Genomic DNA, 57,671 nt, shown 5'->3' with positions numbered 1-57,671 from the left:
CGCGTGGACCGCGGCGAGAACCCGTTGTTCCAGTCCCACATGTGGGACGGCTCGGCCATCCCGATCGACGAAAACCTGCAGATCGCCCAGGAGCTGCTGGAGAAGGCGCACAAGGCGAACATCATTCTCGAGGTCGAGATCGGCGTGGTCGGCGGCGAGGAGGACGGCGTCGAGGCGAAGGCAGGGGCGAACCTGTACACGACGCCGGAGGACTTTGAAAAGACCATCGACGCTATCGGCACCGGCGAGAACGGCCGCTACCTGCTCGCCGCGACCTTCGGCAATGTGCACGGCGTGTACAAGCCGGGCAACGTGAAGCTGCGCCCCGAGGTGCTTGGGGAGGGCCAGCGGGTGGCCGTCGCCAAGCTGGGGCTCAAGGAGGGCGACAAACCCTTCGACTTCGTTTTCCACGGCGGCTCCGGCTCCGAGAAGGAGAAGATCGAGGAGGCGCTGACCCACGGCGTGATCAAGATGAACGTGGACACCGACACGCAGTACGCGTTCACCCGCCCGCTGGCGGCGCACATGTTCGAAAACTACGACGGCGTGCTCAAGGTCGACGGCGAGGTGGGCAACAAGAAGGCCTACGACCCGCGCTCCTACCTGAAGAAGGCGGAGCAGTCCATGTCCGAGCGCGTCATCGAGGCGTGCCAGGACCTCCACTCCGTGGGAACGACGCTGAGCAAGTAAGCAATCGCTAATCGACGCCCCACTGGACGCGGTGGGGCGTTTTCGCGGCTTGGGGGGCCGCGCGCTGCGGAGGCTAGTCTTAGGTGCATGGCCAAGCAACGGATGAGCACGCGCGAACGCCTGCACCAGATAGACAGTTCTATTCACGCCCGGTTCAGGCGCGTGGGCAACCGCCTGCTGCCCATCACCCAGATCGCGCTCGCGGCCGGGGTTGCGTTCTGGATCTCCACCAGCATCTTCGGCCACATGCAGGCGTTTTTCGCACCGATTTCGGTGATCATCGTCATCGGTATGACGGGCGGGGACAGGATCAGCAAGGCCGTCGACGTGTCCATGGGCTGTATCATCAGCGTCTTCGTCGGCGACCTACTGTTTGCCAACCTCGGTCAGGGCGGCTGGCAGATCGCGGTGATCGTCGGCGGGGCGCTGTTGATCGCCTCGTTCTTTTCCAAATCGCAGCTGGTGAACAACCAGGTGGCCATCGGCTCGATCCTCATCGCCACCATCCTGCCGCCGGGCGGGGAGGTCACCGGCATTGACCGCACCATCGACGCCCTCGTGGGCTGTGTGGTGGCGATGCTGGTGCTCGCGCTCATCCCGCAGTGGCCGATGTCGCGCGCGCGGACGGAGATCGCGCACGTGCTTAAGCTCATGTCCTCCGTCCTCGACGACGTGACCGAGGGGCTGAAGAAGCGCGACGAAGAGGTTATTGCCGAGGCGCTTGAGGCGATCCGCGCCAGCCAGAGCGACGTCGACGGTATGGCCAGCGCGGTGCGTTCCGGCCAGGAGTCGGCGAAGCTGTCCCCCTTCTTGTGGGGTGCGCGGCGCTACGTGATGGCGCTCAGCCGCGTGATCACGCCGACCGATCAGGCGGTGCGCACCACTCGTGTGCTGGCGCGCCGTGCCCACGTGCTGTGCGAGGACAACGACACGGTCAGCGAGAAGCAGATTGAGATCCTGGACTGCTTGGCGCGGATCTGCCTTGAGATTTCGGAGGTCTACGAGGTCAACTCCCGCCTGCTTCAGGCGAGCGTGATTCCGGAGGCGGTCAACGAGCTGCGCGCGCTCGGCGCGGGAGCCGGCACGGAGGTGCTGCAGAAGGATTCCGTGTTGTCTGCCTACGTGATCCTCGCGCAGTCGCGCTCGCTCATCGTGGACCTCTTGCAGGTGTGCGGGATGTCGCGCGAGTCGGCGGTAGCGGTTTTGGCTCCGACCTCGCCGACGCCGAAGTACCCGCCGGAGCTGTACGAATAAAGGGCAACGCCCCCGGCGTGGCCGGGGGCGTTACAGCGCTGGGGGCTGAGCGCTTAGCGGTCAGCGTCGGGGCGGGTGACGTCGCCCTCGGTCTCGATGCGCTCCTTGGCAACGTCCTCGGAGACGCGCTCGGTGTCCTGGACGGTGTCCTTGTTCAGGGAGACCTTCTCCACCGGGACGGACTCCTTGGTCACGTTGACGCGCTCCTCGTGGACGGTGACGGAGGCCTCGTCCTCGCCCAGGTCGTCGACGGCCTGGATGTTGTCGGCGTCGGTGACGGGCTCGCGGACGACGCGGACCTCTTCACGCTCAACGGGGACCTCGACGGTCTCGGTCTCGTTGACCACGTACTTGCGCAGTCGGACCTCGCCGGACTGGACCCGCTCCTTGTCCACGTTCAGCTGCTCCTCGGAGCGGACGATCGACTCCTGGTCGGTGTCGGTGACCTCCGGGCGGTCCTGTTCGTCGGCAGCCGGGGCCGGGGCGGGCGTGGGCTCGACGCCAGCGGCGGCCGGGGCACCAGCGGCTGCACCGGCGGCCGGTGCGGGCTGGTTGGCCTCGTAGGTGGTCACGTCCTGGGCGCCCTCAAGACCGTAGTGGCGGTAGAACGCCTCCTGGTCCTGTTGGGTGAGGTGGCCGTCCTCCGCGAGGTCCGGGGCATCCTTTACCCGGTCCTTCGGGAAGGCCAGGTGGAGCTCGCCGTCGCGCAGGGTGTGGCCGCGCAGCGGGACGATGGAGTCGCTGCCGCCGAACAGGCCGTGGTTCACGGCCACGAAGTCGGGCTGGCCGGTGTTGTCGTTAACGTAAACGTCCTTGACGGCGCCAATCTTGTCACCATCAACGTCGTAAGCGGTAGCGCTAGCAAGGTCTTCGATGCGGTTGTACTCAGCCATGTCTGATCTCCTTCTTTCTAATTTCGTGCGGGCCGGTGAACTCCGGCGCCGATCCCCCTCTCGGGAACACCATCAAATGTAGGGAGGAAACCGAGGCCTCGCTAGGACGGCCGTTCAACTTGAGGCTGTTATCAATTGGTTGTGGAACGCGGGTTCAGCTTTCGCTACCATGCCGCAGCTCGCGCCGCTGAGCTGGGACAACGGCGTGCTGTCTACCGGAAACCGGAATCCAGAGCGCGGGAAAAGGCCCGCCGGCGGTGCACTACTGCACAAAAAGAGGCTAATGTGATATATGTCACTTAGACTCTTGAGCGGGAATCTTAACGCTCTGAAGGTCGCGCAAGTGCCGGTAGAAGGTCACCCGGTCGACGGGGCGTGGGCGCGCGACACCGTCGACGGTCACGCGGATGTCCACCCCACCCGCCTGTACGGCACGGCCGGTACGTACGGAGGAGGCGTCCACGCGCCCGGGTGCGACGGCGGCACCGCGGGTGAGCCACGAGCCGAACGGGAGGCGCGCGAGCGCCTCGAGCTGTTCGGGTGAGCGTTTGCCGCTGGGGCCGGCGGCGTTGGCGGGGGTAGTCATCCGGGAGGCGGCAATGCCGGGCTGGTCGTTCATGGGAACAAGCTTCGCGCCGAAGTCCCCCGCAAAAACGGCGGAGGTTCCGTTGTCCTCGCGGTGCAGCAGGACGTCGGAGTCCACGACGATCTCGCCGATGAACTCGCGGGCGGGATCGGCGCGGGTGAGCGTCGCGGACCCCGCCACCACCTCGGAGCGATCGGTGCGGATGCACGGGGAGGGCGCCACCGGCGCCTCGACGGCGGCCACGAGCCGGTCCGCCTCGCTCAGCCCAGACATGCCCCAGACAGCAGCGCCTGCCGACGTCGCATCGGCGGGCAGGTAGGCCACCTCGGCCCACAGGTAGTCCGCGCGCATCATCCGGGTCAGCACCGCGCCGAGTGCAGCGTCGGTGCCGGAGACCACCACGCGTAGGCGCTCGGCGGGCTCCTGCGGCGCCGGGCCGGGCGCGCCCATGTGCGCCACCGAGGGGGAGGCGGCGATCTCCGCGAGCGAGGGAGTGGGGTCCACCGGCAGCAGCTCCCGCGCGACCTCGTCGAGGAAACGCAGGTCCGAGCGCGAAGGCACGGCGGGGAGGGTGACGTTAGTTGAGGCGTCGATAAGCAAGCGCGAAGCGCACGCGCAGTGGATGAGACGCATGCCGCTCACGCTACAATAGCGCCGTCAACGCCTATGTATAAGGAGTGAAGATGTCCGCCATCGTCATCGTCGGCGCCCAATGGGGCGACGAGGGGAAGGGCAAGGCCACGGATATTCTCGGCGGCAGGGTCGACTACGTGGTCAAGCCGAACGGGGGCAACAACGCGGGCCATACCGTCGTGGTGGGCGGCGAGAAGTACGAGCTGAAGCTTTTGCCCGCGGGTGTGCTCAGCGAGAACGCGACCCCGATTTTGGGCAATGGCGTGGTGATCAACCTGCAGGCGCTGTTCGAGGAGATCGACGGGCTCACAGCGCGCGGGGCAGACGCCTCCCGCCTGCGAATTTCCGGCAACGCCCACATGGTGGCCCCGTACCACCAGACGCTCGACCGCGTGCAGGAGCGCTTCCTGGGCAAGCGGGCCATCGGGACAACCGGCCGCGGGATCGGCCCGACCTACGCCGACAAGGTCGCGCGCGTGGGGCTGCGCGTGCAGGACATCTTTGACGAGTCGATTCTGCGCCAGAAGATCGAGTCCGCACTGGACGTCAAAAATCAGATGCTGGTGAAGATGTACAACCGCAAGGCCATCGCCGTCGACGAGGTGATGGATTACTTCATGGGCTATGCCGAGCGGCTCAAACCGATGGTCATCGACGCCGAATACACCCTCAACACCGCGCTCGATGAGGGCAAGCACGTGCTCATGGAGGGCGGTCAGGCCACCATGCTCGACGTCGACCACGGCACCTACCCGTTCGTCACCTCCTCCAACCCCACCGCCGGCGGGGCGTGCGTGGGCGCGGGCATCGGTCCGACGCGCATCACGGCCTCGCTGGGCATTGTCAAGGCCTACACCACCCGCGTCGGCGCGGGCCCGTTCCCCACGGAGCTGTTTGACAAGTGGGGTGACTACCTGCAAACCGTCGGCGGTGAGGTGGGCGTGAACACCGGGCGCAAGCGCCGCTGCGGCTGGTACGACGCTGTTATCGCCCGCTACGCGGCCCGCGTTAACGGCTTCACCGATTTCTTCCTGACCAAGCTCGACGTGCTCACCGGTATCGGGGAAATCCCCATCTGCGTGGCTTACGACGTCGACGGCGAGCGCTTCGATGAGATGCCCCTTACCCAGACCCAGTTCCACCACGCGGAGCCCATCTACGAAACCATGCCGGCGTGGGACGAGGACATCACCGGCGTTACCGAGTTCGCGGACCTGCCGCAGAAGGCGAAGGACTACGTGCTGCGGCTGGAGGAGCTCTCTGGCGCGCCCATGAGCTACATCGGTGTCGGCCCGGGCCGCGACCAGACCATCGTGCGCAACGACGTGATGCAGCGCTAGGGTGTGAGGGGCTAGGGTGTGAGGGATGTCCAGCGAAAGGCGGAACAGACCCACATGACTTCGGCAGATAATAATCAGGTTCTCATCCTGGGCAGCGGCACGCTGGCCCAGGAGCTGGCCACCTCCTTCCTCCGCCTGGGTTTTATCCCCCGCGTGGGCAGCCTGGCACAGGGCATCCCGCCGCGCGGGACGGGGGAGGCTGTGCCCGCCCTGACGGTGGTGTGCGAGGCCGCGCCCACCGAGCAGCTCGCCGAGCTTGAGCAGTCCACCGGCACCGAGCTCGTGCCCACTGTCGCTGCGTGCGAGATCACCCGCAACCGCGAAGGCATCCGCCGCACCGCCGCCGAGGAGCACGGGCTGCCGACGATGGCCTACGAGTTCGCGGACACGCCCGAGGAGTTGCGCACCTTTGCGGAGCGGGTGGGCTACCCGTGCGTGGTCAAGCCGGGCACCTCCACCGGGGGCGAGGGGCAAAGCGTTGTCACCGATCCCGCCGAGCTGGACGAGGCCTGGGACAAGGCCGCCGCCACAGGCCAGGAGGGGCGAGTGGCGGTGGAGCGCTACGTCGACTTCGACTACGAGTGCACCATCCTCACTGTGCGCTCCATCGACCCGGCGACGGGGCAGCTGGCCACGTGGTTCTGCGAACCCATCGGCACCCGCCACGAGGACGGTCGCCTCGTCGAGGCCTGGCAGCCTGCCCCGCTCAGCGCCGACGCGATGGACAACGCCCGCTCCATCGCCGCTCGTATCTCGGGCGCCATCGGCGTGCAGGGCATCTATGCTATCGACCTCTTCGTCGACGGCGACGAGGTCTACTTCTCTCAGGTCAGTCCCCGCCCCACCCTTGACGGAATGATCACCGGCGCCACCCAGCGCATCAACGAGTTCGACCTGCACGCCAGGGCGGTGCTGGGCTTGCCTATCGACGTCACCCTGACGTCCCCGGGGGCCGCCCGCTTCGTCGGCGCCGGCAAGGTTTCCCGGGAATCGCTCGCCGAGGCCCTGGCTGTCGCCGAAACGGGCGTTGTGGTGGTCGGCGACACCGTGGTGGTGCGCTCGACGGGCGAGGACATCGCCGAGGCGCGCGAGCGCGCCGGGGAGGCCGCGGCGCGACTTGGTGGGGGGAGCGCGCGACTAGATTCCGCGCAGATTTTATGAGTGCCGCCCTATGGGCGGCCTTTTTATTAGCGGGCGCCGTCTGTAGCACATCATACGTTTCCCCTGCTCGGAGAGGTAATTAGCCGCAGCCTATCGGCCATATAGGTCAAAAATATGCTCGGGATGAATAAATATGACGATTACCTCGCGCTAGCTAGCAAAAACTGATAACGACAGCTCCTGGCAGTCTGGCAATTCTGTAGTCGCTGACTGGGAATCCTATGCCTTTCTCCTAATGGTTCGTTCCGCCGTTTTTGGCCTGTGGGCCGGTTACGCGTCGAACCACCTCCGAACCTCCACTCGAGCTGGCTCAAGGAAGGAAACATGAGCACTCACAACTTTGCGCGTCGGCGCGGCACCTCGATTGCGGCAGCCGCCCTCTCGCTGGCCTTGGTGGCACCTTTTGTCCCGGCTGTGGCAAACCCCACCCTTGCCTCCACCGCTGTTGCGCAGACGGCTGCGCAACCCGCGCCGCCGGTGCCTTCTGCTAGCGCCATCATCCCGGCAGATGGCATTGCTAACGGCTACGTTCGCAACGATACTGGCATGAGCAACGCGTACGCGACGCTCAGCGGTACTGTTGGCTACGCGGAAACTGTGGCGTCGTCGTCCCTGCCTGGTGCTGGGATCAACGGCGTTACCGTGTACATGCAGTTCCGTGACTCTGACGGTCAGGTCTCTCCTGTCTTCTCTGCGGAGACTCACTCCATCGGTAACGGTAACAACGGGCGCTACGTTTTCGATCTCCGTGCCAAGGACGCGAACGGAAACCCACGGACTCACCCGGATGCCCCCGGTTCAGGCCGCGAGTACTCCTTCATTGACGCGAACGGGAAGCCCCACATTTTTAATGCGGGCCCGGGCCAGGCCTACCGTCTCTGGCTCGATCCCGAAGACGCAAAAAACCACGAGACCGGCAACGACCTGATCTACTTCCGGCAGGCGGGCGGCCCTCTCCCCGGGCAGTGGCGCGAGGTTTTCGACGCGGCCAACCCGTCGGCGCAGGGATCCTTCGTGTTCACCGGCATTAACATGCAGAGGACAGGGATCTTCCTCTACGAGCAGCCTCCGTCAGTCGCGGAAAACTCCTACATGGTTGCGCGCGATGGTGCGGGGAACCTGAATGTCACCAGGGATAGTGGGGGGGTCATTTCCAATCCTGCCGTTAACCCGTTCGTGAGTAACTCGATCTCCGGAAATGTCTTCCTCGAGTCCTTCGAAGTCTATGGGGACCGAACCTCAGTAGGTGCGCCCGGCCGCAACCGCGGGGATACCCCTCGGGCAGGCTACACCGTCTACGCGTCGCAGCTGAGCGGGGAAGCCGCTGCGCGATACAGCGAGATCGATCGCTTGCCCGCGCAAAACCAAGCCGCAGCTACAAAGAGGCTGTTCGAGGAGATGCGTGCTAACGGCCGAGAGCCGATTGATCGCACCGTGTCGGCGGTGACCGACGCTAATGGCGACTACAGCATCCGCATGGGGGATGGCTTCAACCGGAACCGCATGTACATGTGGGTTGAGGACCCCGAAGGCAACGTGATCAGCGGCTACAGCGCGTGGCCGACGCCTGTTTTCCAGGCGTACAACAGCAATGCCGGAGAAAACCCGGGCATCGTGCCGGGTTGGAACCCATTGCCGAACAATGTGTACAACATGCGTTTCGCAGAGAGCGCGCACTACCCGCTTCAGTTGGACATCACCAACTACGATAACCTGCAGAACCCGGCCAGCCCGGGCTCGGTCGCCGAGCTGAACCTCACCGGACGCCTGCCGCTGTTCCCCGGCAACACGATTGTCTGGCGCACCCCTGGGTCGACGCAGGCTCTCAAGACATGCGAGGTCAGAGCTCCCGGCGTGCAACCAGGGTGCACGTTCACCGTTCCCGATGACGCTCGGCCGGGCCAGGTGTACGAGGCGGTCTTCATCGCCGGCAACGGGGTCGAAATGGCATCGGACACTTTCGTGGTCCGTGGGCAGAACCCGAAGGCCACCTACCAGCCGGCCACCTTCCCTGAGGGCGAAGGCGGCGTCGTCCCGGCCCCGACCTTCACGGAGGCGGCGTCCGGGGAAGAGGTTGAGGCGCCCGAAGGTGTCACGTACTACCAGTCTGAAGATGTGCCTGATTGGGCTACGGTAAACACCGACGGGACCATCACGATCACTCCGGATGCTCCCGTTGGCGAGCACAAGATCCCCGTGGTCATCGAGTACTCGGACGGCGAGCGCGACACCGTATTTGCCACGGTCGTCGTTGATGGTGCGCCCACCGATCCGTCTGCACTGAATTACCCCGCGTTGACCACGACGCCGGGTACCCCGGTGTCGACGGGGGAGCCGACGTTGCCGGAGGGGGTTGTTAAGCCGGAGGGTGCTACGTTCCGCTTCCCGGCTGAGCTGCCTGCTGGTTGGGAGCGCGATGCGGAGAATCCGAACCGGATCATCAACAGGGGTGCCAACCCTGATGATGCGAGCGACGATATTGTTGCTGAGCTGGATTCTGTTGAGGGCCAGGTGACGGTTACTCCTGGTGCGAACGCTGCGGTGAACCCTGCGGGTAACGAGGCTCCTGAGGTGTCCTTGCCTGTTGAGTTGGCCGATGGCAACGGCGCTGTGGTCGCGAAAGGCAACGTGGTTGTCGACCTGACGGCGCCTGTTGCGGCTCCGGACTGGAATGATGGTTCGGTGAAGCCTGGTGGTTCTGCGGAGTTGCCGAATCAGGGTGGCCCGGTGCCGGATGGTGCTGAGATTGTGATCAGGGGTCCGGGTTCGGCGAAGATTGATAACGAGGGCAACCTTGTTGTGACGCCGTCTGAGGGTGCGAAGCCTGGTGACAAGATCACTGTTGAGGTTCGGGATCCGGAGGGCAATGTTCTTGACACGGTTGTTGTTGAGGTCGCCCCGTCGGATGCTGATGTGAACAACCCGGGTTATGGGCCTGGTAGTGGTCTGCCTGGTTCTGAGGTGAAGCTGCCGCAGACGGGTGATCCGGAGTTGCCGGAGGGTACGCAGTTTGCGACTGAGTCGCCGAGCTTCAGTGTTGATGCGAACACTGGTGAGGTGACGGTGCAGGTGCCGGAGGGTGCTGAGCCTGGTTCTGAGCTTTCGGGCACTGTGGTTGTGACGTATCCGGATGGTTCTAAGGATGAGGTTGAGGTCACTGTTACGGTGACGGCGCCTGTTGCGGCTCCGGACTGGAATGATGGTTCGGTGAAGCCTGGTGGTTCTGCGGAGTTGCCGAATCAGGGTGGCCCGGTGCCGGATGGTGCTGAGATTGTGATCAGGGGTCCGGGTTCGGCGAAGATTGATAACGAGGGCAACCTTGTTGTGACGCCGTCTGAGGGTGCGAAGCCTGGTGACAAGATCACTGTTGAGGTTCGGGATCCGGAGGGCAATGTTCTTGACACGGTTGTTGTTGAGGTCGCCCCGTCGGATGCTGATGTGAACAACCCGGGTTATGGGCCTGGTAGTGGTCTGCCTGGTTCTGAGGTGAAGCTGCCGCAGACGGGTGATCCGGAGTTGCCGGAGGGTACGCAGTTTGCGACTGAGTCGCCGAGCTTCAGTGTTGATGCGAACACTGGTGAGGTGACGGTGCAGGTGCCGGAGGGTGCTGAGCCTGGTTCTGAGCTTTCGGGCACTGTGGTTGTGACGTATCCGGATGGTTCTAAGGATGAGGTTGAGGTCACTGTTACGGTGACGGCGCCTGTTGCGGCTCCGGACTGGAATGATGGTTCGGTGAAGCCTGGTGGTTCTGCGGAGTTGCCGAATCAGGGTGGCCCGGTGCCGGATGGTGCTGAGATTGTGATCAGGGGTCCGGGTTCGGCGAAGATTGATAACGAGGGCAACCTTGTTGTGACGCCGTCTGAGGGTGCGAAGCCTGGTGACAAGATCACTGTTGAGGTTCGGGATCCGGAGGGCAATGTTCTTGACACGGTTGTTGTTGAGGTCGCCCCGTCGGATGCTGATGTGAACAACCCGGGTTATGGGCCTGGTAGTGGTCTGCCTGGTTCTGAGGTGAAGCTGCCGCAGACGGGTGATCCGGAGTTGCCGGAGGGTACGCAGTTTGCGACTGAGTCGCCGAGCTTCAGTGTTGATGCGAACACTGGTGAGGTGACGGTGCAGGTGCCGGAGGGTGCTGAGCCTGGTTCTGAGCTTTCGGGCACTGTGGTTGTGACGTATCCGGATGGTTCTAAGGATGAGGTTGAGGTCACTGTTACGGTGACGGCGCCTGTTGCGGCTCCGGACTGGAATGATGGTTCGGTGAAGCCTGGTGGTTCTGTGGAGTTGCCGAATCAGGGTGGCCCGGTGCCGGATGGTGCTGAGATTGTGATCAGGGGTCCGGGTTCGGCGAAGATTGATAACGAGGGCAACCTTGTTGTGACGCCGTCTGAGGGTGCGAAGCCTGGTGACAAGATCACTGTTGAGGTTCGGGATCCGGAGGGCAATGTTCTTGACACGGTTGTTGTTGAGGTCGCGCAGCGTGACGGAGGCTCCTCGCTCGACGAGGATGAGCGCAACCGTTGCATTGCTACGAGTGTCGGCTTCGGCGTTCCGCTACTGGCTCTGATCCCGCTGGGTCTGGCTTCGCAGCTCGCAATTCCGGGTCTCGAGCCGTTCTTCGAGCAGGCGAGGACTCAGATCCGCGACTTCAACACCGCCGTGCAGCAGCAGGCCAATATCTTCCACCCGGGCCTGGCTCAGCAGGTGGAGCGGATCGACGCGCAGCTGGCTAGGTTCAACCTGAACCTCGGCTCTGCAGCAGCCACCCTTGCTGGTGTGGCCGCAGTCGTCCTGGCGGGTCTCGCCATCGCGGATGCCTGCACCCCGGGCGGCACCTCCACCGCAGGATCCTCGGCAGGTTCCTCCAGCCTGGGTTCCTCCGCGGGAGACTCCGCTGAGGGAGCCATGGACGAAGGCTCCTCCAGCCTGGAGAGCTAATAACGGGATGGACGCCTGACAGAGCGGCGTCTGAAGAACCCCGCCTCCGGTCTAACAGTGGAGGCGGGGTTTCTCCTTTGTGACGCTGTTCACCGAAATTTCGCTTTCTCTTCCGAATCACACCGATACACTGGGAAGAGTTTGGTGCACCTCACTGCGTAGCACGCGAAAATGAAAGGTAGAACATTGTCCGCTCCGCACTCTGTCCTTGTCACCCTCGCCAACCGCAGCTTTGAGGGGGTCGATCTCGAGCAGCTCGCCGCTTCGCGCAACCTCGACCTGGTGCGCGTGAGCTCCACGAACCTTCGTGAGGCGTACGCTGCTGTTTCGGCGTCGGAAAGCGCTGCTTTGGTCGTCGGCACCGGCTCCCTTGCCTTCGACGCCGACCTCGCGTCCGCGCTTGGTATCCCGGTGGTGGTCCTTGCGGATTCCACGGATCGGGACGAGCTAGTGAGCAGCCAGGTTGAGTCCCTCGGCGCGACCGCGACGGTGGTCACCGCCGACGGCCTCGAGGACGCGTTGGCGAGCGTCGAGGAGGGCGCCGGGCGGGTCATGTCGCCGGTGGTCTTCGAGGCCTGGCTGGTTGACCGCGCCCGGCAGAAGCGGGCCCACATCGTCTTGCCGGAGGGCGACGACGACCGCATTCTGAAGGCGGCCGGTGAGCTGCTGAAGAAGGACGTGGTCACGCTGACGATCTTCGGTCACCCCGACGACATCGAGCGCCGCGCCGCCGAGATCGGGGTGGACCTGTCGCAGGCCAACGTCATCAACCACCTCGAGTCGGACCTCCTCGAGGAGTTCGCCGCCGACTTCGCCGAGCTGCGCAAGTCCAAGGGCATTTCGCTTGACGACGCCCGCGAGACCATGCGCGACATCTCTTACTTCGCCACCATGATGGTGCACAAGGGCCTTGCCGACGGCATGGTCTCGGGCGCCGCCCACACCACCGCCCACACGATCAAGCCCTCCTTCCAGATCATTAAGACCGCCCCCGGCGCCTCCGTGGTGTCCTCGATCTTCCTCATGGTCATGCGCGGGAGGCTGTGGGCCTTCGGGGACTGCGCGGTCAACCCGAACCCCAGCACCGAACAGCTCGCCGAGATCACTGCCGTCTCCGCGGCGACCGCGGCGCAGTTCGGTATCGACCCGAAGGTGGCGGTCCTGTCCTACTCCACCGGCTCCTCCGGGTCGGGCCCGGACGTCGACCGCGCCATCGAGGTGGTCTCCGCCGCCCGCGCCGCCGACCCCGAGCTGAAGGTCGACGGCCCGCTGCAGTTCGACGCCGCCTGCGACCCCGGCGTGGGGAAGAAGAAGGCGCCCGATTCCCCGGTGGCTGGCCAGGCTAACGTGTTCATCTTCCCCGACCTCGAGGCCGGCAACATCGGCTACAAGATCGCCCAGCGTACCGGCGACGCGCTCGCCGTCGGCCCGATCCTGCAGGGCCTGAACAAGCCGGTCAACGACCTTTCTCGCGGCGCGACAGTCCGCGACATCGTCAACACCGTGGCCATCACCGCGATCCAGGCAGGGGGCAAGTAAATGTACTCTTTGGTCATCAACTCCGGTTCGTCCTCGATCAAGTTCCAGATCGTCGACCCGAACGCCGACGCCGGCGACGCCCCGCACGTCTCCGGGCTCGTCGAACAGATCGGGGAGGACTCCGGGGCTATCACCGTGAAGCACCCGGGCGGTAAGGAAGTCGTCGAAAAGCGAATCTCGACGCACCGCGAAGGGCTCGCCGAGGCCTTCCGCATCCTCGACGAGCAGGGCGTGGGACCCACCCAGCTCGACATCACCGCGGTCGGGCACCGCGTGGTGCACGGCGGCATGGTCTTTTCCGAGCCGGAGATTATCGTCGACGCCGTCGTGGAGAAGATCCGTGATCTCATCCCGCTCGCCCCGCTGCACAACCCCGCCAACGTCGACGGCATTGAGGTCGCGCGCGAGCTTTTGCCGGACATCCCGCACGTCGCCGTCTTCGACACCGGCTTCTTCCAGAACCTGCCCCCCGCAGCCGCCGTCTACGCCATCAACGCCGAGGTGGCCAGCAAGCACAAGATCCGCCGCTACGGTTTCCACGGCACCTCCCACGAGTTCGTCTCCTCCCAGGTGCCGCAGCTCATCGGCCGCGACCCGGCGCACACCCGCCAAATCGTGCTCCACCTCGGCAACGGAGCGTCCTGCTCCGCGGTGGTCAACGGCCAGCCCATCGACACCTCCATGGGCCTGACGCCCCTCGCCGGCCTGGTCATGGGCACCCGCAGCGGCGATATCGACCCCGGCATCATCTTCCACCTCTCCCGCCAGGCGGGCATGAGCATCGACGAGATCGACAACCTGCTCAACCGCCAGTCCGGCGTCAAGGGCCTATCCGGCGTCAACGACTTCCGCCAACTGCGCGCCCTGATCGACGACGAGGACCAGGACGCCTGGATGGCGTACAACGTCTACATCAACCAGCTGCGCCGCTACATCGGCTCCTACATGATCGCCCTCGGGCGCGTCGACGCCATCACCTTCACAGCCGGCGTCGGCGAAAACGACGGCTACGTGCGCCGCGACGCCCTGGATAACCTCGAGATGTACGGCATCGAGGTCGACCCCGAGCGCAACGCCGCCCCCAACGACGGCCCGCGCATCATCTCCACCGACGCCTCCACAGTGAAAGTCCTCGTCGTGCCCACCAACGAGGAACTCGCGATCGCCCAGAAGGCAGCACGGCTGGCGACGAAGGCGTAGGGGCTGGTCGTTGGGTTTTGTTTTTTAGGTGCTGGGGTTTGCGTGCCCCTGTTGCGCGTTGACGTCGACTGCGGTCGACGTCAGGGGTTTCCTGGGTGCATTTCCCCGGGTCGCGTATCTTCGTTGCGCGTTGAGGTCGACTACGGTCGACCTCAAGGGTTTTCTGGGTGCATTTCCCCTGGTCGTCTAACCTCCGGATGCGCTGACGTCGACTACGGTCGACCTCAAGGGTTTTCTGGGTGCATTTTCCCTGGTCGTCTAACCTCCGGTTGCGTTGAGGTCGACTACGGTCGACGTCAAGGGTTTTCTGGGTGCATTTTCCCTGGTCGCCTAACCCCCGGGTGCGTTGACGTCGACTACGGTCGACCTCAGCGAAATCGAGCCCCAAAATCCCCAGGTCGCCTAACCCCCGGATACGTTGACGTCGACCACGGTCGACCTCAAGGGTTTTCTGGGTGTAAAACCCCTGGTCGCCTAACCCCCGAAAACGTTGACGTCGACTACGGTCGACCTCAGCGACATCGAGCCCGCAATTCCCCTGGTCGCCTAACCCCCGGGTGCGTTGACGTCGACTACGGTCGACCTCAGCGACATCGAGCCCGCAATTCCCCAGGTCGCCTAACCCCCGGAAGACCACGGTCGACCTCAGCGTGAAATCAAACCCCAAAACCCGCTGACCCACAGAAAACCCACAACCGCAACCCGCCTCACCGAAACTGTGGATAACAGCGCCACGTGAACAGCGTTATCCACAGTGAAGCGAGCATTTCGCGCGCGCACCCTACGGGGGCTGCTAGACAGAGCGCATGAGAGTGAACTCGGGGGAAAAAGAATTCGAGAGGATCATGTACCTCTACACCAGGTACAGGCGCAAAGCGGTGCTCACAGGGCCGGCGGCGTTGCGGTTGATGGGGGTGAAGACGTTGTCGTGGGTTGACAGCATCGACCTCGTGCTGGAGGGGACAACACGAGCGAAGTCCCGCGCGTTGTGGCCGCAGGGGGTGGTGTACCGCAGCGGTATGCTGACGCCGCAGCACGTCAGGGAGCGCGGTTCGGTGATGATGACGTCGCTGGCGATGGCGCTGTTTGATACGTACCGCTACTACGGCCGGGCGGAGGCGCTGGTGGCGGTGGAGTCGGCGCTGCAGATCAACGGGGTGGAAAAGGGCGAGCTGCTGAGGTGGGTGGCTGTGTTGCCCAGGGCGAAAACGATTAGGCAGTTCCGGGAGCTGGTGGAGTATGCCAGCCCGTTGAGCGAGAGTCCGCTGGAGACGCAAGCACGCGACAACATCCTGGTTGCGGAGATCCCGGGGTTGGTGAAGCTTGAGCAGCAAGTGCCATTCCGGTACGTCACGTCGTGGGGGGAGCCAAAGGTGGGCAGGCACGACATGGTGATCAACGATGTCGTCGTGGTGGAGGCCGACGGGAAGAGCAAATGGGCCGACGACTGGAAGGGCGTGACGCGCGAGGAACGCGAGCGCGAGCGTTGGGCGATGCACGGTGACAAGGTGCTCATCCGCGCCAGCTGGGACGATGTGAGTAACGGCAATCTGGTGCGGTGGGTGCGTGAGGCGATTGCGCTGACGCAGGCTCAGAACCAGGTGGCCGGCCGGACCTTGTTGGCCATGTCCACGAGGGCGTAGCGGTGGTGGGCGTAGGGGGCCACGCGGGCCTGTTCGCGCAGGGTGGTGGCGATTCCCTCCCGCAGCCCCTGCACGGTGAAGGGGTACTCGAAGAGGTTGTGGTCCGCCGCCGCCTTTTCCACGCCCGCGTCGCGCAGGAAGGTCAGGCCGGCGCGCAGGACGTAGACCTTGATCTGCAGAAAGCGCGGTTCGTTGCTGGGGATCTCCTCCAGTCGGCGGGCGGCGCGGCGGATGCGGGATTCGGTGAGGGAGGCGGAGACGAGGTCCAGGATGGTGGTCAACCGGGCCATGCGGTGGTGGCGCGAGGACTGCGGCACTCGGTCGAGGGCGGCGACGGCGAGCTCGACTTCGGATTCGGCCATGAGCAGGCGCGCCAGCCCGAAGGCGGCGGAGACGGTCGCCGGGTTGGTTTGCCACACGAGGGCGTAGAGGCGCAGGGAGTTGTAGCGCAAGATGGCGGGGTCGTCGGTGATGAGCAGCCACTCGGGGGTGAGCAGGCCGCGCTCCTCCCACTCCTCGAAGACGCTGTTGGGCACGTCGGCGAGGTTTGTGCGGATGCCGGTGCTGGCGCGGGCGATGTCGTCGACAAGCAAGTCCGTGCTGGTGGGGGCGATCTGCTGGCAGATGAGCTCGTCGACGGCGGCAATGGCGAGCTTGGGGGCGGCTTCGCCCGGGACCTGGGAGAGGACGCTGGTGAAGTCGCTTTGGGCCTCGGGGTAGTCGCCGAGCAGCATGTTGATCACGCCGGAATACCAGGCGTAGCGCCAGTTGGTCTTCAGCTTCTCGCTCAGAGAGGACAGCCAGCCGCGCGCCTGGTAGGTCAGGCCCATGTCGAGCATCGCGCGCACGACGCCGAAGGGGATTTCCGTGGATTCCTCGTATTGCGGCGTCTGCATGGCCTGGCGCAGGTTCTCCAGCGTCTCCTGCGGCTCCTGGTAGGAGGTGCCCTGGATCATGGAGGCGCCGATGTCGTTGCGGTCAATCAGCGGCGAGGGCAGCGCGGAGAAGACCTCCTGCGGGGTGATTTCGACGGTGCGGGAGATGCCGTCGATAAGTTGGTCCGTGCGAAAGACCAGGTGCTTTGTACCGAAGGTGGTGCGCTGTGGGGAGAACAGGGAGTGCTGGGCGGGGTAGGTCACGCCGTCGCGGATGGCCAGGCACTCGCGCAGCACGCCGAGCAGCTGGCCTTCGAGCTCGGAGACGCTGGCGAAACGCTGCGCGGGGTCGGGGTTGCAGCAGCGCAGCAGCAGCCGGTAGAGCGAGAGGTAGCGGCGGAACGTCGGCTCGCGGGTGGGGGAGGGAATGCCCGGTGCGTACACGCCGTTATCGCGCGGCAAGTCCACCACCAGCGAGGCGAGGGTGCGGCCGATGGTGTAGATATCGCTGCTTATCGACGGCCCCTCCGACGCGACTTCCGGTGCCTGAAAGCCCTTGGTGCCGTAGATGTAGCCGTAGGCGCCGATGCCGGAGACGGCGCCCAGGTCGATGAGCTTGACCTGGTCCTCCGTGACGATGATGTTGTCGGGTTTCAGGTCGTTGTAGACCACCCCGCGCGAGTGCAGGTAGGCCAGCGCGGGAAGGACCTCGAGGATGTAGGCGATGGCGATGTCGACGGGCAAGAGGTGGTTCGCTTCGGCGTTGCGGCGCTCGCGAAGAGAGGGGCCGCCGACGTACTCCATGACGATGAAGCCGCCGGGCACGCGCGGGTCGTCGATGAAGTTGAAGATTTTGACGATCCCGGGGTGGGTGATGTCGGCGAGGAACTCGCGCTCGGCGGCTGCGGCGGCGGTCTCGTCGACGTTCTTGGTGGAGTGCAGCCCCTTGAGCACCACGACGCGGCCGGCAACGTGGTGGTCGTGGGCGAGGTAGATCCAGCCCATGCCGCCGTGGGCGATAACGCCCATCACCTCGTACTGGCTGGCCACGATGTCGCCCGGGTGAAGCTGCGGCATGGGGACGCCCTTGTTCGTGTGGGCTGCGCGGGGGTCGACGAGTGCCTCACTGGGCTCGCCCGGGGCGACCCACGGCAGCTCCACCATGCCGTCGGCGACGGTGCGGGTCGCGCGCTTGGCCCCGCGCAGCTCGCGGAAGGTGTCCAGCGCCAGGCGCCGGGAGCGCTGGGAGGAGTTCTCCTGCGCCGAGCTTTCGCGCAGCTTGTCCAGGTCCTTGAGCAGGCCGGCTATGTCGCCGAGCCCGGCGTACTCCTCGCCGGGGCCGCTGTCGACGGGGTGCGTGTCCGTGTCGTCCTCGTCGTCGGCGAAGGGGTCGAAGGCGACGGCCGCGGTGGCGTCGTCCTCGTCGTCGGCGAAGGGGTCGAAGGAGACGGCCTCGGTGGGTTCGGGTTGCTGCTTGTCAGCCATGTTCTCCTCCGTCGGGTTCCTCGCGGTAGCGCGCCGCCGGCTGCACCGGGCTGGTCAGGGCGCCGTCGAGCCAGTCCGCGCGTATCGCCTGCCAGGTGCCGTCGTCGCGGATCCGCTCGATGGTTTCGTTGACCTGGCGCACCAGACCGTCGCGGCCGCGGCGCACGCCCACGGCGTAGTTCTGGGTGCCGAAGGTTTCGCTGAGCACGCGGGAGTGGGGGTCCTGGGCGGACATCCCGGCGAGGATGGCGTCGTCGGCGAGCACGGCGTCGGCCTGGTACTGCTGGGTGGCCATGAGGCAGTCAGCCCAGGAGCGGGTGCGCAGGATGCGGGAGCGGGGTGCGACGGTGCGGGCGAGCTCGAGCAGGTTCGAGCCGTCGACTACGCAGACGATCTTGCCCTCCGCGTCGGAGATGCCGCCGATCTCGCTGTTGAGCGGGGTGAACAGGCGCACCGCGCTGGCCAGGTAGGGCACGGAGAAGTCGGAGCGCTCGGCGCGTTCCGGGGTGATGGACATGGTGCGCACCACGATGTCCACGTCGCCGTCCTCGAGGGCTTCGACGCGCCGGCCGGATTCGACGAAGCGGAAGTCCACCCTGCCCGGGTCGCCGAAGATGTCGCGGGCGATCTCGCGGGCTAGGTCGACCTCGAAGCCGCGCAGGTCCCCGGCCGCCGTGTCGCGGTAGGACAGCAGGTACTGGGACTGGTCGACCCCGACGATGATGCGCCCGCGCTGGAGGATGTCGGGCACGCGCTCGCCGGGGGTGAGGGAGTCGGGCCGCAGCGAGCCTGGCCAGAAGGCGTCGTCGACGAAGGCGCTGGTGGGGTCGACGCCGGCGGGGTCGAGCTGCGCGCCGGCGGGAAGCGGCAGGCCGGAGTGCGCCAGCGGCGGGTCGGAGGGCGCGACGGGCGCCGGGCTGGGCGCGCAGGCGGCCAGGCTGAAGGAGGCGGCCAGTGCGAGGGCGGCAAGGCGTTTCATCACAGGTACTCCCTCAGGCGGCGGCGGATGCCGAGCCAGATGGCGAGGATGGACAAGAAGGTCAACACGGCCACGGCCCCCGATACGGCGCGGGTGGCGTCGAGGGAGGCGCCGATGTACTCGCGCATGTCCGCGCGCGATTGCTTGATGAGCTCGGAAAACACCGAGTCCAGCTGGGCGTAGGCCAGGGCGGAGGACTCGTCGGGCCCGGTTGAGGTGTCGGTGAGGATGTCGATGGCGGCGTCGAAGCGGCCCTCGTTGAGGGTGTCCACGAGGACCCTGTTGGCGTCGCGCCACGTGTCCAGGGCGTCGCGGCCGGACTGGATGAGGTAGGGGTCGGCGGTCTCGGCGGCGGTGTCGAGGGCGGCGGTGACGGAGGCGTAGGTGCCCGAAAACGAGTTCTCGGATTCGTCGACGCTCTGGCGGCGCAGCAGCGCGAAGATCTCGTCGGTGCGGGTCTCTTGGGCGTCGATACGCGCGCCCGTGAGCTCCTCCCACGGGTTCGAGGCCGCCTCGAAGCCGACCGCGCCGGAGCGCCACGCCGCGTAGTTGGAGCCGCCGACCCACGCGATGGCCACGACCATCAGGGCGCTGGCCACGAGGAAGCCCTTGTTCAGGCGGCGGCGGAAGACGCGCCACAGGTAGAGCTGCGCGAGAACCAAAAAGATCAGGGCGGCGGCCAGCCCGGATAGCGGCACCCACTGGGGGGAGGAAAGCTCGTCCATCTGGGTGGCCACCTGCTCGCGGGTGAGCTGGGAGAGGGCGGAGGCGTCGTCAAGCATGCGCTCGCGCATGAGGCCCGAGGCCTGCGACATGTAGGCGACGCCGACGGGGTTGCCCATCCGCTGGTTGGTCTTCGCGCGCTCCATGATGCCGGCGTAGAGGGGAACGTCGCGCTGCAGTTGCACGACGAGGTCGCGAAGCTCCTCGCGGGTCTCGCCCGTGCTGGCGTCGACGGCGCCCTCCATGATCTCGGTGGCGGCCACGATGGCGCGATCCAGGGAGGCGAGGTAGAGGTGCATGTCCTGCTGCGCGACCATGCCCGGCGAGATGAATCCCGTGGTGGAGACGGTATCCGCCTGCGAGAGCGAGGTGTAGAGCACGTGCGCCGAGTTGCTCATCGGCTCCGTCGCGTTGACCACGCTGTTGAGCGACTGCTGGCGCTGGGACATGGAGTAGCTCATGGCCCACCCGGCGGCGACGAGGGCGAGGGTGAGCACCACCATCATCGCGATGATGCGGCCCGGGGTGGTGCCCGCGAAGTCGATGACCCGGCGCACCCAGCGCAGCGGGCCGGTGAAGGTGTCCGCCACAAAGGAACGGGCCCCGCGGTTTTCCGGGCGCTCCTCGAGGCTGTCGAGCCAGTCGTCGCCCCCGGCCGTTTCCGTGGGGCGCGGCGCAGCCGTCGCGGTGCCCGTGCCGCGTTCGGAGCTCGTCGCCTCACGCATAACAGACAAGAATATCGTGGCTTTCCGGGAGGGGAAGGGTTTTGCCTATTGTGGGGGATATGGAAGGAGACGGAAACGGCTGGGTCGAGGGACCGAACGGATTAAGGCTGTGGGGGCGCTTCGGCGCCGCCGGGCTGTTCTTGCAGGCAGGCGACACCGTCTTGTTACAGCACCGGGCGCCGTGGACGGCGCAGGGCGGCACGTGGGGCCTGCCCGGCGGGGCGCGCGACTCGCACGAGACGGTCGCCGAGGCGGCACTGCGCGAGGCGGTGGAAGAGTGCGCGATCGACCCCTCCCTCGTCCGCGTGCACGACGCGCTGGTTACCGCGGGGCCCTTCGACTCCGGGTGGAGCTACACCACCGTCATGGCCACGACAACGACCGGCGCGCCCATCGAGGTCACGCCGAACGCGGAAAGCGAGGATCTGCGGTGGGTGCGCCTGGCGGACGTTCGCTCGTTGCCCCTGCACCCGGGCTTCGAGGCGTCGCTTAGCAGGCTGCTGGGGCATACTGAGACGCATGATTGAAGCGCACGGCCTGACAAAGGTCTACGGTGAGGTCCGGGCAGTCGACGGCCTCACCTTTACCGTTAACCCCGGGGTGGTCACGGGATTCCTCGGCCCGAACGGGTCCGGCAAATCCACCACCATGCGCATGATGCTCGGCCTGGACACGCCGACGTCGGGCACTGCGCTTATCGACGGCTCACCCTACCGCCAGCTCTCCGAGCCCGCCCGGAAGGTTGGCGCACTCCTCGACGCCAAAGGCGTCCACCCCAACCGCACCGCCCGCAACACCCTGCTCTGGCAGGCGCGCGCCGCCGGGCTGCCCGCCTCCCGCGTCGCCGAGGTCCTGGAGCTGGTGGGCCTGACGGAGGTGGCCGGCAAGAAGGTCGGCGGCTTCTCCCTCGGCATGGGCCAGCGCCTCGGCATCGCCTCCGCCATGCTCGGTGACCCGGAGGTGCTCATCCTCGACGAGCCGATCAACGGCCTCGACCCCGAGGGCATCCGCTGGGTGCGCTCCCTGCTGCGCCGGCTCGCCGACGAAGGCCGCACCATCCTCGTCTCCTCGCACCTGCTGGCGGAAATGTCGCAGACCGCCGACCGCCTCGTGGTCATCGGCCGCGGCAAGCTGGTCGCCGACACCTCCGTCGACGAGTTCATCGCCGCCAACTCCGCCGTCGCCGCGCTCGTGCGCCCCGCCTCCACCGAAGAGCTTGAGGCCGCGCTGAACGCCGAGGCGATCCCGTTCGTGCGCGGCGCCGACCACGCCGGGCGCCCGATGGTCACCGTCGAGGGCCGCACCAGCGACGAGATCGGCGCCCTGGCCTTCCGCCACGGCGTGCAGCTCGCCGAGCTCAGCGAGCGCCGCGGCTCCCTCGAGGACGCCTACCTGCACTCCACCGAAGGACACGCTCAGTACTCTGCCCAGGAGGACTTCCATGCTTAACCTCTTTGCCTCCGAATGGACCAAGCTGCGCACCACCGCCTCCCTCTGGTGGACTAGTGGCCTGCTGATCTTTTTGCCCGCCGTGGTCACCGCCACCATGGCCGCCGCCGACACCGAGCTCGCCATGGCCTACGTGCCGCTGACTGTCGTGATGACGGTCACCCTCATCTCCCTCGTCATCTTCACCGTCCAGGCGGCCATGACGGTGACCACCGAATACCGCTTCGGCATCCCCGCCACCACCTACCGGCTCACCCCCGCCCGGTGGACTGTCGGCGCGACGAAGCTCGTGCTTTACGCCCTCATCGCGGCGGTGCTTGCCCTGGCCACCCTCGTCGTCTCCTTCACGCTCGGTGACGCCATCGCCTACAACCCCGCCGACTGGACCACCAATGTGGCCACCACCCGCGCGCTCTGGGCGCTGCCGCTGACGGCCGCCGCCCTCGTGCTGATGGTGCAGGGCCTCGGGTGGATTGTGCGCAACACCGCCGGCGCCATCACGCTCGCCTTCGGGCTCCAGTTCGTCGTCGAGGGGATCATCGGCATCATCCCCCGCGTCGGCGACACCGTGGCGCCGTACCTGCCGTTTTCGAACCTCTACGCCTTCGCCTTCGACGTCCCCACCGCCCACTTCACCGTGTGGCAGTCCCTCGGTATCTTCGTGGCCTGGGCAGCGGTGTTCTGGGCCATCGGCATCGTCCTGCTGGAAAAGCGGGACGTGTAGCGGCCGCTTACTGCAGCGCGGAGGTCAGCTTCATCACGTTGTCGATGTAGCGCCGGTACCACGGGCGCTGGCCCCAGCGCTCCAGCGTGAGCGGGCGGGAGACGGCCAGGTAAGCCTGGGCGAGCTCGTCGAGTTGGCCGAGGAGGGGGCCGCGCCCGACAAACAGGGAGCTTTCGTAGTTGAGGGTGAAGGAGCGCATGTCCATGTTGGAGGAGCCGATCACGCCGACGGAGGTGTTGCGGCCGGGGTCGGCGAGGACGAACTTGGTGTGCAGGATGTAGGGGGCGGGGAACTCCCAGATGCGCACGCCGGCCTCGAGGAGCTGCTCGTAGTAGGAGGATTGGGCGTGCTGCACCATGAACTGGTCGGAGCGCTCGCCGACGAGGAGGTCGACGCGGACGCCGCGCAGGCAGGCGGTGCTGACCGCCTCAAGCAGCGTGTCGTCGGGAACGAAGTAGGGGGAGCAGAGGATGAGGCGCTCGCGGGCGTGGTGGATCAGGGTGTTGAACATCCGCAGGTTGGGCTCGGCGTGGTAGCCGGGCCCGGAGGGCACGAGCTGGACGACGTGGAGCTCGGCGTCCGGGTCAGTGACCTCGGCGGGGGGTTCGAGCTCGATGATCTCGCCGGATTCGGTGTACCAGTCCACGGCGAACATGGATTCCAGTGAGGTGATGACGGGGCCCTCGAGCTCGACGAAGGCGTCGATCCATTGGCGCCCGGCGCGCCGGTGGCCGCGCAGCAGGTAGCCGCGGTCGATGAGGTTGAAGCTGCCGATCATGCCGATGCGGCCGTCGATGACGATGATTTTGCGGTGGTTGCGCAGGTCGGGGCGGCGCCAGCGGCCGCGCAGCGGGTCGAGGGGGAGCATGCGGTAGTGGTCCACGCCGATCTCGTCGAGGCGGCGGGTGAAGCGCCGGTAGCCGGGGTATTTGCGCGAGCCGATGTGGTCGTAGAGGAGGCGGACGTGGACGCCGCGGTCGATGGCTCGCTCGATCGCCTTGAAGACGCGGTTGGTGGTATCGTCCCAGGCCACGGCGTAGATCTCGATGTCCACGTAGCTCTCGGCGGTGTCGATTAGCGCGGCGATGCGCGTCATGGTCATCTCGTAGTCCGTCCACAGGCGCCGCACGTTGGCGTTAAGGGCGGGAAATCCGGTGAGCGTGCGGTTAAGCCCCACCATCGTTTCAATCTCGGCCGAGCGCAGCGAACCGGGCGGGTAGTCGGGGATGCGGGAGTGGACGTTATCCACCTCGGCCTTGGCGCGCTGCTGGATGCCGTGGCGGCGCCGCGAGACGAAGGTCGAGCCCATGAGCAGGTAGAGCGGCAGGCCAACCACCGGCAGCAGGAGGATGAGCAGCAGCCAGGCGTTGGCGCTGGAGGGGCGCCGGTTGGACGGCACGACGCCGATCATGACGAACTTGATGCCGTAGTCCAGCACCATGAGCGCGAGCTGGAAGTAGGAGATGTCGAGGTCGAGGGTCATCGGACGTCGTCAAGCGAAAGCGATTGGGTGTCGTAGTCGGCGACCACGGGCGCGTGGTCGCTCGCGCCCTTGCCCCGGCGCTCGTCGACGTCCACCCATGCATGTGCTAATCGACGACCCAGTGGCGCCGTCACCAGCTGAAAGTCGATCAGCATGCCCTCGTTCTTCTGGAAGCGCATGGCCTTGTAGTCCCAGAAGGAGTAGGGGTCTGCGTGCGTGACGGGGGTCAGCCCGGCCTCCAGGAGCATCTGGAAGGCGGCGCGCTCCGGCTCGGTGACGTGCGTTTTTCCCTCGAACCAGGCGATGTCCCACACGTCGGAGTCGGTGGGGGCGATGTTGTAGTCGCCGCAGTACACGGCGGGGGCGGCCGCATCGACGGAGTCGGCCAGGCGGTAGAGGAACTCCAGCTTGTAGTCGTAGTGCGGGTCGCCGATGGCGCGGCCGTTGGGGACGTAGAGGCTCCACACGTCGACGCCGCCGCAGGTGGCGCCGACGGCGCGGGCCTCCACGCGCGGTTCGCCCGATTTGGCGAAGGCGGGTTGGCGCTCGAAGGACTCGCGCACGTTGTCGAGGCCCACGCGCGAGGCGATGGCCACGCCGTTCCACTGGGAGTAGCCGACGTGGGCGACCTCGTATCCGGCGTCCTGGAAGATGGAGGTGGGGAACTTGTCCTCGGCGACCTTGGTTTCCTGCATGGCCAGCACGTCGACGTCGGCGCGTTCGAGGAACGCCGCGACGCGCTCGGCGCGGGTGCGTACCGAGTTGACGTTCCAGGTGGCTATACGCATGACCTACACACTAACCCAGCCGGGCGTAGCGGTGCCGGTGGTGTTCGACGAATCCCGCCTTGCGGTACAGCGCCAGGGCGGCGGCGTTGCTCGCCCGGGTCTGCAGGTAGGCGGCGTCGGCCCCCTCGCGCGCGCCCCAGGCCAGCAGGCTGGTGGTCAGCTCGGTGCCGAGGCCGCGGCGGCGCAGCGCCAGGGCGACCTCCACGGCGGAGTAGCCGAGCCAGCGGCGGCCGTCGGTGGACTCTGTGATCGTCGCGCGCGTCACGGCCACCGTCTCGCCGTCGATCAGGAGGCGGGCGAAGGCGATGTGGCCGTCGATCTGCGCGTCGACCGCCTTGAGCGCGTCCACCGGAAGGTCCCGGCCGCGGTAGTGGTACATGGCCAGCCAGTTGGCGTCGGGCGCGTCGTCGATGCGGAAGCGCGGCGAGGTCTCGTCGGCGCCGGTGAGCGGGTGCGTCATCACCACAATCTCTTCCCCGAGGCTCCAGCCGCCCGATTCGACCAGCTTGAGCGCCGGTTTGCCGATGCGCTCCGGGATGAGCAGCTGCACCGGCTGGCCGTGGCGGGCGTAGAAGGCACGCAGCTTGTCCAGGGGAACCGGCGCGAAGCCGGCGCTGTGGCCCAGGGGGACGGCCGAGTTGGAGCGCTCCGCGATGTCGGCGCCGGTGCGGGCGAGCCAGCCGTCGATAAGCTCGTGCTCGAGCCCGGGGAACGCCTTGGCGTAGGCCGTCTCGATGGCGCGGATGTCCGAGTTGCGCACGGTGCGCGGCGAGAGCTTCTTCACGATGTGCACGTCGTGGATCTCGATCGCGCTTTTCGACGAGGGGAAGCCCCCGACCTGCTGGGGCGTAACGCGCAACGGGTCGAGCCCGACGACGTGGCCCACGACGTCGCTGGAGTGCTCGCCGCGGCGCTGGCGCACGACCACGCGGTCGCCGACCGCGATGTCGTCGGAGCGGAAAAACCTGCTCATCTAGTGCCCGAAGGGGTCCTCGTCCACGCCAGGCAGCCACGTGTTGCCCGGCACCGTCCACCCGTTGGCCTTGATGGCTCGCTTCGCCTCGCGCTTGTAGCGGCCGGTGAGTACGTCGGTGTAGACAAAACCGTCCAGGTGGCCCACCTCGTGCTGCAGGCAGCGGGCGAAAAAGCCCTCGCCCTCGACCTCGATGCGCGTGCCGTTTTCGTCCAATCCTGTCACCTTCGCCCACTTCGCGCGGCCGGTGGGCCAGCCCTCGCCCGGCACGGAGAGGCAACCTTCGTCGTCCTCGCCGTCGTCGCGCGGCATGGTCTTGGGGATCTCGCTGGTTTCCAGCACCGGGTTGATCACGGTGCCGCGGCGCATGCTATCGCCGTCGGGGCAGTGATAGACGAAGAGGCGCAGCGGCACACCAACCTGGTTAGCGGCCAGGCCGACGCCGTTCGCGGCGTCCATGGTCTCGTGCATGTCCGCGATGAGCTCCGCCAGCTCCTCCACCGGCTGCTCCACCACTTTGGTCGGGGTGTGCAGGACGGGGTCGCCGTGGATGACGATGGGTCGAATTGTCATGCCTATCATATTAAGCATGCTCACCCCGGACGATTTCGCCATCCTCGACTTCGAGGCCGACGCGCCCCGCGGCCTCGGCGCCAAAGAGGAAGCGATCCGCCGCCGCCTGGGCATGAGCCCCGTCCGCTACTACCAGCGGCTCAACGTCCTGCTCGACTCCGCCGAGGCGCTCGCCGCCCGCCCCCAGCTAGTCCGGCGGCTGCAGCGCGTGCGTGACGCTCGCGCCCTCTAGCGCCGGTATAGTTCTCGGCGTGACTTATGAGAATCCCGAGAACAACCAACCGCCTGCCGAGGAGGAAGAATACCGCGGCACCCACCGCCGCGCCGACGACGAGCCCGTCGGCTCCACCGCAGCCGCCGCGGGGGGACTTCCCGCCCGCGGCCTCGGGATGATCCTCATCGCCGTCGCCGCCATCCTCTTGCTCTGGGGCATTTACGTGCTCACCCAGCAGGACCCGGCCGACAACGCCGAGGGCGAGCAGGGCGAACCCGCCGCCGAATCCATCTCGGCCGAGCCCACCGCCCCGGCGCCGCCCGCCACGGCCACCCCGGGCGCTGGCGCGTCCGACTCGCCCACCTCGCCCGCCGAAACCGCCGAAACTGGCGGGACCGCCGGGACCGCCGCGCCCCCGGCAGATCAACCGGGCCCCGCGCCGGCACCCGCCCCGGGCGGCGCCCAGCTGACCGCGGACAACGCCGAGGTCTTCGTGTTCAACAACTCCCCGACGCCCGACCTCGCCGCCCAGACCGCCGGCGATCTCGAGCCGGAATACACCGTGCGCAACCGCTCGGGCGACGCCGCGCAGATGAACCTGCCCGAGCAGAACTTCGGCGTCTTCCCCGAGACCTTCGTCTTCTTCGACCCCGCCGTCGCCGGGGCCGAGCAGATCGCCGCCGACATCGCCGGGCGCGTCGGCGGCGCGCCGCGCTCCGTCCGCGACCTGCCCGAGGGCACGACCCTGCCGCCGGAGGCCACCGCCAACGCCAACGCCGTCACCGTGGTGCTCGCCGGCTAGGCGCATGACCCGCGCGGTGAATGGAAAAAGCAGCCGGATCCCGCCGCGAGAACTAAGCTCTTTCGCATGGATCCGTTCCGCGACTTCGCGCGCTCACCACACCCGACGCTCGGGGTCGAATGGGAAATCGGCCTCACAGACCCGCTGACGAGGGACCTCGTCCCCCGCGCCGCCGAGGTGATCGAGGAAGTCCAGGCCCGCTACCCCGATACCCACCTGGAAAAGGAGTTCCTGCAGAACACTGTCGAGCTGGTCACCCCCGTGTGCCGCACCACCCGGGAGGCCGTGAACAGTTTGGCGGCCACGCTCGAGCGCGTGCGCGAGGTCGCGGCGGAGGAGAACCTGAAGCTGTGGGCCGGGGGCGGCCACCCGTTTTCCAACTTCCGCACCCAGCCGCTGAGCCCGAAGATCACGTACCAGGAGATCATCAACCGCACCCGCTACTGGGGCCAGCAGATGCTGCTGTGGGGGATCCACTGCCACGTGGGCATCCGCCACGAGGACCGCGTCTGGCCCATCATCAACGCGCTGATGACCAAGTACCCGCACCTTCTGGCGATCTCGGCCTCGAGCCCGGGCTGGGACGGCATAGACACCGGCTACGCCTCCAACCGCACCATGCTCTACCAGCAGCTTCCCACCGCCGGGATGCCCTACCAGTTCGCGGACTGGGAAGAGTGGGTGCAGTTCATGTACGACCAGCGCACCTCGGGCGTGATCAACCACACCGGCTCCATGCACTTCGACATCCGCCCCGCCGCGAAGTGGGGCACCATCGAGGTGCGCATTTCGGACGCCACCTCGAACCTGCGCGAGCTCGCCGCCGTCGTCGCGCTCACGCACTGCCTCGTGGTCTACTACGACCGCATGATCGACCGGGGCGAAAAGCTGCCGTCCCTGCAGCCCTGGCACAACGCGGAGAACAAGTGGCGCGGCGCCCGCTACGGCCTCGACGCCCTCGTGATCACCTCCCGCGAGACGGAGGAGCGCTGGGTGAGCCAGGAGCTCACCGAGCTTGTGGGCACGCTCGAGCCCATCGCCGCCGAGCTCGGCTGCGTGGAGGAGCTTGCGCTCGTGCTCGAGATCCTCGAGCGCGGCGCCGGCTACCAGCGCCAGCGCCGCATCTACGAGGTCGAGCGCGACTGGAAGCCCGTCGTCGACGCGACCTGCCAGGAGATGCTCGACCTGACCTGGGAGAGCTAAGCTTTTCGACGCCCCTCGGGCCGCAGCCCCTTAGGGCTTCGGCTGCCGCGGCGCGGGGCGTTCGTTGACAGTCAGCGCGTCCTCGCCGCCGTAGAGGCCTTCGCGCCGGGCGATGCGGCCCAGGCGCTGCGCGGTGACCGGGCTGGTCATCAGGGCGTAGAGGACAAGCAGGGCGAGCACGGCGAGCTCGCCGCGCTCGTGGACCCCGAAGTCGGGGTGGCCGATGATGCGGATGAACGTGCCCAGCACCATGAGGACGAGCCCGGTGGTCTGCGGCTTCGTAATCGCGTGGATACGCGCCATGGTGGAGCGGAAGCGCACGAAGCCGACGGCGGCGGAGAAGACCATGAGCGCGCCGGGCAGGATGAACAGCAGCGAGACAATGTCAGCGATCAGGTGCCAGTTCACAGTGCATCATCCCTCTTGCGGAAGCGGGCGACGGCCAGGGACGAGATGAAGCCGAGCAGGGCGACGACCATCATGACGTTGACCACCGTGGTGTCCATCGTCCAGGCGATGTAGAGCGCGAGGACGCACTGGAGGGAGGCGGTGATGGCGTCGTTGCCCAGCACGCGGTCCATGGAGTTCGGGCCGACGACGATGCGCCAGCACAGAATGAAGAAGCCAGCCACGAGCAGAACCGCAGCGATAGCCAGGAAGACGGTGTAGATGGTGGGGTCCACGGTGCTACCTCCTGCTTTCGAAGATGTCGATCATTTGGCGTTCCAGCCGCGCCACGTTGTGGATCTCGGCCTCGATGCTCTCTTTGTCGCGGGCGTCGAGGACGTGGATGGTCCACTCGCGGTTGGCGATGTCGATGTCGGTGACAGACCCGCCCGGCTGCAGGTTGTAGGCGCACGTGGCGAGGTAGAGGACCAGCTCGTTGGAAACACGCATGGGCACCCGGAGGATCGCGTTTTTCGGCGGCTCCGCGGGGCGCAGGGCAAGCCACGCCACCTTCGCGGAGGCGACCAGCAGGTCCCACACCCAGGTGATGAGGAACGAGATGAGCTTGCCCCAGTGTACCTTGTTGCCGCTGCGCGGAACTTGCGGCAGCGGCAGGGCGACGACGACCAGGGTGGCCAAAGCGAAGCCCGCCAGTACGTTGCCCCAGGTGATCTCCCCCTGAAGGAAGACCCACATGACGGTGAGGAACGCAACGAAGGTCGGGTGGAAGCGGTTACGGAATCCTTGCATGTCTACTTCCCGTCCTTATCCGTGGCGGAAGAGTTCACCGGCGTGGGCACCGGGAAGGTGGACACCCCAGTGGAGACGGGCCCGGAGGTCTCCCCGGCGGGCTCGTTGTAGTCGTCGCGCCCGCCGGCGTTGGGGCCGGGGTCGGGCCCGTCGAGGCGGCGCGTCGGTTCGCCGAGCTCCGGCTGCAGCACCGCGTCGCGGTAGATCGTCTGGTCTGCGGCGGACTCGGCCGCGCGGTCCGTCACCGAGGAGATCGGCCCGGCCAGGACGGTGATGGCCAGCGAGGCCGCCACCAGCGTCGAGGTGGACAGGAACATGCCGACGGGCAGGCGGCCGACGTCGTCGCGCTCTTCGACGTGGACGGTCTCCCCGACGTCGGAAAGCGCCGAAGGGCGAGCCGTGGCCACGGTGCCCTCGGGGGCGTCGGCGCGGTCGCGGAGGAAGCCCTTGGACCAGACCAGGACCATGACGTAGAGGGTCAGCAGCGAGGTGATCACCGCGCCCGCGATGAGCACCCAGGCCAGCCAGGAGCCTTCCTCGGCGCCGGCCTCAAGCAGCATGATCTTGCCCAGGAAGCCGGAGAACGGCGGGATGCCGCCCAGGTTGAGCGCGGGGATGAAGTAGAGGATCGCGATGACCGGGGCGGTGTAGATCAGTGAGCCCATGCGCCGCAGCTGGGAGGTGCCGGCCTGGCGCTCGATAAGCCCCACGACGAGGAAGAGGGTGGTTTGCACCAGCACGTGGTGCACCGCGTAGAAGATCGCGCCCGACAGGCCCTGCACGGTGCCCAGGGCGACGCCGAAGATCATGTAGCCGATGTGGCTGACCAGCGTGAACGAAAGCAAACGCTTGATGTCGTTCTGGGCGAGCGCGCCCATGATGCCCACGATCATGGTGGCCAGCGCCACCCACATGAGCATGGCGTCGAGCGAGCCGTCGACGAAGACGGTCGAGCGCATGCGGATGATGGCGTAGACACCCACCTTGGTCAAAAGGCCGGCGAAGACGGCGGTGACCAGCGAGGCGGCGGTGGGGTAGGAGTCGGGCAGCCAGGCGTCGAGCGGGAAGACCGCGGCCTTGATGCCGAAGGCGACCAGGAGCGTGGCGAAGATCGCGGCGCGGGTGCCCTCGGGGATCGCCTCCATGCGCAGGCCCGCCTGCGCCATGTTCACGGTGCCCACGGAGGCGTAGACCATCGCGATGGCGAAGAGGAAGATCATGGACGACGCCATGGAGACCATGACGTAGGAGATACCCGAGCGCACGCGCCCCGGGGAGGCGCCGAGCGTGAGCAGGATGTAGGAGGCGACGAGGAAGATCTCGAAGCCGACGTAGAGGTTGAACAGGTCGCCGGCCAAAAACGCCAGGTTCACGCCCATGGACAGCAGCATGTAGGTGGGCAAAAAGACGGCGACTGGGTCGTCCTCGTCGCCGTCGCGAAGCCCCTGCGAAATGCCGTACCACATCACGGCGAACAGGACGATGGAGGAGACGAGCAGCATCGCCGAGGAGAGCCGGTCGGCGACGAGCGTGATGCCGATGGGCGCGTCCCAGCCACCCATCTGCACCGTCTGGATCCCGTAGACGTCCGAGATGATCAGTAGTGTCGCCGCGCCGACGGCGAGCGCCAGCAGGGCGAAGAACGCGATGGTGCGCTGCAGGCGCAGATGGCGGCCGGCCACGAGGATGAGGGCGGCGGAGATGGCGGGGAAAAGCACCATCAGGGGGATCAGGATGTGGGTGGCCGGCAGCGCCCACTCTGCATAGGCGGCGAGGCTATCGTTCATCGTCGGCCTCCTTGACCGGGTCCTCGAAGGAGCGCGGGCCGAAGTTGTCGCCGGAGGAGCGCGATCGCCCCGTGTGCGGGTCGTCCGAGGCGTCGTGGTCGGGCGCCGCGGACGGAGTGGCCGGCCGGGCGGCGATGACCTTGTCCTCCGGGTCGCGCTCGACGACGTCGTCCGTGCGGTAGCGGTACTGGCGGTAGGCCAAGGCCAGCATGAACGCGACCATCGCCAGAGAGATCACGATCGCGGTGAGGATCATCGCCTGGGCGAGGGGGTCGGAGGTGCTGTCCTCGTACAGCTCGCTTTCGCGCCCGATCACCGGCGGGGCGCCCGCCTGGCCGCCCGCCTGCAGGATGAGCAGGTTCGCGCCGTTGCCCAGCAGGATCACGCCCATGACCATGCGCGTCATGGCGCGGTCGAGCATGAGGTAGACCCCGCAGGCGATGAGCACGCCCGAGCCGATGAGCAGGAAGAGGTTCGCTTCCATTTAGCTGTCCTTCCTTCCAGTCGTAGTTCCTTCACCAGATTCGTTCCCCTCGGCGCGCGGGGCGACGCTCGAGCCGCCGGTGGCCAGAGCCGTGCGCTGGGCGGCGCGCTCCTGGCGCCGTTTCTCCTGGTCCTGCCGGCGCGCCTGGTTCTTCTCCTGGAGGTTGCGGGCGCGCTCGCGGGCGCGGTCCTTGCGCACCTCCTCCTCGTAGTCGAGGTGGCCGCCGACGGAGGTGAGCACGTGCATGATCAGGCCGATGACGATGACGTAGACCCCGGCGTCGAAAAGCAATGCCGAGGTGATGGTGACCTCGCCGATCAGCGGCAGCTCAGCCTCGATGTAGCCGCTGGTCAGCGGCGGGTAGCCGAAGAACATCGGGCCCACGGCGGCGAGGCCGGAGAAGATCAGGCCCGCGCCCAGAAGCTTGGCGGGGTCGATCGGCAACGCCTCCTCGATCTCGCGGCGCCCGCCGGCCAGGTAGCGCAGCGCGAACGCCAGCGCGGCGACGAGGCCGCCGGCGAAGCCGCCGCCGGGGGCATTGTGGCCGACGAAGAAGAAGTAGAGCGAGAGCATGATCATCGCCGGGAAGAGCAGGCGGGTGGCCACGTCGACCATGATGGAGCGGTTTTGCACCGTCTCCGAGTCGACGTTGGCGGCCAGCCAGCGCGCCTTGTTGGTCAGCAGCACGGGGCGCCGCGAGGAGCGGCTGAAGGTGGTGGTGCCGAAGATGAGGCTGGCCACGCCGGTGGCGGCGATGACAAGCACCGAGATCTCGCCGAAGGTATCTGCCGCACGCAGGTCCACGAGCAGGACGTTGACCGTGTTGCGGCCGTGGCCGATGTCGTAGGCCAGCTCCGGCATGCGCGTGGAAATCGGCTCGGCGACGCGGGCGGACATGGCCGTCATGGCCACGATGACCACCGAGACGCCCGCGGCGATGGAGAGCCAGGCGCGCAGGCGGACGTCGTCACTGCGCTCGCCGGCGTCGGTGGGCATCTTGCGCAGCACCAGCATGAACACGACCACTGAGATCGTCTCCACCAGCACCTGCGTCAGCGCCAGGTCGGGCGCGCCGTGGAGGGCGAAGATGAGCGCGGCGGCGAAGCCGGTCAGGCCCACCATGATGACCGCGGAGAGGCGGTTGCGCTGCATGGTGGCGGCGATGGCCACGAACACCATGAAGATCACCGCGGCGGCCTGCAGCGGGGTGTCCCAGGCGATCATCTGGATCGCGTTGGAGTCCCCGAGCACTAGGGCGCCCAGCGGCACCACCGCGAGGACCAGGAAGATCACCGCGAGGTTGATGGTCAACGAGCCGCGCTGGGTCGAGGCCGTCAGGCGCAGCGACCACACCCGCAGGCGGCCGAGGAGGGAGTCCCAGACCCGGTCGGCGTCGCCAAGCGCTGGCGGATCGAACTGCGCGCGGGCGACGAGCTCGCGCTGCCAGAACATGAGCGAGCCGGCGGTGATGATGATGACGGTGAGAAGCAGCGGCAGGTTAAAGCCGTGCCACAGCGCCAGGTCCTCGCCGGGGACCTCGGGGAAGCGGACGTCGAGGTACTCGTTGAAGGGGTCCGACAGCAAGCGTGGAACGAGGCCGAAGACGATGGACGCGGCCGCCAGGACGGCGGGGGAGATCCACAGCTTCGGGCCGATGGAGTGCATCCCCTCCACAGCCTCCGAGACGACGCCGTCGCCCTTGGTCGCAAACGCGCCGTGCAAAAAGTACAGCGAGTAGGCCATGGTCAGCGCCGAACCGACCACGAGGCCGACGAGCATGAGCCCGCCGGGCATGCCCAACAGCAGCTCCTCGTTGAGGATCGCGTCGAGCGCCGTTTCCTTGGCCACGAAGCCAAACAGCGGGGGAATACCCGCCATCGACGCCGTGGCGACGACCGCGATACCGAAGACCAGCGGCTCCTTGCGGCCCAGGCCCGACAGCTCGCGGATGTCGCGCGTGCCGGAGGAGTGGTCGATCGCGCCGACGACCATGAACAGCGCCGCCTTGAACATGGCGTGGCCGAACGTTAGCGCCAGGCCCGCGAGCGTGGCCTCGCGCGAACCCACGCCGATGACGGCGGTAATCATGCCCAGCTGGGAGACGGTGCCGTAGGCGAGGATGAGCTTGAGGTCGTGCTGCTTCAGAGCCATCCAGCCGCCGAGCAGCATAGTGAAGATGCCGGTGCCGATGACCACGATGTGCCAGGTGTTGACCTCCACGAAGTCCGGGGCGAGGCGGGCGACGAGGTAGATGCCCGCCTTCACCATTGCCGCGGCGTGCAGGTACGCCGACACCGGCGTCGGCGCCGCCATCGCGCCCGGCAGCCAGAAGTGCCAGGGCGCCAGGGCGGACTTGGTCAGGGCGCCGAGCATGATGAGGATGATCGCCGCCGAGATCGCCGGGGTGGTGGAGATGTTGGCGAACAGCGGCAGCTCCGACAGGCGCCAGATGCCGGTCTGGCGGCCGAGCAGGATGATGCCCACGAGCATGGCCAGCCCGCCGAATGTAGTGACAAGCAGCGCCTGGATCGCCGCGCGGCGCGAGGAGGCGCGCTCGCCGTAGTAGCTGACCAGCAGGAAGGACAGCACCGAGGTGAGCTCCCAGAACACGTACATGAGCAGGAGGTTGTCCGAGATGACCAGCCCGTACATGATCGTGGCAAAGGCGGTGAGCTCGCCGCCGAAGATGGCCAGGCGGCGGGGGTTGGAGTCGAAGTAACCCCAGCAGTAGAGCAGGATGAGCGCGCCGACGCCGAGGATGATCAGGCTGAACAGCCCGGCCAAAGCGTCGAGGCGGAACTCGAGGTTCAGGTTGGCGCTGGGCATCCAGCTGTAGCTGGCCAGGATCTCGCCGCCGTCCGCGAAGACGCCGTTGTGGAACATCGAGGCCATCCACACGAAGCCGACGAGAGGGACGATTGCGAGGATGGCAAAGGCGCTGCGCCCGAGAGTGCGTATAAGCAGTGGTGCGGCAATTGTCGCTATAGTGAGCGCGGCCAGCAGCGTCAGCACGGTGGTGCCCTCCTGGGATGTCGGGACTCGGGACGAGGCCGTGCGCGGTGCGACGTACACCCACCGCAGGGGGCAATGAAACTACACCAAAATAACTTGCAAACGTATGCAACAAGATAAAAAGGCGCGTCTTGTCGTGGCGCGGCCAACGTTGCTAACTGTAGCGAGTTTCCATCGTGCCTGCCACGGCGGCCCCGGGCCCTGGGGGTTTACAGGTTGCCGTAGATCCGTTGCGCGCCCGAGGACAGAGCGGCGGCGACGGAGTGCGCGGGCGTGGCGCCGAAGCCGATGGCCCAGGCCCGGCGCTTGTGGTCGACCTGGTGGCCAACCTCGACGCACGTGACGGTGGCTTCATACAGCTCAATCTGGTGGAATGAAAGTATTTCGACGTAGCGGCCGTGGTCGTTGAGGACTTGACTGACCGCGGCGGCGGGCCCGGCGGCATTCATCTCGCAGGTGGTGGTGCGCGGGCGTTCAGTCTTGGTGGAGGCTGTGACGGTTGCGCTGTAGCGGGTGCCGGCCCACAGGGAGTGCGCGGTGGGGGTCAGTCCGACGTGGAGCGTTGCGGCGGGTGCGTAGGTGGCCATGAACAGGCCCCAGTCCATGCCCGCGGCCTCCTCGCGCAGCTCGCGGGGCAGTTTCGTGTCAATGTCGTAGCGCGCCTGCAGCGGGTCGCGCGTGTCGTGGAAGGCGGTGGTGGTGGCAGAAAAAGAGGGCAGGGCAGCCATGGTCGCAATAATTCCTTCAGTGGCGAAAGGGTGGGGGTGGATGACCGGTCCTGGAGTCCTGTACTTCTTACCGACTACTTCCCCGCGCCACACGAACCGGCTAGCTGCGGCTGGGGTACGTAGCCCGAATTACGTGAATTCGGCTACGCGAGCCCGCTAGTACGGCTAGCACCTGGCTCGGAGGAAGAATCGCGGATGTCATGTGGGCCACACTACTGGCTCCCGCTGTGTCGCGCAACACATCCGTAGCATTGCTTCTCGACGCCCCAACGCCGCCGCCTTTTGCGGGGTGCTGGGGCGGGCAGCGGGCGCTAAACCCCTAGTCCTAATCGACCGCAGCGAAATCCGGGGGTGTAAAACCCCAGGTGGCAAACTCCGACTCTGCGTTGGGGTCGACTAGGCGCTGCTAAACCCCGACTTTGCGTGGGCCCTGGTCGACCGCAGCGAAAACAAGCACGTAAAACCCCAGGTCGTAAACCCCGACTCTGCGTTGCGGTCGACCAGGAAGGCGCTAAACCCCGACTTTGCGTGGGCCCTGGTCGACCGCAGCGAAAACAAGCACGCAAAACTCCAGGTGGCGTACCCCGACTTCGGGTTGCGGTCGACCAGGGGGCGCAAGCCCCGACTGTGCGTGGCCGCCGAACAACCCGGAAGGAAACCCTAGCTGCGCGCACCGTAGCGGGTGAGGAAGAGCGCCTCGGCGACGGCGATGCGCTCGATCTCTGCCGGGTCGACGGACTCGTCGACGCCGTGGATGCCGCACAGGGGCTCCTCGACGCCGAAGAGGGCGATCTCGGCGTCTGGGAACTGCTCCTGCAGCGTGATGGTCAGCGGGATGGAGCCGCCGGAGCCGACGACGGCGATGTCGGAGGCGTCGTAGGCCTCGCGTAGGCACTCGCCGAGAAGCGCCACGGCTGGGCGGGCGGGGTCGGTGGAGAAGGGCTGGTTGATGGCGGCGACGTCGACCTGGACCTTCGCGCCCCAGGGGGTGTGCGCGAGGATGTGCTCCTTGACCTTTTCGGCGACGAAGGCGGCGTCCGTGCCGGCGGGAACGCGCAGGTTGAACTGGGCCTGGGCGCGGGCGCTGATGGCGTTGACGGCCTTGTCCACGGGGGTGGAGGTGAAGCCGATCATGGTGATGGCCGGGCGGGCCCAGACCATGTCGGCGGGTTCGTCGTCGACGGTGCCGAGCAGTTGCACGCCTTCGAGGACTCCGGCGTCGGTGCGGAAGACGTCGCGGGGGTAGGGGTCGCCCTCCCAGGTGGCGAGGCAGTCGACGCCGTCGATGGAGGTGCGGCCGTGGGCGTCGAAAAGCGAATCGGCGATGCGCACGAGGGCGTGGGCGGCGTCGGGGGCGGCGCCGCCGTAGCTGCCGGAGTGGATGGAGCCTTCGAGCGTTTCGACGCTGACGGTGATCTGCGCCCCGCCGCGCAGGGAGGTGACCAGGGTGGGTACTCCCGGGGCGACGTTGCCGGAGTCGGCGATGAGGATGGCGTCGGCGCTGAAGAGCTCGGGGTCTGCCTCGATGAGGCGGACCAGCCCGTCGAGGCCGCCGAGCTCCTCGGAGCCCTCCACCACGACCTTTAGTCCGAGGTCGGTGCCGCCGAGCTCCTCCACGAGGCGCAGCGCTTCGAGGTGCATGGCCAGGTTGCCCTTGCAGTCGGCGGCGCCGCGGCCGTACCAGCGCCCGTCGCGCTCGGTGAGTTCGAAGGGGTTGCTGGTCCAGGCGGTGGGATCTCCGGCGGGGACGACGTCGTAGTGCGAGTAGAGCAGTACGGTCGGCGCGTCGCCTTCGGGCTCTTTGAGGCCGATGACGGTGTCTGCATTATCGACGGTCGCATGCCGCGTGACCTGTAGCCCGCGCTCGGCGAGCGCCCCCGCCACCCACGCACAGGCGGCCTCGTGCTCGTCGGCGAACTCGGGCGTGGAGTGGGGGGAGTTGAAGGAGACGAGCGTGGACAGGTCGGAGAAGATGCGCTGGCGCTGCGGGGCGAGATCGGTCATGCGCCCGAAATTACCACCGGGACAGCGGGGCGCCGTTGCACTCACCGGGCGGCAGTGCTAAAACTGGTTCCTAGCACTTGCTGGCACTCGCTGCCCGAGAGTGCTAAAACCTGAATACTTTAAGCGGGTGAGGCTGACGCCACTCATCAGCCGTGCCGTCGCGGGCGCCTGCTTAGCCGCTGACGATCGCCCCCGCGGAGCGCAAGGCCCGGGGGCGGTGGAGTGTCGTCGCTCAACGAGAACTCTCACTAGCTAAGAGGAGCAACAAACTCACATGGCAAAGATGATCGCATTCGACGAGGAGGCGCGCCGCAGCCTCGAAAACGGCCTGAACACCCTCGCGGACGCAGTGAAGGTCACCCTGGGCCCGAAGGGCCGCAACGTGGTCCTGGAGAAGTCCTGGGGCGCCCCCACCATCACCAACGACGGCGTGACCATCGCCAAGGAGATCGAGCTCGAGGACCCCTACGAGAAGATCGGCGCCGAGCTGGTCAAGGAAGTGGCCAAGAAGACTGACGACGTCGCGGGCGACGGCACCACCACCGCCACCGTGCTGGCCCAGGCGCTGGTGCGCGAGGGCCTGCGCAACGTCGCGGCCGGCTCGAACCCGATGGGCATCAAGCGCGGCATCCAGGCCGCCACCGAAAAGGTCTCCGCCGCCCTGCTGTCTGCCGCCAAGGAGGTGGAGACGCAGGAGCAGATCGCCTCCACCGCGGGCATTTCCGCCTCCGACCCGGAGATCGGCGCCAAGATCGCCGAGGCGATGTACGCGGTGGGCAACGGCTCCGTAAACAAGGAGTCCGTGATCACGGTCGAGGAGTCCAACACCTTCGGCGTGGACCTCGAGGTCACCGAGGGCATGCGCTTTGACAAGGGCTTCATCTCCGCCTACTTCGCCACCGACATGGAGCGCGGCGAGGCCGTGCTGGAGGACCCGTACATCCTGCTGGTCTCCGCGAAGATCTCCAACGTCAAGGAGCTCGTGCCGGTGCTCGAGCAGGTCATGCAGTCCGGCAAGCCGCTGCTCATCATCGCCGAGGACGTCGAGGGCGAGGCCCTGTCCACCCTCGTGGTGAACAAGATCCGCGGCACCTTCAAGTCCGTTGCTGTCAAGGCCCCGGGCTTCGGCGACCGCCGCAAGGCCATGCTGCAGGACCTGGCCATCCTCACCGGCGGCCAGGTCATCTCCGAGGAGGTCGGCCTGTCGCTGGAGACCGCCGGCATCGAGCTGCTCGGCCAGGCCCGCAAGGTTGTGGTGACCAAGGATGAGACCACCATCGTCCAGGGCGCCGGCGACCAGGCGCAGATCGACGGCCGCGTGAAGCAGATCCGCGCCGAGATCGAGCACTCCGACTCCGACTACGACCGCGAGAAGCTGCAGGAGCGCCTGGCCAAGCTCGCCGGCGGCGTCGCCGTGATCAAGGTCGGCGCGGCCACCGAGGTCGAGCTCAAGGAGCAGAAGCTGCGCATCGAGGACGCGGTGCGCAACGCCAAGGCTGCCGTGGAGGAGGGCATCGTCGCCGGCGGTGGCGTGGCCCTGCTGCAGGCCGCCAACGAGCTCGAGGGCGACCTCGGGCTGACGGGCGACGAGGCCACCGGCGTGAAGATCGTCCGCGAGGCGCTGTCCGCCCCGCTGAAGCAGATCGCGCTGAACGCGGGCTTCGAGCCGGGCGTGGTGGCCGACAAGGTGGCCAACCTGCCCACCGGCCAGGGCCTCAATGCCGCGACCGGCGAGTACGTGGACATGATGGCCGCGGGCATCAACGACCCGGCCAAGGTCACGCGCTCCGCGCTGCAGAACGCGGCCTCCATCGCCGCGCTCTTCCTCACCACCGAGGCCGTCGTGGCGGACAAGCCCGAGCCGGCCTCCGCGGGCGCGGGCATGGACCCCGAGTCCATGGGCATGATGTAAAAAGCACTGCTTAACGACGCCTCAAGGGCGCCCCGGGGAGAACCGGGGCGCCCTTTTCGCGCGGCTAGAGGCCGGCCAGCCACTCCTTTTGCAGCTCGAAGCTGGCGGGGACGGTGTCGCTGTGAGTCACCTCCGGGATCTCGCGGTACTCCGCGGTGACCCCCTTGTCCTGCCACACCTTGAGCACCGACTTGAGCGATTCGCGGTTGATGGTCACGTCCTTGTCTCCGGCGAGGATGAAGATCGGCCCCTGCGGGTGCATGAGCTCCAGGCGCTGCTCGTCCAGGAGGTCCTGCATGGGCTTGGTGTTGGCCTTGGAGATGAACAGCTCGCCGCCGGACGTGTCGGCGACCTCGTCGCGCAGTTCCGGCAGGGTGAGCTTTTCGGCCTTGTCCACGAGCTCGGCGCCGCGCTCGCTGAGGAAGTCCTCGGCGCGCACGGTGTCAAAGGCGTTGAGGGCGCCGGCGATGACGATGGGGAAGAAGCGCACCGCGGTGCCCTTGAGCATGCGGGCGACGTCGACGGGGCGCACGCCCATGATCCGCAGGTTCTTGTTCACCAGCTCGGTATCGCCGGGGGCGAGCGAGATGGTTGCGGCGAGTCCGGTAGTCGGGTTATCTGCCGCGGCGAGCGCGGCGTAGCCGCCCTGGCTAAAGCCCACGTTGAGCCAGCTCTCGCCGCGGCCGAACTTTACGCGCGATTCCTCCACGAGCCGGTTGATGGAGGAGGCCAGCGAGGCCCGGTGCATGTACGTCGCGCCGACCTCCTCGACACCAAGGCCCTCGTAGTCCGGCTGAGCGACCACGTAGCCCTCGTCCACCCAGCGCTGCAAAAACTCGGTCCACGGGGTGATGTAGCGCTCGATGCGGTCGCCCGCGACGTGGCGCGAGGGGGCGCTGTTGGTGGAGATACCGGTGGTCCCGTGCGCCCAGCTGAAGATCGCCCCGTCCGGGCGCCGCTCGACGGGCACGGTGACCAGACCGGTCATGGGCACGGGCCCGCGGGCGCCCTCGGCGGTGTAGCGGACGTGGTAGGTCTCGGCCCCGCGCGGGGCGGCCGGGGTGTCCTCGGAGGCCACCAGGGTCCATTCGCTGCGTGTTGTCATTGCTCTCCTTTGAATGTTGACGCGTTCAATGTTGACACGCACCCTACGGAGGGTCTGCAGGGCACGGAAGAGGCGCCTTCCCACCTTATTGAACCCGGAGTGTGCGCGTGCGCGGTACGGCCCGTGCCTCCCCGAAAAAGCGTACTACCCCCGGAAGGGGGCGAAAAGCAAAGCCCGCAAAGGGCGTGAAAGGCCGACATTAATCGCCGCGCCCTTCGGCACCGTTACGTGCCCGTCCCGCGTTCACGGAGAGTTCATTCACCAGGGACGAAGAAGCGCAGGTAGCACGATTTTTGATAAAAATCTAAACACTATGCAAACACGAGCATGTAACGGCCGCATGGCAGCGCCTTGAAAAAACCGTTGCAGAACCTGTTGACACCCTCCGGCATTGTGGCAATATATCCCCCGTGACGCCCGCCGGGTGTCAGACACTGTCAAAGCCAGGCACATACTGGCACCTAACTTTCTAAGGGGAAAAACATGGACCTCGGTACCATTGCAACCCAGCTCGGCGACTTCGATAAGTTCGTCAGCAACCTCGTCGACTTCCTGCAGGGGATCCCGGGCATTTTCGCCAAGATCGGCGAGTGGGCTAAGCCCAACGACATCATTGCGGATACTTCTTCCGCTCTCCTCGGTACTAACCGCACGACCGTCCCGGTCCCCGGTCAGGACTAATCCTCCCACCCGCTTCACTGAAAGGTAAAACACATGTCCTCTTTCTTCTCCGTCTCTGGCACTTCTGAAGAAGCCCCGACGACCCCCGAGTCCCTGGAGAACTTTAACCGGGCGATCACCGACTGGACCGCTCTCTCCTCCGGTAACACCATCACCGGCGAGTTCTTCAACTTCATCAAGTCCCTCGCTGGCCTCGCCGGCAACCTCGGCAACGTCCTCGACGTGGTGAACAAGTACCTCTAAGTACGTACCCTCGGGCATTCTGCCTGACCTGAAACCCCGCCCTCGCGGCGGGGTTTTTTCGTGCCCACCCCTGCATGTATGCAGTAAGGCTTATGTGTTTTTCGCCGCGCGGGGGTGGGGTAACCCCGGTACGATGGCGCCTATGGCTGACCACACTGACGACGACATGCCGATGATTGACCTCGCCGAGATCGAGGGTTACTGGGTGGACGACTCGGACGAGGACGACCCGGTCCTCCTCCAGCCGGACGGGACCCCGATTGAAACATGGCGCGAAAACTACCCCTACGACGAGCGCCTGAAGCGCGACGAGTACGAGAAGGTCAAGCGCGCCCTACAGATTGAGCTGCTGAAGTGGCAGAACTGGACCAAGGAAACGGGCCAGCGCCACATTATTATTTTTGAAGGCCGCGACGCCGCCGGGAAGGGCGGCACTATTAAGCGTTTCAACGAACACCTCAACCCGCGTGGGGCTCGGACGGTGGCGCTGGAAAAGCCGTCGCCACGCGAAAGCACCTCCTGGTACTTCCAGCGCTACATCGAGCACTTCCCGGCGGGGGGAGAGATCGTCTTCTTCGACCGCTCCTGGTACAACCGCTCCGGCGTGGAGCGCGTGATGGGCTTTTGCACCGAATCGCAGCACGCGGAGTTTTTGCGCGAGGTGCCCATGCTGGAGAACATGATCCTCGGCTCCGGCATCTCCCTGACCAAGTTCTGGTTCTCCGTGACCCAGAAGGAGCAGCGCACGCGCTTTGCTATCCGCCAGGTCGACCCGGTGCGCCAGTGGAAGCTCTCCCCAATGGACCTGGCCTCCCTGGACAAGTGGGACGACTACACCCGCGCCAAGGAGGAGCAGTTCCGCTACACGGACACCGACGAGTCGCCGTGGATCACCATTAAATCCAACGACAAGAAGCGCGCCCGCATCAACGCGATGCGCTACATCCTGAGCAAGTTCGAGTACACGAACAAGGACCACGATGTTGTCGGTGAGCCCGACCCGCTGATCGTCAAGCGCGGGCGCGACCAGATCGGCGACTAGATGCTGGTCTCCGTCGAGCAACGCGGCGCTCTCGCCGTCCTCACCCTCACCCGGCACGAAAAGCGCAACGCCATCAGCGTGAGCCTCGCGGCGGAGCTGACCCGTGCGCTGCGGGCGCTTGGCCCCGACACCCGCACCGTGCTGCTCACCGGCGCCGGGTCCTGCTTCAGCGCCGGCGCGGATCTGAGCGAGGACAAAATCGGCGGCGGCTTCTTTCCGGCCTTCGACGAGCTCATCCACACCCTGCGCGCCCTGCCCGTACCCGTGGTCGCCTACGTCAACGGGCCCGCCATCGGTGCCGGCATGATGCTCACCATGGCGTGCGACCTGCGCGTCGTCTCCAGTGCGGCGTCTTTCCGCATCCCCGTCGGCGACATGGCCATCGGGGTCAACGAGTGGGTGGTCACCAGCCTCGCGGACCTCGTCGGTGGGTCGCGGGCCCGCGTGATGCTGTATACCGGCGGGGCGCTCGACGCGGCGGCGGCCGTGGACTGCGGCTACGGCATCCCCGGCGAGAGCATCGACGACGCCGTGCGCCTCGCCGAGACCGTGGCGGCGAAGGCGCCGCTGACGCAGCGCAACATCAAGATGCGCTTCGCGCCGGACCTGCACAGCCCGGAAGAGCTTGAGCAGGCCACCGAGGCGCCCTTCACCTCCCAGGACCTTGCCGAGGCCGCGCGGGCGCGCGCAGAGAAGCGGGCACCACGGTTTACGGGGCGCTAGAAGCTCGCTTGAATCTTAATATTGCCAGGCCGGGATTGAGCTGGCATAATACGCAAAGATTCTAAGGCTGCCTGTTTCTACGGCCGGAGGTATTCGGCAGTACGGATCGACACGTTTCCCGGCATCGGTTCACTGAGAGGCCCCCGGTTCTTATGCTTACAGCAGCCCCCGCGAGTCTTACTGCGTGCGCGCGCAGGTTCGCCGCCTTCGCGGCGGCCCTCCTCGTCGCGTTCACGTGTGCGGCGATACCGCTGTCAGCCCCGCGCGCCCAGGCGCAGGCGACGGTGCCGAACGCCTCGGACTGGAACTTCACGGACTGCTCGTTTCGCCTCGGGGATCTAGCGCGCACCCGCGCCAACAACACGTGCTGGATCAGTTTTACGCAGGCCGAATTGACCCAGAGCGCGAGTAACCCGTTGCTGGTGACCAAGACGATCGGCCCCTACACGCTGTCGATGAGGATCGCCCAGACCAACACGGATGACGCAGGCGGGGACTTCGCCACGGGCAGTACGCGCATGAGCTCGGACTCGGCGTTCGGGGACACCACGGCCGGCCAGCGCGTCTTCGCCCCTCACGGCGGGGACACGAAGACACCGATCATCCGCAAGCGCGGGACCGACTACATCGAGCTGGATATCACAGAAATCAGCTTGACCAGGGGCGGGGTGCAGCAGGACTTCCGCGTGGTGTTCGCGGACGCCGAGTCGACGCGCCGCAATGGGACCGTCGGCGAGATGATCTCCGTGGTGGCCACCGGCGGAGCTAACGGCCCCTACTCCCGCATCACCCCTAACGGGTACCAGGAGGCCTGCAGCTCAGCTACCCCGCACCGAGACACCATGTTCGGGCCAGGCCAGTTCAACTCCCCGATCCAGTGGTACTACGCCACCAGCCAGTTCCGTGACTTCGTGTGCCGCATCCCCGGCGCCATCGTGGGCAACCCGCCCGAGCGGCCAGGCACATGGGTATACGAGCGGCAGAACCCGACCTCGCTGCGCGTCGCGCTGGCGGGAAGCGCGTCGGTGCCTCAGGCCTTCGCCCTGGGCATCGACCTCTCGCGAGCCTCCGTGCCCGCCACGCCGGTCTCCGTGGACTCACAGGTCTTCGAGCAGCGCCAGACGGGCCAAGCAACCGTGTTTAACGCCAGCGGGTTCCAAGTGTTCAACCGCCAAGGACAGACCGATACGCCTATCGACGCCACACCCGGCTCCACCGGCGCGTACATCCGCGCCCGCACCGCGGGCGAGGGCTACGCCGGCTCCGTCGTCTACCGCTCGACGGCGACGGGCGCGCAGGCCGGGATGGCAACAAGGCGCTACGAGCCCACATGGACGTGCTCGCTGACGGACGCCAACTCGACCTCCATCACGCGCACCTTCGCCGCGGGAACGGAGCCCACCGACATGCCGGTCCGGGTGAACAACAGCGCCGACGGCACCAGCAGTGAGGTCGTGGTGACGGACACTACTGGGCGCGTGCCCTCGTGCTCGGTGCAGTGGAGGACGCGCTTCCAGCCCGCCAACCTCAGGCTGCAGAAAACGGTGACGGGTAACGCGGAAAACTACACCGACCTGCAGCGCCGCGTGTTCACTATCTCCTACACCTGCAACGACATCGAGTCCCGGGGAGTTAGAGTCTCCCAGGCGTACCCGGGGATCCGCCTTGCCGCCTCCGAAAACATCGAACGCGGCACCGCCCGGACCGTGACCACCCTGCCGCGGGGCGCGAGCTGCACCGTGCGCGAGGAACAGGCCTCGGCGCAGCCGCCCGCGGGCACCACCCTCGACCTGCAGTGGAACCAGGCCCCGACGGCCCCGGCGCAAACGCCCAACGGCGGCGGCGCAACCTACACCGTGACGCTGCAGGAAAACAACGCCGCGCACGCCTACAACCAGTACATGTACGGCACCGGCACCCTCGTCATCAGCAAAGAAATCCTGGGGCAGCCGGTCGAAGACGGCTTCCAGCTGGACTCCTACGAGTTCGACATCACGTGTGCCGCAACCAACCTTCCCCCCTGGCGCTCCACCATCTCCATGTCCCGCTCCGGCACCCGGGTCAACGGCAGCACCGAGGTCAGTGGCATACCCGTGGGCCAAGACTGCACCGTGCGCCCTCGCACAGACCTGGTGGGCGACCAACGCAACCAGATCCGATTCGCCGGGCGCACCGTCACTGTCGACGGCGCCACCGTGCCCGTCGACCCCAACGCGAACTACGCGTACCACTTCACCCTGCCGGCCGGGGGAGCGTCGAGAAGCGAAATGCACTTTCGCACGCAGTACGAGTACGTGGTTCGCGACGTGTCCGTGCGCAAGCTCGTCGAAGGGCCCGCGGCAGCCAGCGCGGACCTCGAGGGCGCAACGTTCACCGTGAACTACCGCTGCACCGCGCCGACGGGCAGGGAGATCGCGGGCACTGTGCATGTTGGACAAGGCGAGGCGGACGCGACGATTCCGCAGGTCCCGGTCGGTTCCGCGTGCAACCTGTGGGAGGAACAACCGGGGGACACCGAAAACACACGCTTCGTGGGCGCCGTGCTACGCGCCAACGACGCCAACGACGCGACCACGCAAGTCGACAACGAAGACGGGCGCACGACCCCCGTGCTCACGGTCTGGCCGAGCCAGCAAGGCGAGCGCAACCTGGTCACGGTCGTGAACGCCTACGACTACAAGCTCGGGACCGTCTCGGTGGGCAAGGTTGTGCGCAACAGTGCCAGCACCCCGGCGCCCAGCACTTACACCATCCGCTTCAGCTGCGGGACCCGCAATATCGGCTCGCAGGTGGTCCTGCTGACAGGCTCCGCGGAAGTCAGTGCGGGGGGCCGCGTTACGCTGAGCGCGTCGAACGACCTCGCCAACGACCAATCCGGCGCGATGGGCGTTCCGTACGGCAACACCTGCACGTTCACCGAAGACCAGCCGCAATACGGCGACGCCCTCATCATGGCCACCGACGTGGCCCAGCAGAGCACGCGGGTAGCGGGGCCGGAAACGGCAGTGACCGTGACCAACACCTTCACCCCGGCCGGTGACGGCGTCACCATCACCCAGATCCTCGGCGGAGCGCCGGCGCTGATCCCCTCCGAAGGCATCTCCTACAGCCTGACGTGCCGGGCCGCCGCTACGCCGGAAGTACCGCTGCCCCAGGACCGGACGTACACCTTTTCCCTCGACAATGGGGAGAGTTTCCACGTGCCCGCCGAGGAGCTCTCCCTCGGCAGCGAGTGCGTCCTCACCGAGCAGCCGGCCGACGACCTGCAGCGCACCAACTTCAACGGCACCGCCTACGCCATCGATCGCGAGCTCATCCTGGCCGCCACAGGTGTGGGCGCTATCGAGCTGGGGGTGCCCTTCACCGTTGGCCAGCAGACTGTCGTGGGGGTCTCGGCCGTCTACAGCTACAAGCCGTCGACGGTGACGACCACGAAGGTGGTCGAGTTCGACCCGGCCACTGAGCAGTACATCTCCGACGAGCGCAAGCAGGTCAAGCTGCAGCGCCAGTTCCCCATTACCCTCGTGTGCACCAACCCCGACGGCACCGACGGGGTGCGGATATCCACGACCATCAGCAACGGCCAGCGGCTGAGCCAGGGCGGCATTCCGGAAGGTGCAGAGTGCACCGGGTTAGAGGGGCCTACCACTACAGCGACAGGCATCACCCTGACCACGCGGATCGGCCTGAACACCGACGAGGGCGCGACCGCCGTCGAGGCGAGCACGATCTCCTTCACCGCGCGGGCCGGCGAGGACCAAATCCTGCTGGAAAACATCTACTCGCGCCGCCTCACCGACATCCCCCTGGAAAAGATCGCGCGGCTGCCCGGCGACGTCCGCGGACAATACGCCTCCTCAGGCCAGGACCTGCAGGAACAGCTCCATAACCACCGCTTTGACATCGTGTGCGCCGACCCCCTCACCGGGGACACCGCCACGCTGTTCACCCAAACGCGGTCCATCCAGGGCGAAGGAACAACCACCTTTAACGGCGTGCCCGTCGGCGCCGACTGCGCCATCAGCGGCGACAATTTCGGCTCCCTCCACCTGACCATGCAGGAGGGGCAGCGCATCCTCGAGGCGTACCTCGCGCCCGAGGAGGTCGACTGGGTCGTGGACCGCGCCGGGGGCAACGTGGCGAGCGACACCGAACTTGCCGGCGGCACGACGCAATCGCCGACCATCCTCACCGTCGACAGCGCGGAGGAAAACCACGTCACCCTGACCAACCACTACAACTACGAGTACTCCACCGTGAGGCTGGACAAGAAGGTCACGGGCAACGAGGAGGACCTCGACCTGCTTGACGCCGACACCCGCTTCCGCTTCGCCCTGCGCTGTGAAGCGATCGGCTACCAGACTGACACGGTCGGCACAGGTGACGCGGTGATCCCCACCGCGCTCGCGCCGGGGGACTTTAACGGCCAGTGGGAGTACTCCAGCCCGCACGCCTCCGTCCCCGCAGGTGCCCTGTGCACCTTCCAGGAGGTCGCCGCGACGGGGCTGCCGCAGGAGCTAGAGATGACGGTGACCTCGGGCTCGAACGCGGACCCGACTCCGAAGGACCCCGCCACCGCCACGGGCCGCGCCCCCGAGCCCGGTCAGGCGGAGCCGACGGTTCTGGAGTTCACCAACGCCATCGAGCGTCGCACCAGCCCGGTCGGCATTATCCTCCGCCAGGAGGGCTACCTCGTCGGCGCTGCGCCGGAAGGCTACGCGGCGGCGATCACCTGCGGCGCGGAGGAGACGCGCCGCACCTACCCGCTCGCCTCCGTCGTCGAAGGGCGCCTGCCTACCGGCGACGGGGCGGTACTCGCCGAGGAGACGGTTGCTCTGCCCGTCGGCATGGAATGCTCCATCAGCTTCGATAACAGCCCCGCGCTCGCTGCGCGCGGCGAGGTCGAGGTGGTCCGCGGCGACAGGCGGCCCTGCATGCGCTTTGCCACCTGGAACGGGCCCGAATACACGGGTTCTTCCACCCCGCTTGCCGAGGTCCCCCTCTCCGCCGCCCCGCAGAAGAACTACGAGACCACCTTCACCGTCCCCGGCGACGCCCCTAGCACCATGACCACGTACGTCGTGGGAGCCGAGTTCTACCACCCGCGCGCGACCTACGACGTCACGTTTACCAAAGAATCCGCCGGCGCCGGCAGCGAGAACAACCGGTTCACCTTCAGCCACGCCTGCGGGGCAGGGGAGGAGACCTTCACACTCCGAGCCGGCGGCAGCCACGTGATCAAGGACGTGCCCGTTAACCGGCGGTGCACTGTCACCGAGGTCAAGGACGGCGTTCAGGGTGTCGACCCCGCCCTCAGCGTCACAGCCAGGGGAGATTTGATTGCGGGTGGCGGCGCCTCGACCGAGCGGCGCGTCGCGTTCGCTCCGGTAGCAACGAGCGGGGAGGACACGTCGCGCTCCGGTTCCCGCTGGTCGATCTCCGTGCTCAACAGCTTCCCCGGTATCGAGGTGACCAAGCGCATCCCCGGAACCCCGGTGAGCGCCGTCACTGGTGCGGTGGCCGACCGGTCGATTCTGCCCGACGATGCCACCAGCTTCGAAGTGACCTACACCGTGGAAAACACGGGAGTTTTCGACGCGCAACTTTCCGCAATCGCGGATCCCTCCCTGGCGGGCTACGCCGTGACCTCGCAGACGGGTTCCGCGGTGATCGGCCCCGACGGCGCTATCCCCGCCGAGGTGTGCCCTGCAGATATCCTCGCCCCGGGGGCTACGTACACCTGCGCGTTCAGCGTCGACATTTCCGGCGAGCCGATGGATGAGACGTTCTCCTACTTCGGCGAGGTCGGGGTTGCGGCGCTGTCGAACGGGCAGACGGTGGTGGCCACCGATAGTTACGGCGCGCTGCGCCTGACCGGCGTTCTCGGCGGCCTGCTGCCCGACACCGGTATGCAGAGCCTCGCCTGGCTGCTGGCCCTCGGCCTGCTGCTCTTCGGGTTCGGTGCCTGGCGCTACCTGCGCCGCGACGACGCCGCCGACGTCGAGTCCGGGACCGCGCAGGAGAAGGGAGGTACCCATGCGCAGCGCTAAGCTCTCCCGCTACCTGCGGCGGCTGTATGGGGCGTCGTAACGCATGCCCACGTGCCCCCGACAGATAAACGTGCACACGCTCGCTTCGCCCCAGGTGACACAAGGGTTGTGGTGAGCCCCGCCCCCGACTTTCCCCTCCCACTTTCCGAGAAAAGGAAAAACCATGACCCGCTTCTCCCGCAAGACCCTGGCGCTCGCCGCCGCGGCCGCCGTGGCCGCATCCACCCCGCTGGCCTTCGCCCAGGACACCAACCCCTCCCCGCCCCAAACCCCGCAGAACACCCAGAGCATCAACCTCAACGCGGACGTTGCCCTGATCATCGACAAGCGTCTTGGCGAAGCCGGAGCGATCACCGCGCCCTTGGCCGACACTTCCTTCGTGGTCGAGCGCGTGCAGCTGAGCAACCCCCTCAACACCGCGGCCGGTTGGCAGGAGGCCTCCGCGATCGCCTCCGCCGGTGCGGCCGACGCTCCCGTCACCGGCGACTCCTGGACCGAAACCACCGGGGAGAACGGCCAGGCCGTCTTTGAGGACCTCACCGTGGGCATGTACCGCGTCACCGAGGTCCAGAACGGCAACTACACCGTTGCCGCGCCCTTCCTGGTCACGCTGCCGCTGATCGAAGAGGGGCAGGTCAACTACCGGCCCACCATTGCGCCGAAGAACCAGCAGCTGGAGCCCACGAAGGCCGCGGAGGACACTGACGTCGCAGTCGGCGAGGACATCGTGTACACCATCAAGGCGCCCGTCCCCGCCGGCGACGTCCTGCGCGACGGCACCCGCACGATCAACCAGTTCCGCATCGTCGACCAGCTTCAGGCCGGCCTGACCTACAACGCCCTGGCACCGGCCCGCGTGACCATCACGGGCGGCCCCGCCGGCGCGACGGTCACCGAGGGGGAGCACTACACCCTCACCTGGGATGCGGGGAACAACACCCTCACCGTTGACTTCACCGAGGCGGGCCGCCAACAGCTCGCGGAATGGCGCGCCAGCAACCCTGGCCTGACGGTTTCCGTTGAGTTCAACGCCACCGTCACGCAGATCCCGGCGAACGGCCGCTTCGAGAACATCGCTAACGTCTACATCCCGAACGCGCAGGTCCCGCTGCCGACCACCCCGGAGACCGAAGAGGACGGCTCGGACGACACGGTGACTACCCAGTACGTCAACGTTGTGGTGGCCAAGACCGTGAACGGGGAAAACCTGGACGGCGAGCGCACCGGTGCGGGGGCCGTCTTCCAGGTCTACGAGTGCACCGCCCAAGGCGGCAGTTACTCGGTCGCGGACGGCGCCACCGCGTTGACCGGGTCCAACGAGGCGGGCAACGCGGCGGCCGACGCCGCGCTGACAACCGAGGGCGGTTCCGCCGTCGCTCCCGCCGCGGCCACCGGCTACGCGCTGCAGTTCGACCCGGAAAAGCAGTACTGCGCCGTGGAAACCCAGGCCCCCAGCGGTTACCTGCTTAACCCGGATCCGACCCCGCTCAACCTGACCACTACCACCGAGGCTGGGCGCCCAGTCTACACCGCCACTGTCAACGACGTGCGCGACACCATTCTCGGCCGCCTCCCCGCCACTGGTGAGCGCACCATGATCATCCTGCTCGCCCTGGGCCTGGTGCTCTTCGCCGGCGGTGCCGCCTACCAGCTGCGCCGCAAGTCCTAAGGGAGCTGCCCTGATGGCCCCACGAGGAGGACTGCTGAGCGCGGTAGCCGCGACGGCGTTCGTCGCGCTCGCCGCGCCAGTCGTGCTGCCTGCCGCGCCCCCGGCCGCGCACGCGCAGGTGGCCGGGACCGTCACAGTGGACCTCGTGGAGTCGGTTGGGGCGGAGTGGTTCGAGCAGATCGGCGACCGAGAGGTGGTGGTGCGCCTGATTGAGGGCGTCGACCCGACAACCAGCGCCGGGCAGGAACAGCTCAGCCAGCTTGACATCCCTGCCTTGGTGCGCGCCGGCGCGCCGTTGCCCGAAGTTGCGCGCATGACTACCTCCGCAGGCGTGGCCGAGTTCACCGGGCTTAGCCAGGGCGTGTACCTCGTCGAGGTGCTCGACAGCCCCGGCACGCGAGACGCACGGGTGTCCTACCTGCCGGCCGTTGTGGTTGTGGTTTCAGGTTCACTCGAACGGACGGTCGTCCCGAAGCCGCAGGTGCTCGGCGCGGCGGCCAGCGCCCAGACGGCGTGTACCTCGCCGCGCTGGCTGCAGGCCGCGGCACCCAACACCGACGTCGAGTACGCCTTCACGTTCAACACGCCGAACCCCAGCACCGACGGGACGATTTCCACCTACCAGATCACCGTGGACTTCTCCCGGGGCCACACGGTGCGGTGGCCAGGCGAGATCGTTGCGGTACGCGCCGCAGCGGAGATCGGTACTCCCACCCTGACGCTGGTGGGGGCCGGGCAGACGCGGCAGCTTCAGGAAGGGACGGACTACACCGTCGCTACCACCGACGGTGACACGGCCACGTTCACCCTCACGGCCGCTGGGCGGCAGGCTGTGGCGCAGGCGCGCCGCGCCGACGCCACCACACGCCTCGAGCTGCGCATCCCCGCCAGGGCCAACGCTCGCGGCCCCTGGGGTACCGTGAGCAGGGGCGACGTGCTAGGAACGCTGGAAGTTATGGCGACGCTGCGTACCGACGGCATGGATGCCGTGCGCACCCCCGTCGAGGTGGCCAGCACGAGCCGCGTGAGCGTGGTCAGCACACGCCTGTGCTACGGCGGCAGCGGCAGTGGTGAGGGCGGCAGTGGTCACGACGGTGACCATGGCGACGGCAGCCCCGCGCCAGGCCAGCCGAGCACACCCGGGCAGCACGAAATGCCTGGCCAGCAGGGCCCAGCGGAGCCGCTACCGGGGCGCGAAGGGGGCCGCGACGCAGGCCGGGGCGGGCAGCGGGCAGGTTTGGCGTCGACAGGCGCGGGCGTGCTCGGAATAACGGCGGTGGGCCTGCTGTTGATCGCCTTGGGCGTGGTGCTGCGCCGCTGCAGCGGCCGGGAAGGAGCGGGTGATCCGTGACAAGGACGGAGATGACCGAAACGCGGTCCAGGAGCGGCAATGCGTTATCGTTGATCACCCTGCTGCTCGGGGCGATGCTGCTGCTGTACCCGGTGGTGTCGACGCTGGCGAACCACTACAGCATGATCCGCCAAAACGAGGTGTATTCGGACACCGTGGCCTCTCTCAGCGACGAAGCCAAGGCGGAACAGTTGCGGCGCGCCCACGAGTACAACGACTGGCTGCTTCGCACCGGGCCACATGCGCGGGCACCGAAGCCTGGCGACGAGGGCTTCGACTACTACATGTCGCAGCTCACACTGCCCGAGAACTTCGAGACCATCGCGCGTATTCGTATTCCCGCCATCAGCGTGGACTTGCCCGTCGTTCACACCACGGACCCGAAGGTCCTCTACACCGCCGCAGGCCACATGTACGGCTCCACCCTGCCCGTCGGCGGCGACGGCACCAACTCCGTCATCTCCGCCCACACCGGGATGGTGAATGCCGCCATGTTCGACCAGCTGCCGCTGCTCAAAGAGGGTGACGACATCTACATTGACGTCCTCGGCCAGCGCCTGCGCTACCGCATGGTCGGACGCGAAGTGGTCAGGCCCGAAAACTACGAGGCCGTCACATACGAACCCGGCAAGGACAAACTCACCCTCATCACCTGCACCCCGTACGGCCTCAATACCGACCGGTTGCTTGTGCACGCGGAGCGCGCCCCACTCGATCCGGACGCGGCCGAGCCGAAGATCAGCGGGTGGGCGTGGTCTTGGTGGATGGTGGCGGTGTGCGCGATCGTGTTCTCCGTCCTCGCTCTCATTCTCTGGCGTGCCTGGCGCCGGCGGCGCGGCACCGAGCCGAGCACGTAACCGTGCGGCGGGGTGACTGAAGCCGGTATGGCCAACGCGAATACGCGGACCACGCAGCTGCGGTTGACATCCTTCACATCATTCCGCGGCGCAACCCTGTCCTTGAAGCCGATCACCTTCCTGCCCGGGCTGAATAGCTCGGGAAATCAACACTCCCGTTTGGTGTACCGATAGCGTGCACCCGTTCTAGTTTTAGAGGGGGTATGTTCGATGGGGTATTGGTTTTAGCAGGAAGCGTTAGACCCACTAAACTTTCTTGACGTGCCGCCCAATATCAACAAGAAGAACTATCGCCTGGCAGATATGAGCATGCCGCCAGACGAGGCGGTGCCATACCCGGACCCTGATGAAACCGCCGAAATCATCGAGGAAAGCATCGATATGGCTGAACTCGGAACCATTGTGCATGTTCGCGAGTGGCAAGGTTCCGACAAAGCGATAGAGCAGTACGCCCTCATGCTCAATGTCACCCCCGAACACCCCGCATACGGACGATGCAAGCAACTAAAAGGTGAGCAAGCTAACTTTGAGCAGGTGAGACGTACCGACACGTGGCACAGCACAGTTCACAGCCACCAATACTTCATTGACTGTGATGACTGCGAACGACAAGTTCATGAGGAGCTTGCCGGGGGTGATCGGGAAAAAGAATCGCGCCGTGTCGTTAACGGAACGTTCCAAAAGCACTATTATCAGATGTTGTACGAGCCGTTCGACTACCTAGACCGTTGGGAGGCAGGTAAACCATGAACGAACAGCAGAAGCGACACTATCGAGCACGTATGGCGGTCGCACAGTTATTCCGTTCTTTCCTTAAAGAGGATGGTGAGCGCGCCCGCCTAATGGAACGTCTCGGTGCTGAGACCATGCCGGTTATCGTTCCCGCATTCGGCGATACCTTGGCATCTAATATTCGAGAAACGGCTAGCCGTCACTTTAAGGCAGGCGCCGAACACGTAGTTGTTCCGGTTTGCTTGCCAGTTCCCGACCTCGACGGCATTAAGCTCTGTGTGCTTATCGTTTCAACACATGATGCTAAGACGTTCTGGCAATTAGATATGAACGAACTTCATGACAGTGTTGAGATGGCACAAGTCGTTGAGGCTCTGGACGCTAGCAAGAAATGGGAAGTTGAAGAACTTGACCCCCAGCAACAGCGAGAATTGAAGGACCTAGTGGCAGCGGCCTAGTCGGCGCATACGTAAAGACCAGAACCACCGCCCCGGCGCTTAAAGGTGTAAGCGCTGGGGCGGTGGTGTTTTCCCGAGTGGCTAGTTGCCTAGCAAGTGGGTGATTCTAGTAGTCGAAACCGGCCATGCCGGGTGTGCTGTCACCTCGGCCGCCTTGGTTATCGGCGGTGACCACCCCGCCGTCGTGGTGCCTTGCCTCAATGCGGGCCCCGATAACGTCAAGGTCGTCAAGTGAGCCCACGTCGGTAGCAGGACGCAACCCCGAGAAGATCTCCCCCGCAAAAGAAATGAGCGACGGGATGCTGCGTTTCCTGGCCATCGCCACCGCGGAGTCTGGACGTCGACACTCTTGGAGCCGATTCGCCGACAGAGTCCGTCCAGTTGATGATCGAAGAGTTCGAAAACGGCCTCCACCCTTCTCCGGCAGGGAAAATGGTGCGGCTCCTGGAAGACAGCCACGCTGTCCACGGGACCCAGAGCCTGGTGACCACGTACAGCCCAGCGTTGCTCGGCTCCATCGAAGGCACGTAAACCGACGGCATCATGGTCTGCTACCGAGATGACGACGGCTTCAGCCGCACTCCTCCGATCCGAGATCTACCTGATTTCCTCCGGGAGGTATCCCAGCGCAGCTTGGGATCCTCGGTGAGCCGCGGCAAGCTGGACGATGCTAGCGAGACAAACTCCGACCCACCGGCAATCGGTGACTTGTTCCTTTCTTCCGGAGGGTGTCAGGTGTTTTGTGTGTGAGGCTCTGATCCAGAAGGAGTTTCACTGATAATGACTACCGTGTCACCGAAGAAAGGCCATGACCCGAGCAGGGTCAATGAGATCAGCGCGAAGCTGATGGAAAACCCGGAAATCGCCGCACTGATCGGCGAGCTATCAACCTCCGTCGACGATGCCAGCGACCTGGTCAAAGGTCTTTTGCAAGCCTCGATCAACGCGGGTCTGCAGGCGGAGATGGACGCCCATTTGGGGTACGGGCACTCAGATCGCGCGGCCAAAGCCCAGGTAAGTCCCTCAAACGGTGGCAATCACCGTAACGGGTCGTACACCAAAACTGTGGGCACCGGCTACGGCCCGGTGGACATCACAGTGCCTCGGGATAGGGCGGGCACGTTTCACCCGGTCATGGTGCCGAAAGGGGCACGCCGGCTGACAGAGCTCGATGACATGATCGTCTCGCTCTACGCCGGCGGAATGACGGTACGCGATATCCAGCACCACCTGGCATCGACCCTGGGGGTGGACATCAGCCCGGATACCATCAGTACCATCACCGATGCGGTCCTCGATGAGGTGATGGTGTGGCAAAACCGTCAGCTCGATGAGTTCTACCCGGTCATTTTCCTCGACGCGCTGCGGGTGAAAATCCGCGACGGCCACCGTGTGGTCAATAAAGCCTGCTACATGGCTGTTGGCATCGACATCGACGGGACCAAACACATCCTGGGCCTGTGGATCGCCGACAATGAAGGGGCTGCATTCTGGGCATCCGTGTGCGCGGACCTGGCGAACCGTGGAGTCAATGACGTGTTCATCGTCTGCTGCGACGGGCTCAAAGGCCTGCCTGAGGCCGTGGAAGCGACCTGGCCGAACTCGATGGTACAAACCTGCATCGTGCACCTGATCCGGGCCGCCAACAGGTGGGTGTCCTATAAGGACCGCAAATCTGTATCCAGCGCGCTGCGGCAGGTCTACACCGCACCGAATCAGGACGCCGCTTGCGCCGCCCTCGATGCCTTCGAAGCCTCGGAACTGGGGCGGAAGTACCCCCAGTCGGTGAAGGTCTGGCGTGATGCGTGGGAGAGGTTTATACCGTTTCTGCAGTTCCCGCCTGCAGCTCGCCGGGTGCTCTACACCACCAATGTGTTCAGAAGACCGAAATGGTAGCGGTGTGGTGAGTATCTGGTAGCGCCTGAGTGGGTACCCGGTAGCGGTATCTCACTCAGGCGTTGCCGGTTGTTATGCGTTGGTGGTCAGGCGCATGTTTGGTCCTTCGAGTGTGATGATTTCGGCGCCGGAGACGAGTCGGTTGAGGATTGACTCGGAGATCACGGCGTCGGGGATGGACTTGTACCACTCGTGTGGGGTGAACTGTGAGGTCACAATGGTTGAGACTTTGCGTTCCCGCCCGGCGAGGATATTGAGTAGTTGGTGCGCGGTCGCGGCGTCAACAGGTGTGGTGAGAAAGTCATCCAGGACTAGGACATCGACGTCGTGGAGTTGCTGGATGAACTTCAGCCGTGTGGGGTTATCGGGTTGGAGGACTGCCAGTTCGGCGGCGAGCATGTCGGTGCGGTAGAACCGTGCGGAGTAGTCGTTGCGGCATGCGGCGGTGATGAGTGCTTGGGCGAGGTAGGTTTTACCAACTGAGGATTTGCCCAGGATGACGATGTTTTGGCCCAGGTGGCACCATTGTCCGTGAGCGAGTCTGCTGACTTGCTCGGGGTTGATGTTGCGGTCAGGCGTGCACACCACGTTTTCAAGGCAAGCATCATGGTTTGGCGATCGGGATGCTTTAAGCAGTTTGCTGATGCGTCGTTCACGCCTGGCTGCGACTTCTTTATCGAGTGCGTARAGCACCTTTTGGGAAAACGTCCACGTGTCGAAGGCGGGATCGTTGGCGATATCGATGACGCTTCTGCCGAAGGCAGTCATCCGCAGTGCGGTGAAGTCGGCCAGGACGGATTCGTCAAGGAAGCGATCTGTTGGCGGGGTTGGTGAGGACATGGGTTTTAGTTTCCTTTCTTAGCGAGGTTG

Annotated in this window: 46 protein-coding genes and 1 pseudogene (2 of these 47 only partly in view); 26 read left to right on the top strand and 21 right to left on the bottom strand. The window is 66.2% G+C overall.

The window, feature by feature from the left end; genetic code table 11:
* Nucleotides 1-690, top strand: partial view of a class II fructose-bisphosphate aldolase gene (fbaA, locus tag CAURIS_RS10020; RefSeq protein ID WP_290341913.1) — the 3' portion only. The gene continues 345 nt to the left of window position 1, outside the view; only the last 690 of its 1,035 coding nucleotides appear in the window; its start codon lies beyond the left edge, outside the window; its stop codon occupies nt 688-690.
* Nucleotides 691-777: 87 nt separating this feature from the next.
* Nucleotides 778-1,944 carry an FUSC family protein gene (locus CAURIS_RS10015; protein ID WP_290341912.1) on the top strand — a complete coding sequence of 389 codons (1,167 nt, stop codon included), beginning with the start codon at nt 778-780 and terminating at the stop codon, nt 1,942-1,944.
* Nucleotides 1,945-1,997: 53 nt separating this feature from the next.
* On the opposite strand, the gene CAURIS_RS10010 is transcribed toward CAURIS_RS10015, so the two are convergent.
* Both CAURIS_RS10010 and CAURIS_RS10005 read right to left on the bottom strand, forming a co-directional pair.
* The gene (locus CAURIS_RS10010; protein WP_290341911.1) at nt 1,998-2,837 is read right to left on the bottom strand and encodes a PRC and DUF2382 domain-containing protein; all 840 of its coding nucleotides are present in this window, start codon (nt 2,835-2,837) and stop codon (nt 1,998-2,000) included.
* 295 nt (nt 2,838-3,132) lie between these two features.
* Nucleotides 3,133-4,056 (bottom strand): hypothetical protein, encoded by a 924-nt coding sequence (locus tag CAURIS_RS10005; RefSeq protein ID WP_290341910.1) that lies wholly within the window; start codon nt 4,054-4,056, stop codon nt 3,133-3,135.
* A gap of 50 nt (nt 4,057-4,106) precedes the next feature.
* Between CAURIS_RS10005 and CAURIS_RS10000 the strand changes: the two genes are divergently transcribed.
* From CAURIS_RS10000 to CAURIS_RS09975, 6 genes are all read left to right on the top strand, one after another.
* Nucleotides 4,107-5,396, top strand: coding sequence for an adenylosuccinate synthase (locus tag CAURIS_RS10000; RefSeq protein ID WP_290341909.1), 1,290 nt, complete (start codon nt 4,107-4,109; stop codon nt 5,394-5,396).
* A 54-nt stretch (nt 5,397-5,450) separates the two neighbouring features.
* Nucleotides 5,451-6,557 carry an ATP-grasp domain-containing protein gene (locus tag CAURIS_RS09995; RefSeq protein WP_290341908.1) on the top strand — a complete coding sequence of 369 codons (1,107 nt, stop codon included), beginning with the start codon at nt 5,451-5,453 and terminating at the stop codon, nt 6,555-6,557.
* Nucleotides 6,558-6,881: 324 nt separating this feature from the next.
* Complete coding sequence (locus tag CAURIS_RS09990; protein ID WP_290341907.1) at nt 6,882-11,492, top strand: Rib/alpha-like domain-containing protein; 4,611 nt, start codon at nt 6,882-6,884, stop codon at nt 11,490-11,492.
* Nucleotides 11,493-11,678: 186 nt separating this feature from the next.
* Nucleotides 11,679-13,031, top strand: coding sequence for a phosphate acetyltransferase (gene pta, locus CAURIS_RS09985; RefSeq protein ID WP_290341906.1), 1,353 nt, complete (start codon nt 11,679-11,681; stop codon nt 13,029-13,031).
* Nucleotides 13,032-14,231 (top strand): acetate kinase, encoded by a 1,200-nt coding sequence (locus CAURIS_RS09980; protein WP_290341905.1) that lies wholly within the window; start codon nt 13,032-13,034, stop codon nt 14,229-14,231.
* Nucleotides 14,232-15,037: 806 nt separating this feature from the next.
* Nucleotides 15,038-15,874, top strand: coding sequence for a hypothetical protein (locus tag CAURIS_RS09975; RefSeq protein WP_290341904.1), 837 nt, complete (start codon nt 15,038-15,040; stop codon nt 15,872-15,874).
* Here CAURIS_RS09975 and CAURIS_RS09970 read toward each other — a convergent pair.
* The 3 genes from CAURIS_RS09970 to CAURIS_RS09960 are packed head-to-tail and all read right to left on the bottom strand — an operon-like array spanning nt 15,823 to nt 20,661.
* Nucleotides 15,823-18,234 carry a serine/threonine protein kinase gene (locus CAURIS_RS09970; RefSeq protein ID WP_290341902.1) on the bottom strand — a complete coding sequence of 804 codons (2,412 nt, stop codon included), beginning with the start codon at nt 18,232-18,234 and terminating at the stop codon, nt 15,823-15,825. The two genes, CAURIS_RS09975 and CAURIS_RS09970, sit on opposite strands and share 52 nt — an antisense overlap.
* A complete protein-coding gene (locus CAURIS_RS09965; protein WP_290341901.1) occupies nt 18,227-19,213 on the bottom strand; it encodes a glutamate ABC transporter substrate-binding protein in 987 nt (328 codons plus the stop codon). The genes CAURIS_RS09970 and CAURIS_RS09965 overlap by 8 nt, the downstream gene beginning before the upstream one ends.
* Nucleotides 19,213-20,661 carry a GlnX family signal transduction membrane protein gene (locus tag CAURIS_RS09960; protein WP_290341900.1) on the bottom strand — a complete coding sequence of 483 codons (1,449 nt, stop codon included), beginning with the start codon at nt 20,659-20,661 and terminating at the stop codon, nt 19,213-19,215. The genes CAURIS_RS09965 and CAURIS_RS09960 overlap by 1 nt, the downstream gene beginning before the upstream one ends.
* Before the next feature lie 59 nt (nt 20,662-20,720).
* Here CAURIS_RS09960 and CAURIS_RS09955 point away from each other — a divergent pair, with 59 nt between their 5' ends.
* From CAURIS_RS09955 to CAURIS_RS09945, 3 genes are read left to right on the top strand one after another with little or no spacing between them, the layout of a single operon-like run.
* On the top strand, nt 20,721-21,188 hold the full coding sequence (locus CAURIS_RS09955; protein WP_290341899.1) for an NUDIX domain-containing protein: 468 nt from the start codon (nt 20,721-20,723) through the stop codon (nt 21,186-21,188).
* Nucleotides 21,181-22,110, top strand: a complete 930-nt coding sequence (locus CAURIS_RS09950; protein ID WP_290341898.1) for an ABC transporter ATP-binding protein — start codon at nt 21,181-21,183, stop codon at nt 22,108-22,110. The genes CAURIS_RS09955 and CAURIS_RS09950 overlap by 8 nt, the downstream gene beginning before the upstream one ends.
* Complete coding sequence (locus CAURIS_RS09945) at nt 22,103-22,834, top strand: ABC transporter permease (RefSeq protein ID WP_290341897.1); 732 nt, start codon at nt 22,103-22,105, stop codon at nt 22,832-22,834. The genes CAURIS_RS09950 and CAURIS_RS09945 overlap by 8 nt, the downstream gene beginning before the upstream one ends.
* A 7-nt stretch (nt 22,835-22,841) precedes the next feature.
* Here CAURIS_RS09945 and cls read toward each other — a convergent pair whose 3' ends face one another.
* The 4 genes from cls to CAURIS_RS09925 are packed head-to-tail and all read right to left on the bottom strand — an operon-like array spanning nt 22,842 to nt 26,651.
* A complete protein-coding gene (cls, locus tag CAURIS_RS09940; RefSeq protein WP_290341896.1) occupies nt 22,842-24,317 on the bottom strand; it encodes a cardiolipin synthase in 1,476 nt (491 codons plus the stop codon).
* Nucleotides 24,314-25,105, bottom strand: coding sequence for an exodeoxyribonuclease III (locus CAURIS_RS09935; protein WP_290341895.1), 792 nt, complete (start codon nt 25,103-25,105; stop codon nt 24,314-24,316). Before CAURIS_RS09935 ends, cls begins: the two co-directional genes overlap by 4 nt.
* Before the next feature lie 10 nt (nt 25,106-25,115).
* Nucleotides 25,116-26,078 (bottom strand): N-acetylglutamate synthase, CG3035 family, encoded by a 963-nt coding sequence (locus CAURIS_RS09930; protein ID WP_290341894.1) that lies wholly within the window; start codon nt 26,076-26,078, stop codon nt 25,116-25,118.
* Nucleotides 26,079-26,651 (bottom strand): peptide deformylase, encoded by a 573-nt coding sequence (locus CAURIS_RS09925; RefSeq protein ID WP_290341893.1) that lies wholly within the window; start codon nt 26,649-26,651, stop codon nt 26,079-26,081.
* Nucleotides 26,652-26,667: 16 nt separating this feature from the next.
* On the opposite strand from CAURIS_RS09925, the gene CAURIS_RS09920 reads away from it, so the two are divergent.
* The 3 genes from CAURIS_RS09920 (at nt 26,668) to CAURIS_RS09910 (ending at nt 28,870) form a co-directional block, all read left to right on the top strand.
* Nucleotides 26,668-26,883 (top strand): DUF3263 domain-containing protein, encoded by a 216-nt coding sequence (locus tag CAURIS_RS09920; protein WP_290341892.1) that lies wholly within the window; start codon nt 26,668-26,670, stop codon nt 26,881-26,883.
* A 19-nt stretch (nt 26,884-26,902) separates the two neighbouring features.
* The gene (locus CAURIS_RS09915) at nt 26,903-27,667 is read left to right on the top strand and encodes a hypothetical protein (RefSeq protein WP_290341891.1); all 765 of its coding nucleotides are present in this window, start codon (nt 26,903-26,905) and stop codon (nt 27,665-27,667) included.
* Between the two features lie 66 nt (nt 27,668-27,733).
* A complete protein-coding gene (locus tag CAURIS_RS09910) occupies nt 27,734-28,870 on the top strand; it encodes a glutamate--cysteine ligase (RefSeq protein ID WP_290341890.1) in 1,137 nt (378 codons plus the stop codon).
* Nucleotides 28,871-28,900: 30 nt separating this feature from the next.
* Here the strand turns inward: CAURIS_RS09910 and CAURIS_RS09905 are convergent, their stop codons facing one another.
* The 8 genes from CAURIS_RS09905 to CAURIS_RS09870 all read right to left on the bottom strand — a co-directional run bounded on the left by CAURIS_RS09905 (nt 28,901) and on the right by CAURIS_RS09870 (nt 38,082).
* Nucleotides 28,901-29,278, bottom strand: coding sequence for a monovalent cation/H(+) antiporter subunit G (locus CAURIS_RS09905; protein ID WP_435384004.1), 378 nt, complete (start codon nt 29,276-29,278; stop codon nt 28,901-28,903).
* Nucleotides 29,275-29,553, bottom strand: a complete 279-nt coding sequence (locus CAURIS_RS09900) for a monovalent cation/H+ antiporter complex subunit F (RefSeq protein WP_290341889.1) — start codon at nt 29,551-29,553, stop codon at nt 29,275-29,277. The genes CAURIS_RS09905 and CAURIS_RS09900 overlap by 4 nt, the downstream gene beginning before the upstream one ends.
* Nucleotides 29,554-29,557: 4 nt before the next feature.
* Nucleotides 29,558-30,067 carry a Na+/H+ antiporter subunit E gene (locus CAURIS_RS09895; protein WP_290341888.1) on the bottom strand — a complete coding sequence of 170 codons (510 nt, stop codon included), beginning with the start codon at nt 30,065-30,067 and terminating at the stop codon, nt 29,558-29,560.
* A gap of 2 nt (nt 30,068-30,069) precedes the next feature.
* Nucleotides 30,070-31,854 (bottom strand): Na+/H+ antiporter subunit D, encoded by a 1,785-nt coding sequence (locus tag CAURIS_RS09890; protein ID WP_290341887.1) that lies wholly within the window; start codon nt 31,852-31,854, stop codon nt 30,070-30,072.
* Nucleotides 31,844-32,338 (bottom strand): Na(+)/H(+) antiporter subunit C, encoded by a 495-nt coding sequence (locus tag CAURIS_RS09885; RefSeq protein WP_290341886.1) that lies wholly within the window; start codon nt 32,336-32,338, stop codon nt 31,844-31,846. Before CAURIS_RS09885 ends, CAURIS_RS09890 begins: the two co-directional genes overlap by 11 nt.
* A complete protein-coding gene (locus tag CAURIS_RS09880; protein WP_290343377.1) occupies nt 32,339-35,350 on the bottom strand; it encodes a Na+/H+ antiporter subunit A in 3,012 nt (1,003 codons plus the stop codon).
* Between the two features lie 209 nt (nt 35,351-35,559).
* Nucleotides 35,560-36,078: an acetyl-CoA acetyltransferase gene (locus CAURIS_RS09875; RefSeq protein ID WP_290341885.1), complete on the bottom strand. Its 519-nt coding sequence runs from the start codon at nt 36,076-36,078 to the stop codon at nt 35,560-35,562.
* Nucleotides 36,079-36,738: 660 nt separating this feature from the next.
* Nucleotides 36,739-38,082: a dipeptidase gene (locus CAURIS_RS09870; RefSeq protein ID WP_290341884.1), complete on the bottom strand. Its 1,344-nt coding sequence runs from the start codon at nt 38,080-38,082 to the stop codon at nt 36,739-36,741.
* Between the two features lie 274 nt (nt 38,083-38,356).
* On the opposite strand from CAURIS_RS09870, the gene groL reads away from it, so the two are divergent.
* Nucleotides 38,357-39,994 (top strand): chaperonin GroEL, encoded by a 1,638-nt coding sequence (gene groL, locus CAURIS_RS09865; protein ID WP_290341883.1) that lies wholly within the window; start codon nt 38,357-38,359, stop codon nt 39,992-39,994.
* A 64-nt stretch (nt 39,995-40,058) separates the two neighbouring features.
* Here groL and CAURIS_RS09860 read toward each other — a convergent pair whose 3' ends face one another.
* A complete protein-coding gene (locus CAURIS_RS09860) occupies nt 40,059-41,099 on the bottom strand; it encodes an alpha/beta hydrolase (RefSeq protein WP_290341882.1) in 1,041 nt (346 codons plus the stop codon).
* A gap of 483 nt (nt 41,100-41,582) precedes the next feature.
* Between CAURIS_RS09860 and CAURIS_RS09855 the strand changes: the two genes are divergently transcribed.
* The 10 genes from CAURIS_RS09855 to CAURIS_RS09810 all read left to right on the top strand — a co-directional run bounded on the left by CAURIS_RS09855 (nt 41,583) and on the right by CAURIS_RS09810 (nt 54,905).
* Nucleotides 41,583-41,780, top strand: coding sequence for a PorH family porin (locus tag CAURIS_RS09855; protein WP_290341880.1), 198 nt, complete (start codon nt 41,583-41,585; stop codon nt 41,778-41,780).
* 33 nt (nt 41,781-41,813) lie between these two features.
* A complete protein-coding gene (locus CAURIS_RS09850) occupies nt 41,814-42,023 on the top strand; it encodes a hypothetical protein (RefSeq protein ID WP_290341879.1) in 210 nt (69 codons plus the stop codon).
* A 142-nt stretch (nt 42,024-42,165) separates the two neighbouring features.
* Nucleotides 42,166-43,065, top strand: coding sequence for a polyphosphate kinase 2 (gene ppk2 / locus CAURIS_RS09845; RefSeq protein ID WP_290341878.1), 900 nt, complete (start codon nt 42,166-42,168; stop codon nt 43,063-43,065).
* Nucleotides 43,066-43,788, top strand: coding sequence for an enoyl-CoA hydratase-related protein (locus CAURIS_RS09840; RefSeq protein WP_290341877.1), 723 nt, complete (start codon nt 43,066-43,068; stop codon nt 43,786-43,788).
* A gap of 152 nt (nt 43,789-43,940) precedes the next feature.
* Nucleotides 43,941-49,838, top strand: a complete 5,898-nt coding sequence (locus CAURIS_RS09835) for a DUF5979 domain-containing protein (RefSeq protein ID WP_290341876.1) — start codon at nt 43,941-43,943, stop codon at nt 49,836-49,838.
* Nucleotides 49,839-50,001: 163 nt separating this feature from the next.
* Complete coding sequence (locus CAURIS_RS09830) at nt 50,002-51,507, top strand: SpaH/EbpB family LPXTG-anchored major pilin (protein WP_290341875.1); 1,506 nt, start codon at nt 50,002-50,004, stop codon at nt 51,505-51,507.
* A 13-nt stretch (nt 51,508-51,520) separates the two neighbouring features.
* Nucleotides 51,521-52,858: a hypothetical protein gene (locus tag CAURIS_RS09825; protein ID WP_290341874.1), complete on the top strand. Its 1,338-nt coding sequence runs from the start codon at nt 51,521-51,523 to the stop codon at nt 52,856-52,858.
* A gap of 11 nt (nt 52,859-52,869) precedes the next feature.
* Nucleotides 52,870-53,715 (top strand): class C sortase, encoded by an 846-nt coding sequence (locus CAURIS_RS09820; RefSeq protein ID WP_290341873.1) that lies wholly within the window; start codon nt 52,870-52,872, stop codon nt 53,713-53,715.
* A 261-nt stretch (nt 53,716-53,976) separates the two neighbouring features.
* Nucleotides 53,977-54,465 (top strand): hypothetical protein, encoded by a 489-nt coding sequence (locus tag CAURIS_RS09815; RefSeq protein ID WP_290341872.1) that lies wholly within the window; start codon nt 53,977-53,979, stop codon nt 54,463-54,465.
* Nucleotides 54,462-54,905, top strand: a complete 444-nt coding sequence (locus CAURIS_RS09810; protein ID WP_290341871.1) for a hypothetical protein — start codon at nt 54,462-54,464, stop codon at nt 54,903-54,905. Before CAURIS_RS09815 ends, CAURIS_RS09810 begins: the two co-directional genes overlap by 4 nt.
* Before the next feature lie 106 nt (nt 54,906-55,011).
* On the opposite strand, the gene CAURIS_RS09805 is transcribed toward CAURIS_RS09810, so the two are convergent.
* Nucleotides 55,012-55,224: a hypothetical protein gene (locus tag CAURIS_RS09805; RefSeq protein ID WP_290341870.1), complete on the bottom strand. Its 213-nt coding sequence runs from the start codon at nt 55,222-55,224 to the stop codon at nt 55,012-55,014.
* Between the two features lie 461 nt (nt 55,225-55,685).
* On the opposite strand from CAURIS_RS09805, the pseudogene CAURIS_RS09800 reads away from it, so the two are divergent.
* Nucleotides 55,686-56,777: pseudogene (locus tag CAURIS_RS09800) on the top strand (IS256 family transposase); the annotation flags it as partial.
* A gap of 96 nt (nt 56,778-56,873) precedes the next feature.
* Here the strand turns inward: CAURIS_RS09800 and CAURIS_RS09795 are convergent.
* Both CAURIS_RS09795 and istA read right to left on the bottom strand, forming a co-directional pair.
* Nucleotides 56,874-57,641, bottom strand: coding sequence for an ATP-binding protein (locus CAURIS_RS09795; protein WP_019193576.1), 768 nt, complete (start codon nt 57,639-57,641; stop codon nt 56,874-56,876).
* Between the two features lie 5 nt (nt 57,642-57,646).
* Nucleotides 57,647-57,671: the end of an IS21 family transposase gene (gene istA / locus CAURIS_RS09790; protein WP_290341869.1), read on the bottom strand. 1,610 nt of this gene lie beyond the right edge of the window; the window shows 25 of its 1,635 coding nt (coding positions 1,611-1,635); the start codon falls outside the window, past its right edge; it ends in the stop codon at nt 57,647-57,649.

It is taken from the genome of Corynebacterium auris, from assembly GCF_030408575.1.
Taxonomy (GTDB): domain Bacteria; phylum Actinomycetota; class Actinomycetes; order Mycobacteriales; family Mycobacteriaceae; genus Corynebacterium; species Corynebacterium auris.
This window is presented reverse-complemented; position numbering and strand designations above follow the sequence as displayed.

Bases quoted from the DNA above. Each gene is read 5' to 3' on its own strand.
- CAURIS_RS09810 (WP_290341871.1), top strand. From the start codon at position 54,462: ATGAACGAACAGCAGAAGCGACACTATCGAGCACGTATGGCGGTCGCA.
- CAURIS_RS10010 (WP_290341911.1), bottom strand. From the start codon at position 2,837: ATGGCTGAGTACAACCGCATCGAAGACCTTGCTAGCGCTACCGCTTAC.
- CAURIS_RS10015 (WP_290341912.1), top strand. From the start codon at position 778: ATGGCCAAGCAACGGATGAGCACGCGCGAACGCCTGCACCAGATAGAC.
- CAURIS_RS09995 (WP_290341908.1), top strand. From the start codon at position 5,451: ATGACTTCGGCAGATAATAATCAGGTTCTCATCCTGGGCAGCGGCACG.
- CAURIS_RS09950 (WP_290341898.1), top strand. From the start codon at position 21,181: ATGATTGAAGCGCACGGCCTGACAAAGGTCTACGGTGAGGTCCGGGCA.
- CAURIS_RS09855 (WP_290341880.1), top strand. From the start codon at position 41,583: ATGGACCTCGGTACCATTGCAACCCAGCTCGGCGACTTCGATAAGTTC.
- CAURIS_RS09920 (WP_290341892.1), top strand. From the start codon at position 26,668: ATGCTCACCCCGGACGATTTCGCCATCCTCGACTTCGAGGCCGACGCG.
- CAURIS_RS09945 (WP_290341897.1), top strand. From the start codon at position 22,103: ATGCTTAACCTCTTTGCCTCCGAATGGACCAAGCTGCGCACCACCGCC.
- CAURIS_RS09970 (WP_290341902.1), bottom strand. From the start codon at position 18,234: ATGGCTGACAAGCAGCAACCCGAACCCACCGAGGCCGTCTCCTTCGAC.
- CAURIS_RS09925 (WP_290341893.1), bottom strand. From the start codon at position 26,651: ATGACAATTCGACCCATCGTCATCCACGGCGACCCCGTCCTGCACACC.
- CAURIS_RS10005 (WP_290341910.1), bottom strand. From the start codon at position 4,056: ATGCGTCTCATCCACTGCGCGTGCGCTTCGCGCTTGCTTATCGACGCC.
- CAURIS_RS09890 (WP_290341887.1), bottom strand. From the start codon at position 31,854: ATGAACGATAGCCTCGCCGCCTATGCAGAGTGGGCGCTGCCGGCCACC.
- CAURIS_RS09825 (WP_290341874.1), top strand. From the start codon at position 51,521: ATGGCCCCACGAGGAGGACTGCTGAGCGCGGTAGCCGCGACGGCGTTC.
- CAURIS_RS09935 (WP_290341895.1), bottom strand. From the start codon at position 25,105: ATGCGTATAGCCACCTGGAACGTCAACTCGGTACGCACCCGCGCCGAG.
- CAURIS_RS09850 (WP_290341879.1), top strand. From the start codon at position 41,814: ATGTCCTCTTTCTTCTCCGTCTCTGGCACTTCTGAAGAAGCCCCGACG.
- CAURIS_RS09840 (WP_290341877.1), top strand. From the start codon at position 43,066: ATGCTGGTCTCCGTCGAGCAACGCGGCGCTCTCGCCGTCCTCACCCTC.
- CAURIS_RS09910 (WP_290341890.1), top strand. From the start codon at position 27,734: ATGGATCCGTTCCGCGACTTCGCGCGCTCACCACACCCGACGCTCGGG.
- ppk2 (WP_290341878.1), top strand. From the start codon at position 42,166: ATGGCTGACCACACTGACGACGACATGCCGATGATTGACCTCGCCGAG.
- cls (WP_290341896.1), bottom strand. From the start codon at position 24,317: ATGACCCTCGACCTCGACATCTCCTACTTCCAGCTCGCGCTCATGGTG.
- CAURIS_RS09830 (WP_290341875.1), top strand. From the start codon at position 50,002: ATGACCCGCTTCTCCCGCAAGACCCTGGCGCTCGCCGCCGCGGCCGCC.
- CAURIS_RS09875 (WP_290341885.1), bottom strand. From the start codon at position 36,078: ATGGCTGCCCTGCCCTCTTTTTCTGCCACCACCACCGCCTTCCACGAC.
- CAURIS_RS09960 (WP_290341900.1), bottom strand. From the start codon at position 20,661: ATGCGTGAGGCGACGAGCTCCGAACGCGGCACGGGCACCGCGACGGCT.
- CAURIS_RS09930 (WP_290341894.1), bottom strand. From the start codon at position 26,078: ATGAGCAGGTTTTTCCGCTCCGACGACATCGCGGTCGGCGACCGCGTG.
- CAURIS_RS09870 (WP_290341884.1), bottom strand. From the start codon at position 38,082: ATGACCGATCTCGCCCCGCAGCGCCAGCGCATCTTCTCCGACCTGTCC.
- groL (WP_290341883.1), top strand. From the start codon at position 38,357: ATGGCAAAGATGATCGCATTCGACGAGGAGGCGCGCCGCAGCCTCGAA.
- CAURIS_RS09980 (WP_290341905.1), top strand. From the start codon at position 13,032: ATGTACTCTTTGGTCATCAACTCCGGTTCGTCCTCGATCAAGTTCCAG.
- CAURIS_RS09990 (WP_290341907.1), top strand. From the start codon at position 6,882: ATGAGCACTCACAACTTTGCGCGTCGGCGCGGCACCTCGATTGCGGCA.
- CAURIS_RS09835 (WP_290341876.1), top strand. From the start codon at position 43,941: ATGCTTACAGCAGCCCCCGCGAGTCTTACTGCGTGCGCGCGCAGGTTC.
- CAURIS_RS09805 (WP_290341870.1), bottom strand. From the start codon at position 55,224: ATGGCCAGGAAACGCAGCATCCCGTCGCTCATTTCTTTTGCGGGGGAG.
- CAURIS_RS09895 (WP_290341888.1), bottom strand. From the start codon at position 30,067: ATGCAAGGATTCCGTAACCGCTTCCACCCGACCTTCGTTGCGTTCCTC.
- CAURIS_RS09975 (WP_290341904.1), top strand. From the start codon at position 15,038: ATGAGAGTGAACTCGGGGGAAAAAGAATTCGAGAGGATCATGTACCTC.
- CAURIS_RS09860 (WP_290341882.1), bottom strand. From the start codon at position 41,099: ATGACAACACGCAGCGAATGGACCCTGGTGGCCTCCGAGGACACCCCG.
- CAURIS_RS10000 (WP_290341909.1), top strand. From the start codon at position 4,107: ATGTCCGCCATCGTCATCGTCGGCGCCCAATGGGGCGACGAGGGGAAG.
- CAURIS_RS09965 (WP_290341901.1), bottom strand. From the start codon at position 19,213: ATGAAACGCCTTGCCGCCCTCGCACTGGCCGCCTCCTTCAGCCTGGCC.
- CAURIS_RS09820 (WP_290341873.1), top strand. From the start codon at position 52,870: ATGACCGAAACGCGGTCCAGGAGCGGCAATGCGTTATCGTTGATCACC.
- CAURIS_RS09885 (WP_290341886.1), bottom strand. From the start codon at position 32,338: ATGGAAGCGAACCTCTTCCTGCTCATCGGCTCGGGCGTGCTCATCGCC.
- CAURIS_RS09955 (WP_290341899.1), top strand. From the start codon at position 20,721: ATGGAAGGAGACGGAAACGGCTGGGTCGAGGGACCGAACGGATTAAGG.